Origin of the sequence: Bartonella sp. AA126HLJHH (assembly GCF_042197425.1) — a bacterium.
Lineage (GTDB): Bacteria > Pseudomonadota > Alphaproteobacteria > Rhizobiales > Rhizobiaceae > Bartonella.
Window position 1 is genome coordinate 1 of sequence record NZ_JBHIRU010000005.1, and the last position, 57,671, is coordinate 57,671.

Here is a 57,671-nt window from a genome sequence, read left to right on the forward strand (position 1 = left end):
GCATCCTTTACATCTTTTACTGTACCAAGAATGCCCACATTGACAGAGCCTGTCACACCAGCAAAAGACTTTTCATGCTCCTCTGAATGGCTTTTATGGTGATCTGTCATGCCATCAATCGTCACACTTTCTCCACTCACATTGATATCTTGACCGGAAAGCAGATGAGAAGCAGTGATTGTGGTCTCTTTGTCTGATTGCGTGATAATGTTTCCCGTTGCCCCAAGGATAGAGGAGACCGTTGTGGTATGCGATTGAGATGTATCGGACGATTCCTCATGCAAAAAGCCACTTGATGACGATTGTGCTTGCTGGTCCAAGTGTTCTTGGGCGCCTTTTATGACAATCTTTCCCCCAGAATGAATGGTAATATCCGCTTGTTTTTGATCTCCCAGTGCTTTCTCTTCTGACGTTTCCTCTGCCTTACCGGCTATGAGCGTCGAGGCTACAACTTCCGTGTTGTTGCCTGAGGCAATGGCAATGCCTTTTTCTCCTGCTATACTTGAACCTACTACTTGGGTGGCTCCAAAAGTTTTATAATAGGATGAACTTCCCCCAAAAAAACCGCCATCTGTATAGCTAGATATCTCACGGTGTGAGCTATCCTCTGCATTATTGATCAGGACATCGTTGCTGGCTTTCAGCCCCACCTTGCCATCAGCCGCAATGGAACTACCTGTAATGCTAAGGTCATGCGGTTTGCCATCCTGTCCTGCAATGACAGTGGTATCACCTCCAGATTTTATCGAAGAGCCAACGGCATGAGAGGCTTGCATGTCCACTTTCGTGTTTTTGCCCTGAAGATGATACTCCATCTCATCGTTTCTTACCCCTATTGTTACCTCCCCTTGGGCGCCAAGAGCAACATTACCCTTGGCATCTATATTGGAAGCAGCAATATGGATATCGCCACCCGATAGAACAGTGGTCTCTTTTCCAGAACTTAGATGAGAGCCATTGTGCACCGCGACATGAGATGTTTGATCCCCGCGATGGCTATTGGCACTGTTGCGTGTGGCATCAATCGAAACATTCCTCTCAGCTTGCAAGAGGAGTTTATCCGTTGCTTGAACATCAGAGCCTAAAATATTCAAATCTTTTCCAGAGACATAAGTGGGCTTGATGTACTTTGAAAAATATTTATTTAAAAAAAATGTGTGAATACACAACAACAAGTGTATTCCGTTTAGGGCGTTCTGTTTTGCATGAGGAGTATGATCCCATTAAAAATGAAGAGATTAAGAGGAATAAAATAGAGAGATAATAAAATAAAGGCCCCGTTAAACGAGGCCTTAGTATTTTTTGTGCTGATAATTTCATTTTTACGAAATTAGAATTTGTAAGCGACACCTACACGGAAGTCATTGGTTTTGTAGTTGAATTCACGTGTATCGTTGGCGAATTTCTTTTTACCAAAATCGGAGTAACGGTATTCTGCACGTAAAAGAACGTTGTCGGTCATTGCAAAGTCAACACCGCCGCCAATAGTGAAACCAACCATTGTCTTCGTGTCATCAGCCCAAGTACCACCAGTCAAATCTACATTTTGCTTAACTGATGGGTTTTCAACCACACCAGCTTTCTGTTCAACTTTAACTCTCTCTCCTTTTCCTGTAACTGATTGAATACCCTGTACCTGCGCATAGGCAATACCACCAGCAACATAAGGCATAATGCGGTCAACAGCAGCAAAACCGATACGAACGCGTGTAGCACCAGACCATTTTTCTTTGTAACTGTGCTTTTCCGTTACCTTGTCGCCTTTTTCAAACTGTTGCTGACCTTTTAATTCAACCTTAGCTTTTTCAAGGGCAGCATTAAAATCTGCTGCATTTTTTTCAGTAAGAGTCAATTCACGGGCTGTTTTTGATTCTTCACGGTCTGCCCAAACTGCATCGGTTTCAACACCGAGAATGAGACCATTTCCAAGGTCTACGTTAGATCCGGCATAAATACCACCCATGAAACCAGAAGGACTAGGTGTGTTATCTTTTTTGAAAAGTTCTTTATCTTCTCCTGGAATAGTTACTTTAGTTTTACTCGAAAAGTTACCAACTTGACCACCAAGATAAAAGCCTGTCCAAGAAAACGAGGGGGCTGCTGCGATAACTGCTGGGGCTGTTTCACGAGGGATGATAACATCAGCAGCTTGTGCTGCAGAAGCTGAAATTAAAGCGGCAATAGAAGTTGCTATTAAAGATTTTGTATTCATAATTTTGCTCCTAAATTAACTATCAAGCGACCTTACAAGATTACAGATAGAAAAGCTGTAGTAAAAATATCACAATCATACAAATAAAACCCCAGAAAACAGCGTTTTTTTAAAAGTCAAGATCTCTTGAAAATTTAACTTTTTATTAATACTTTTTTATTCATAATTGCACTTTTGATGAAATTAGAACTTGTAAGCGATACTTACACGAAAGTCATTGGTTGTGTAGCCTAGTTTAAGATAATCCTTTTTAAATTCCTTCTTACCAAAGTCTGAGTAACAGTATTCCGCACGAAGCAGAATATGATCTGTCATCGCGAAATCTATACCACCACCAAGGATAAAACCCTCCATCGTTTTTGTTTTATTAAATACTGTAGCAGAAACTCTTTACTTGGCTTACCCATTTGCCAACTTTTTTGTTCCTGAAACTTTACCAACACCTTGTATTTGCGCATAAGCAATACCATCGCAAGATAAGGCATAATACTGTCAGCGACAGAAAAACCAACACAAACCCGTGTTGCACCAGACCTTTTTTCTTTGAAACCAATGCGATACACTGCTGTGTCACCCTTTTGAAACTTTTTATTTTCATCCAATGTAACACCAGCAATGCAACACCAGCATCTTCAAATTCATCATTAAAATCATTAAATTCATCAACCACAAGAATCTTTGAGACCGTCTTCGTCTCTCCTCGGTCTGCCCAGACTGCATCGGTTTCAACACCTAGAATGAGAACATTTCCAAGATCTACGTTGGAACCTAAATAAATACCACCGATGAAACCGGAAGGCATAGGTAGTGCATCTTTATCTGAAGTTTTTTCTTTTGTCTCAAAATCAAATACATAAACTTTGACTTGAAAAGTTGCCAACTTAACTACCAAGATAAAAACCTGTCTAAGAAAACGAAAGAGCTGTGATAACTGTTGGAGCTGTTTTACGAGGAATGACAATATCAGCAGCTTGTGCCGCAGAAGCTGTAGTCATAGCGATAACAAAAGTTGTTACTAAAGATTTTATATTCGTAAACTTTGCTCCTCATTTATTTACGAGCACAGTATTATACGACTACAAAAAAACGCTGTAGTAAAATGATACAATCATAGGAAACGAAAGCTGACGCAAGATAAAGTCATTTCATAACTTCACGTTTCATAAGAAATTGTAAGTTACAAGTATGTGTAAATTATTGATTTTATGGCATAATTGTTATCTGTCATTTATAAAAATCTTTTTAAGAAAATCTAAATAATATCTTTTACTCCCCTAATAAATATAGGGTATGTGATAATATAACAACAGAAAATAATAGAGGCCCTGTCAAAGACAGAGCCTCTTGGAAGTTTATTTCGTTTTTTACGAAATTAGAATTTATATGCAACGCCAACACGGAAATCATTGACTCTGTATTGAAGTTCAGCTGTGTCTTTAAAGTATTTCTTTTTACCGTAGTCTGAGTAACGGTATTCTGCACGCAACAGAACATTGTCTGTCATTGCGAAGTCAACACCAGCACCAAGGGTGAAACCAACAAGGGTCTTTGTTTCATCATATACGTTACCAGAAGCAACCAATTTACCAGAATCAGCAGAAGGATTAGCAGAAGTATCAACAGCTTTTTTCACTTCAATTGCGGAAATTCCTTGTATTTGCGTATAAGCAACACCACCAGCGATATAAGGCATGATACGATCAGCAGCAAAACCAATGCGAACGCGTGTAGCACCAGACCACTTTTCTTTCAGAGTAACACTTTCGGTGTATGCATCTCCAGATGCAACTTTTAGACCATCTTTCACTGGAATCTTAGCTTCTGTAAGGATTTTAGTAATATCTTCAGCAGTTTTATTGAATACTCCTCCAACCTTATGTTCACCGTAATTAACTGTGTCTTTTTTACCAACAAAAGAGACATCTGTATCCAAGCCAAAGACTACACCACTGCCGAGATCAATATTGTAACCTGTGTATAGACCACCGATCATACCAGAAAACTTAAAATCGTTTGAAAAGTTGTCAGATTTCATTGAACGACCACCAATCTGAGCACCAAGATAAAAACCTGTCCAAGAATAGGCAGGGGCTGCTGAGATGACTGCTGGGGCTGTTTCACGAGGGATGACAACATCAGCAGCTTGTGCTGCAGAAGCTGCTGCTATAGCGATAACAGAAGTTGTTACTAAAGATTTTATATTCATAAACTTTGCTCCTAATTTATTTATGAGCACAGTGCTACAAGATTATAGAAAGAAAAGCTGTAGTAAAAATGATACAGTCACAGAAAATGGAGGGCACATCCCAGACAAAATCGCTTCATAGCTTGATTTTGTACGAGAAACCTAAAGATATATATATAAATAACTTATTGGTTTTTAAATGTAATTCTTGTTTATTGTCTATGATTTTTTTTAAGAAAATCTGAATAATATCTTTTCACATCCACAATAAATTATGTATTGTGTGATAATATGGCAACAGAAAATAACAGAGGCTCTGTCAAAGACAGAGCCTCTGTTATTTAACTTATCATCTGTTAAAATTTGTAAGCAACACCAACACGGAAATCATTGGTTTTGTAAGAAGTCTCATATTTATCATTTGAGAATTTCTTTTTCCCAAAATCTGAGTAACGATATTCCGCACGTACAATAATATTATTGGTCATTGCTAAATCAACACCAGCACCAAGGGTGTAACCAACAAGGGTCTTTGTTTCATCAGACAGAGTACCAGAAGCGATTACTTTGTCTGAATCTTTATCTGTTATTGAAATCAACGCACTATCTTGAAGCTGTGTATAAGCGATACCACCAGCAACATAAGGCATAATGCGTTCAGCTGCAAAACCAATACGCACGCGCGTTGCACCAGCCCACTTTTCTTTAAAAGTGAAACTGTGGGTTCGTTTAGCACCAGGTTTAAGCGCATCTTTACCAATATTAATTGCAGCGTCTTTTAATACCTTGTTAATATAATTGATGTGTTCTGGGGCAATGACATATGTTTTTCCTGTCTTCGTGTCATCTTTATTAGACCACATGATATCTGTATCAACACCTAGAATAAGGCCATTACCAAGATCAACGTTGGAACCTGCATAAAGACCACCCATGAAACCAGATAGTTTAGGCAAAAGGTCATCAGGCGCTGGAATCTTGTTTCCATTACTGAGAATATCCATTTTCGTTTTACCCGAAAAACCACCAATCTGGCCCCCAACATAAAAACCTGTCCAAGAAAAAGTTGGAGCAACAATAACGGGAGCAACAGGTGTTGGTCTTGGGGGAACAATAACATCTGCTGCTTGTGCTGCTGAAGCTGAAACAAAAGCGAAAGCAGAAGCTGTTATTAACCATTTCATATTCATATTTTCTCTCCATAGCTGAATATTTATTTGAACACACCGTTTCATATAGAGCCCCATCTTCAGATATCTGTAGCAAAAATGATACACTTATAAAAAAAAACAAAAAGCCAATCAAAGTACCCTTAATTGCTTGATCTGTAATAATGAGAATAAAACTATGCCCATGCACAAATGATCTCTTTTCCTCACGTTTTCTCTCCTTTATCATTTTGATAAAAAAACTGCGCCACAGTACCCTCCGTGTAAAGCGTGTGCTATTGACATAAAAATATAATATATTGATTTATAATGAAAAAATATCTTTTATATTAATTCGTCTGCAATATTGACGATGCTCTTATCTTAAGCCTTTTTATATTAAAGAAACCAAAACCATCCCTCTGCACCTCACAAACAAGCAAGTGTGTGAATAAATAAAACTATTTAAAAGCTAACATGATGCCTCCTATTAATACTCTCAATATTGAATATTGAAGACCGTTACAATATTGAGAACAGCTAAATCTAACTGTTCCATTTAAATTCATACAAACAACGTTTTTAGCTTCATCCTTCGCATAACCAAATGTGAATAGCTCTTTGATTGTTTTTTCATCATTGTAAAGAATGCTTGTACCGCACAAAACAAGATCTCCACTACCCTATGGACTGCAACAAAATTACATGTAATTTCATCACGCTTGCTCTTTGTTTTTAATTTAGGAATTTATTCCTTTTTGACATATTTACGCTTCTGCTTAACTTTCTAGAAAATCTTTTCCAGAGCTTTAGCCCTATTTGTAGGCTATCATTTCATACTCTTTTTAGCTAAATTGAAAAAAATACCTAAAGACAGACAACCGGTATGATAAACATTAAAACTTATATAGAAATCTCCTTAAAGCTGAAAAAACGAGAAATCTTTCTTAAAGTTTTCACACCACACCTTGCTTTAAAAATCATGAATTTGGCAGAAAAAATATCTGATATTTTGAATCATAGACAAATGAATATTTTATAAATTCTGTAGTCGAAGCATAGCATGAAAGATCAAAAGTTTAACATTTTTGTTGCTTCACTCGATTTTGATGAAGTATCCTTTCAGATCCTCTCTGCAAACAGCTTAGTTTCTTGTCGAGAGGATTTTTCTTAACTCCTTACTTATGTGATTCACTTAACTAAAGGCTCTCTCTGGACAAGCCCTACTCTAAAAACACTTATCAAGGAGTTTTATATGCGCTGTATAGTTACGCTTAAAATGACAGTATTTACAGTATAACAGCGTAACCCAAAATCGGGAGGTTATATTTATCCAAACCCATGAATTTTGTAACGAGCGATTGCCATTATACAGAGTATTCTTACACCGAAATCCACCTCCCCATATCTTTTCCAAATAGTACTCTTCACCCCCTCCGTACATAATTATAATACCCTTTGCGAACAACTGCTCCTCCACTTTTCAAATGATAAAAAATATCTCCTCTCTTCAATTCCCGATCATACGTTAGACCTCTTGATGTTGTTTTCTTACTTTTTAATAACTCATTGGACTTCGTCCAAATAAGTCTGGTCGTTTTCCTTTCCCTGATCCTCTTTTAGGCTTTTTAAATCTTTTTTTACCAGAATATGATACAGGTACTAACTTAGCTGCTGTTATGCATTGGTTGTTATGCGTGCAAGAAAGTTCCATTTGAACAACTTCAGAGAAGATCTTGCTCAACTGTTCACTAGAAAAAAGATCTCTAGGAGGAACAATAGAAGGTATACCCTCTATTAACTTTTGAGAAGACAAGAAAGAAGCACCCTGAGCTACAGAGATTGAAGCAAACGTAGCGAAAGCCGTAATAAAATATTTTATATTCATAAATTTAACCTCATTAAATATCCATAATGGATTTTATCTAGTGTCTTCATTGCAAATTTCTAGAGAAAAATAGCATGTTTATAGATAAAAAGTGAGAATCCTCAAAAAACAAAGCTTTGAAGCATTTTAATTTTAAAATAAAAGAAAATTGCCCTGCTCTGCCAACATAGAAATTACTTATTGAGTAATAAATAAAGGCACGAAGTATCGTCTGAAAATAATAAACTATACGAACTTCATATAATATACTGATTTATAATGATAATTTAGCGTTATTCATATTGACTGAGAATCCTAAATACCATAAGATTCTCTCATTCCAAATCTTTTTCATGTTGAATCAATCAAAACCATTTGTTTGCACGTTACAAGTTGTGAGAGCTGTGTAGATAAAAAACACTAAAAAAAAAGACTAAAAATGCCTCTTATGAACCGTCTCAAGTGCTAAGGACTTACACAACATTGGGAATTGGCACAGTTGTGTGGATGGTAGCGGCTTGTTACTCCATAAGCATAAAGATGGTAGTGTTCAATAGATTTTATATTGGTATTGGAAGCTTTATTGTTATATCTTTTATGAGCGCCACCGTAAAATGAACTTGGGTGTCGGTTTCTTCACAAAAAGCACATGAATTAGCAACACAAATATATTCCGTTTAGAGCGTTCTGTTTTACACGAAGAACGTAAATCCATTAAAAACATGAGAAACAAAAGTATGGGGCAATGCGTAATCTCTATTATTTAACAGACATTGCTTTAAATACTTTTGAAAGTCGTAAAGCAGAATTAAAAATGATGGTAAAGATGAGATTGGTTTTTTACATTTACACATTCATATTCTCCCCCAATTAGGCTGTATACCGGTTTCAGAGATTTAAGTCTTCCAACCTACCGTATGTTTTCAGCCTCTCCTCAAAATTGCTTTGTTTCAAATAAAAGCTGTTACAAAAATAAAAAATATGAATTCGCAAAAGTACCTTTATTGCCTAAACTTCAAATGAAATAGCACTTAAGAATTTATTATAATTCTTATCAGAAAAGATGAGAGGATAAAATGCCCATAATGTACAAGCATTTTGTCCTCTCACATCAATAATTAACTCCATTTAAAAGCCAATTTTAAAGTTAGCTATGCGCAAAAATATCAACTTCCGCCCATCCTAAAAGATCAAGCCTAGCTCTCATAGGCAAAAATTGAAAGCATGCCTTGGCAACATTTTCTCGCTCTTCACGTCTTAAACGTTCTTCAAATATAACCTTTAAACGATGCAAATATAACACATCCGACGCAGCATATTCAATTTGTGCCTGTGATAACGTTTCTGCCGCCCAATCCGAAGATTGTTGCTGTTTAGAAATATTCACATTCAGCAATTCATTACAAATTTCTTTCAAACCATGACGATCCGTATAAGTGCGCGTGAGTTTCGAAGCAATCTTTGTACAAAAAATAGCCTCTGGCATAACACCAAATGTATGTGCTAAAATAGCAAGATCAAAACGCCCAAAATGGAATATTTTTACGACCGCTTTATCTTCAAGAAGCTTGACCAAATTAGGTGCATTCTTTTGTCCTTTAGCAATCTGTATAATATCGGCAGTACCATCTCCAGAAGAAAGCTGAACAACGCATAAACGATCACGATAGGGTTGTAATCCTAAAGTCTCGGTATCAATCGCAATGGCATCAGTTTTATAATTGTCTAAGTTTGGTAAATCACCTTGATGAACGCGAATCTCAGCCATTTACCCTCCTACTTGCTAAAGCAGCAAGAATACGCGCCCAAGACCGCTGCCCCTTATGAAACGATTTTAAATTATATTTTTCATTAGGAGAATGAATACGGTCATCAGCCAGTCCAAAACCAACCAAAAGAGTTTCCATACCAAGAATTGACCGAAAATCTGCTACAATTGGGATCGAGCCCCCCATGGCTGTCAAAACAGCAGGCACTTCCCACTCTTGTGATAAGGCATCCTTCGCCTCCTTGATAAAAGATGAATCATCAGAAATCTGAAGTGCCGGAGAAGAACCGTGATTCTTAAATTCAACCTTACAATCAGCAGGAATTGAGCTACGTACATAATCACGCAACGCTTGGCGTATTTTCTCTGGATCTTGTTTATGCACCAAACGACACGATACTTTTGCACTCGCTTGAGAAGCAATAACTGTTTTCATCCCTTCCCCTTCATAGCCGCCACTAATACCATTAATTTCCATGGTAGGACGTGCCCATACAAGCTCTAAAATGCTCCGCCCTTTTTCACCAGCTGGAACGGAAAGTCCTATAGGACCAAGAAAATTTTCAGCAGTACAATTAAGTGCATTCCATGATTGTAAAATCTGTGGAGGTGTTTCTTCTACGCCATCATAAAAACCAGGAAGTGTTGCCCTATTATTTTCATCGTGAAGTCCTGCTAAGATTTTCGTTAAAATACGAATGGGGTTAGCTGCTACTCCTCCAAAATAACCAGAATGCAAATCACGATTCGCTGCTGTGATAATAATCTCTTCTGCCATAATTCCCCGAAGAGAAAGAGCAATAGATGGTGTATCCGCATCCCACATTGACGTGTCACAAACCAATGCATAATCTGCCTTAAGTTCATCTGTATTTGCTTTTAAAAAAGGAATAAGGGAAGGAGAAGCACATTCTTCTTCTCCCTCAAATAAAACAGTAACTTTAATAGGAAGCTGCCCTGTTTCTTTCTTAAATGCACGACATGCTTCAATAAAAGTCATCAACTGACCTTTGTCATCTGAAGCTCCACGAGCACAAATAACTTTCTCTCCATCTCTCTCTTTTAAAGAAGGTGTAAATGGATCATCCTCCCATAAACTCAATGGATCAACAGGTTGAACATCATAATGTCCGTAAAACAACACATGCAAACAATCATCTGAAGGTCCAGGATGATGCCCAACAACCATTGGATGCCCCGGCGTATCACGGCGTGAAGCCTCAAAACCGATGCTTTTTAAATCCTCTACTAACCAATCAGCTGCTTTACGACATGCATCCTTGTAAGCCGAGTCTGTAGAAATCGATTGAAAACGTAAAAGAGAAAAAAGGCGTTCAAGGCTCTTCTCTATATTTCCATCAAGATGTGTTAGTACTTTATTCAGCATAAAAAAAACCTTTCAAGCCTTGTGTAATTATATTATAGATGCGATGACTTTAAGCCTCTTGTAAGATTTTGCAAGACACCTTATTCATTTTTGACATTGTGAGCAGTAAAAACTTGAACGTCCAGCCTGTAAAATGCGCATAATAGGCGCTCCACATTCCAAACATTGCTTGCCTTCTCGTCCATAAACTGAAAAAGCATGCTGAAAATAACCAAGCGAACCATCTATATGCATATAATCACGTAAAGAAGAGCCACCAGACAAAATGGCTTCAGAAATCACATTGCGTATATTTTGTGCTAAAGAATCTGCAAATTCACGTGCACGTGCCGTTTTTGATGCCAATGTAAATGCACCACGTTGTGGAGACAAACGACTCCGCCAAAGTGCTTCACAAACATAAATATTCCCAAGACCTGCAACAATAGACTGATCAAGTAAAACACCCTTGAGAGACATTTTTTTATTAACAAAAGCCTTTTGTAAATAACGACCAGAAAACGAATTACTCATAGGTTCAAGACCTAGCTTATTTAAAAGTGGATGTTCATAAAGCTTATCCGTATCGACTAAAAGCATAAACCCAAAGCGACGCACATCATTATAAATAAGACGATAAACGTCACCATTCTTTGTCTGAATATCCATGACAAAATGATCATGTTTAACTAATTTACTTGACGCTGAACAAGCTTTTCTTAAAAAATCATTCTCTATACGCCATGAACCAGACATTCCTAAATGGCTTAAAATCGTTTCATCCTGAGAAAGATGAAATAATAAATATTTCGCACGCCGACCAAGTTCTATAATTGTTCTGCCAATAAGGCGCTCAGAAAAAGCCTCAGGAAAAGGAAAGCGCAAATCTCTACGATTAAGTTTGACAGATACTATCTTTGCATCAGTTACAACGGACTCAAGTCCACGACGAACTGTCTCTACTTCAGGAAGCTCAGGCATTACTCTTCTTTAATAATTATACACTTTCCAATCGTATCACTGATAAATTGACTTCTTCCCCCCTCAAAAAACGAAGACTTCCTCTACATCTACTAAACAAATTCTTGATGAGTCGATTTTACTTGGATTCCTACTCATGTGAATCATTTAACTAAAGGCTTTATGGACAAACCCTGCCTTGAATATATACCACACACTCTAAAATACTTAACGTATCAATAAAGCTTACATCCCACCCCACCTCAAATGACCGTGTTTTATGGTAACAAAATTAAGCCCATTCACCCTTACGAAATACAGGAACTCTTACACCATCTTGGGTAATGCCATCTATGTCAATTTCACCAGAACCAATCATCCAGTCAATATGAATGACACTTTTATTCCCACCACGTGCTGCAATCTCTTCTGACGTCAATGATGCCCCATCTAAAAAGCATTTGGAATAACACTGCCCTAAAGCAATATGACATGCAGCATTTTCATCAAATAAGGTATTATAAAAAAGGAGTCCACTCTTAGAAATTGGTGAAGAATGGGGCACAAGGGCAACTTCGCCCAACCGGCTTGCACCCTCATCACTTTGCAAAACCTGCTGTAAAACTTCTTGACCTGTTGATGCACGAGCCTCAACAATACGCCCGGCTTCAAAACGTATTTCAATATTATCAATCAGAGTTCCTTGATAGGAAAGGGGCTTTGTTGAGCGAACGAAACCTTCAACCTTATGAGCATGAGGAGTCGTGAAAACTTCTTCTGTCGGAATATTCGGATTGCAAATAACACCATTTTGAGCAACGGATGCACCACCATGCCATTCATGATCATCTGCCAAACCAACAGTTAAATCAGTCCCTGGCCCTGTAAAGTGTAAGGCAGAAAAACGCTGCTCATTAAGCCAAAATGACCGTTTCTTCAAATGTGCATTATGAACAGTCCACGCCTGCACCGGATCTTCTCCTGTAACACGTGAAGCAGAAAAAATTGCATCGGCTAATTTTTTAATCGCCTCATTAAGTGGTAAAGAAGGAAACATTGCCTCAGCCCATCCTGCTGTTGGATAAGCAACAATCGACCAATTCATAGCAAAATTTGATATTTGCTTGAGTGCCGGCTGGTAAGCTATTGAAGTGGCTTTATTTAAACGTGAAACCTTATCAAAATCCTGATTGGAAAGGAGCAAAGGATTATCACCAACAATCGCTAAACGCGCTGCCCCATTTTCAAAAGCCTTTGCCATTCCCTCATAAAGCCAAGAAGGGGCACAATCAAAACTAGCTGTATGGGCATTTTCAAACCGTGTAAGCGATAACATATCATCACTAAAAATTGGTGTAATGACACCAGCACCAACCTTATAAGCATGATATGCAATACGCCGAACAAAAGGTAACGCTGAAACTGGAGCAGTTAAAACAAGATCCTGCCCCTCTTGTAAATTCAACCCCACTTTCACTGTAATTTCTGCAAGACGATTAAGCATTTCAGGCAAAATTGTCTCATGAATATCAAAGTACATTACCAATACCCTTCTTTAAATAGAATGCGTTCTTTATGTCGTCATATTATAAATTGTTTTTCAGATCCTTTGAGTTCGCTTTCTCTACGTATATTTATGCGTATCATTATCGCTAAAATTCACTTAATTCATAAACCGCAATGGGTATATCATCCTTCTTTGGTCATGAAAAACTTACTAGTTCCTGTGTCGTTTTTCTAACATTGCAACAATTGCATTTAACTGATCAGATGAAGGTAAAACCATAATCGTTTTATTTTCCTCTTTCCTAGCTAGATGTTGAGGTGCATAGGCAGGGATAGGAACTTTATCAAGCTGTACCATAGCAAAAGGCGCAGGATGTGCCATCTTGGACTGTGCTACTTCTGTCGAAGGAGATGTACTTTTCTCTGCCTTTACGCCCCTACTCTCTAAGCCTTCATCTATAAAGCTTGGCGCATGACCAGAACGTTCTTGAGCAAAAGCATAAGCAACATCATAAGGGCGATTATTTGTAGGAACTTGAAGCTCTCCATCACGTGATCGTTTTTCATAAAAAGCATTTCCCCCTGCAACCTGAACATAATGCATGTTTTTATACGGAAAAGACAAACCAGCGGTATGAAAAAACTTAGCGTGTTTAACTTTCTTATCTCGTTCACCCCGTAAAACGGCATCAGCCGCCTCTCTTACACGAGCAACAGATGCTTTCTCCGTCATAGGACGCGTTAAAACACCAGGAGCAAATTGCCTATATTGACCAACAACACCACAAATCGTCTTAGGATAGGCGGTTGAATTAACACGATTCATAACAACCGTTCCAACGGCAATCATTCCTTCACGGCTTGTGCGATTTGATTCAAAATACATCGCTCGCATAAGACATTGACGCTCTGTCAATGGATATGTAACCGCTTTTGTCTTATTATTATTTATTTTTCCAGCATCTAAATGACTTGAAGCACATCCCACAACAACTAACGGCGCTACACAACAGGTAACAAAAACATTCCAACGATTTTTTTTCATCTTATGCAACACATTCCTATAATCTCTGAGATATTCAAGTCTTGAAATGAGCTTTAAATGTATCTCTCAATAAAGTACATAGCTAATTGTTACCACTCAGTAAAATTTTAATACAAGAGGTAATCAAAAAGTATCTATGCAAAATAAAAAATAAAAAACTCTTAATTTACAGATCGATATTGTTATTCTTCATGGTTCAATATAGGCTATAATAACCCACACGTTTCAATTACAATAAAGTAACACTATCCACTTCTTCTACATACGAAAAAATAATACAGATATCCCCTTTAATATAAAATTTTAACAAAATGATCTGAAAGGAAATTCCCCTAGAAAACTCCCCTCCTGCCACAATACGAGTGATGATATCATCCAATATACAAATATGTCAAACCAAGAGTTAACAATCTGCCATGCTTCTCTGAAAAAGCTCTTTGTTGCTTCTTTGTGCTTTGCCATAAAATGGTTATCTTATTCTTCTTATAGCTGCACTGTAAGAAAATACTCATATATCTACAAACTTATTTTATACATATAAGAAAAATTTTAATCTATTTTCTTCTCACCTACCCCAACTTTATAAGTAAGGTCATCACGAGGACGATCAGAGGACATATGGTAACCCGTTATGATATAATGCAGCATTTCAGCAATATTAGTAACATGATCACCAATTCGTTCAATATTCTTTAAACAAAACAGTAAGTGCGTACAAACCGTAATATTGCGCATATCTTCCATCATATACGTCAAAAGTTCACGAAAAAGAGAAGTATACAAAGCATCAATCTTCTCATCACGCTCACGCACCGCGTCAACACGCTCTAATAGGCGACTCGTATAAGCATTTAAGACTTCTTTTAATTGATTGAGTGCTAAAGCTGTAATTGTTTCAAGCCCATGATAAACAGAAGCAGATTGACGTATTTCTGAAAGTGCAACAGTCCTTTTAGCAATGTTTTTTGCCATATCCCCAATCCGTTCAAGATCAGAAGAAATACGAATGGCTCCAATAATTTCACGCAAATCGACAGCCATCGGTTGGCGTTTGCAAATAATAGCAACCGCTTTTTCATCAATGTCACGTTCTGCTTCATCTAAAAACACATCATCGGCAATCACTGTCGTTGCAAGTTGAAGATCACTACTCACAACCGATGCGACAGAACGTTCAATCATCCTTTCTGCATGGCTCCCCATTTCTGTAATCCTTACTCTTAAATATTTTAGTTCTGCATCATAAGAACGGACAGTATGTTTCATAGACATATCTTACACTCCTCAATTCACCTATCCAAAACGCCCCGTAATATAATCTTGTGTCCGTTGCTCTTTTGGTGAGGTAAAGATCATTTCAGTCGCACCAACTTCTACCAAATGCCCTAAATGAAACATAGCCGTATATTGAGAAACACGTGCGGCCTGTTGCATGGAATGCGTTACGATAACAATTGTATAATTTTGCCGTAACGCATCGATAAGCTCTTCAATCCGTGCTGTTGCAATGGGATCAAGAGCTGAACAGGGCTCATCCATCAAAATAACTTCAGGACTAACCGCAATAGCACGTGCAATACACAAACGCTGTTGTTGTCCCCCTGATAAACTTGTTCCAAGATCATGAAGGCGGTCTTTTACTTCTTCAAACAAACCTGCCTGCCTCAAACTCTTTTCAACGACATCATGCAATTCAGAGCGTGTTTTAACTAAACCATGAATGCGTGGACCATACGCAACATTCTCAAATATAGATTTTGGAAAAGGGCTGGGCTTTTGAAAAACCATTCCAACACGAGCGCGCAATTCTACAACATCAATCCGTGTGTCATAAATATTCTCCCCATCTAAGGTAATAAGACCAGTTGTTTTAGCGCCTTCAATTGTATCATTCATACGGTTAAAACAACGCAAAAAAGTTGACTTTCCGCATCCTGATGGACCAATCAAAGCAGTTACTTGATGTTCAGGAATATCAAGTGTAATACCGTGGAGTGCTTCTTTATCTCCGTAAGAAACCTTCACATCCTGACCGCGCATTTTAATCTTCATTACAAAAATTCACCTTACAAAAATCTTATCAAAGCTGTTGTTTTATTAAAATTACTGGCGGCGTTCAAATCGTCGACGTAAAAAAACCGCAGAAATATTCATGATCGCAAGAAAAATCATCAATACAATAATAGCACCTGATGTCTTTTCAACAAAAGCACGCTCTGCTTCACCCGCCCACATAAAAATTTGAACAGGCAAAGCCGTTGCTGGATCCATGGGGGTCGTAGGAATATTAACAACAAAAGCAACCATTCCAATCAAAAGCAAAGGAGCTGTTTCACCCAAAGCCTGAGCGACTCCAATAATTGTGCCTGTCAAAATGCCAGGCGCAGCTAAAGGAACAACATGATGAAAAATCATTTGTGTTTTTGATGCTCCCAACCCCAAAGCTGCAGAACGAATAGAGAGAGGAACAGCACGCAGAGCAGAACGTGTTGCAATAATGATCGTGGGAAGAGTCATGAGCGCTAAAACAAGACCACCAACAAAAGAGGCTGAACGTGGTAATCCTAAAAAATTAACAAAAAAAGAGAGTCCTAAAAGACCAAACACAATTGAAGGAACAGCTGCAAGATTATTGATATTAACCTCTATAAAATCTGTAAATTTATTTTTGCGTGCATATTCTTCTAAATAAAGAGCCGTTGCTATGCCTATCGGAAGGGAAACTAATAAAACGATGCCTATCATATAAAGAGAACCAATGATCGCAACACCTAATCCCGCAGTCTCAGGACGACTTGAAGCGCCAAATGTAAAAAAACCAATATTAAATGTTTTATAAAGCGTACCATCATGCGCTAAACGCTTTATCCATTCTATTTGTCGATTAGAAACTTTACGGTTTTTTTCTGCTACACGCAGATCAATCTGTCCCTTATAAGCAGAATCAATATCCGCAGATGCCAAAACTTTAACTTTTTGCATTGTGCCAATCAGTTTTGGATTTTTTGTCACCATTTCACGCAGTTGAACACGGACACCATTTGAAAACATACGGTTAACGTCCAAAAGAGAGGCTCGATCATTTTGATTGATATTAAGTTTCTTCGCTAAAGCATTGCGTACAAGAAGTGGATAATTCGCCGTCATGAGCACTTGTGGTTTTGTTTTACGTTGACCACTTGGATCAATGATCTTTTCATCCAAATAAATCGATAATGTCATTTCACTTTGAAAAAAAGCTGTATAACCCTGACTAATGATAGACCATAAAAGCGTAAATAAAAAAAATAAACCAATAAAAATGGCAATCAAACCATAGGCACGAAAACGACGTTCAGCCCAATACCGACGCTTGAGACTAATATTGCGACGAGGAAAAAAATCTTCATTCATTCATATTGTTCCCGATATTTACGCACAATATAAAGAGCTAGAATATTCATCAAAAGTGTCATAACAAAGAGCGTCATCCCTAAGGCAAAAGCCACCAGAGTTTGTGGAGAATTAAACTCAAAATCACCGGTCAATTGATTAACAATCTTAACAGTCATCGTAGTCATTGCTTCGAAAGGATTGAGTGTTAAATTTGCTGCAACACCTGCCGCCAAAACCACAATCATTGTTTCTCCAATTGCACGCGATGCCGTCAACAAAATAGCCCCCATAATCCCTGGAAGCGCTGCTGGTATAACAACTTTTTTAATTGTTTCAGATTGCGTTGCGCCTAAACCATAAGAACCTTCACGTAAAATGCGTGGAACAGCCGTAATAACATCATCCGATAAAGAGGAAACAAAAGGTATCAACATAATTCCCATCACAACTCCAGCAGTCAAAACACTTTGTGCCATAATAAAACTAACCCCGTCTGAGAGAGAAGCAGAGAGATCTCGTAAAAATGGTCCCACAACCTTCAAAGCAAAAAAGCCATAAACAATCGTTGGAATGCCAGCAAGAACTTCTAACAATGGCTTCACAATTGCTCGCAATCGCGCAGAAGCATACTCCGCCATATAAAGAGCTGAAAATAGTCCTATAGGTACAGCAAAAAGCATGGCAACAAATGCAATATAAAGCGTACCAGCAAGAAGCGGTATTAGACCAAATTGTCCTACTTCATCGCTGGAACCGCTCGCGGAAAAACGCGGATCCCAAACTGTTCCTAAAAAGAAATTTGAAAAGGATACAGACTGAAAAAAGCTTACTGTCTGAAAAAGCATAGAAAGCGCAATGGCTATTGTTGTCAAGACTGCAACAATAGATGCACAAATCAATCCAATAATAATAAAAGATTCAACTTTATTACGGGCACGTTGATGAGGCGCAATTTGCATCATTCCACAGATAAAACCAAAGGACGCAATAGCAAAAAGAAAAACATAACCTATAAACTTAAGCTTTTCAGAAGAGAATACCCACGACTGTGCTATTTTGAACACATCATCCGATGCTTCATCGGATAAAATCAATCCCTTCGCGAGTAATTGTGCCTGCACTTCCTTATAGGAAGCGGTAGAAAGATTCCCCTCAAAGCGATGAATCTTTTTGACGAGACTTCGAAGTGTCTCCCAAAGTAGATCGTGATTTACAGGCTCTGTTACATGCGCACTATACGCCCCCAGCTCTCGAGAGGCATTATATTCTAAATAAATTGTACTCCCAGCATCCCAAACAATTAAAAAAATAAAAGCTGGAATAACAGTAATCAAAAATGTCCACCAGCCATAATAATACGCACGAGAATGCATTTTATGTTGTCTGTATTCAAGAATGCGTGCTCGCATATAAGAAATACAAAAGCCACAAAATCCAAAAATCAATAATAGCAAAACAATGAAGGAAATGCGCATTTTATCTTTCAGTTTTTATAAAAAAATAGCACCCAAATTTCCTATCTCAGAAATCCAACAAATTTTCCCTGCAAATTATTTCAATGTCATTACTCGACCAGCAGAAAAATCAGAACGCTGTGCTTGACGTTCCTTTTCAGGAGAAACAATCAAACCATATTCAGCCAAAGGACCCTCTGGACCAATCATTTGATCAGAAAGAAAAAAATCAACATACTCTCGCAAACCTGAAATAATACCTAAATGTGCTTTCTTAATATAGAAAAAAAGCGGACGAGAAACCGGATATTGTCCACTAGAAATCGTCTCAACTGTTGGCGCAAAACCGTTAATATCGGCAACCTTTAGTTTATCAGCATTATTTTGATAAAAAGACAAACCAAAAATACCAACCCCTGTTTTATTAGAAGTTAGACGCGCAAATGTTTCAGAATAATCACCATCAATATCAACCGCTTTTCCATCCTTACGTACCGCAATACAAGCAGTGTGTATCTCCTTATCATCCATTCCTAAAGACTTCATCACTTCAACTGCCCCACTCTCTTTACACCCCTTAGTAAGTAATTTTTCCTCAAAAACTTCACGTGTCCCATGCTTCTCCCCAGGAATATACGCTGCTATCGTCCAATCAGGAAGAGCACTATTGACTGCACTCCATTTCAAAACATTATTCGGTTGCAACTTTCCGTCTATAATAATTCGAGCAGCAAGGGCTTTATAAACATCTACTGGCTGTAATTTCCAATCAGGTCCCTTAATATCAGTTGCAAAAACAATGCCATCATACCCAATACGTATTTCCTCAACATCTTTTACACCAGCATCAAAACAAGACTGTAATTCACTCGGTTTCATTGCTCGCGAAGCATTAACAATATCAACAGTGTTCTCCCCAATACCACGGCAGAATTCCTTAATACCAGCTCCTGTTCCTCCCGATTCGATAACAGGAACCTTAAAATGGGGATAAATTTCTCCAAATGTTTCAGCAACAATCTTTTGATAAGGTAAAACTGTAGATGAACCAGTAATCTGTATTTGATCGCGCGCATTGCCTCCATTTGCTGACAGCAGTAGCGCAAAAATCAATCCCACTCCAATTGATAATACTTTGTTCATCTATAAACTCCCTAAAAATTGGAAACAAAGCCTCTTAATTTATATCATACGGTCATTCTAGTTCACATTTGCAACATAACAAATATAAAAAACAACATGGATCATTTTTTTAAAACCATGTTTTTGTCCTCTGTCAAATAAATTCATTTGAACGCTTGAACTCAATAACATCCCAAAACAAATGAGCAACATCTGTACCGCAGAAGCGTTTAATTTCACGAATTCCCGTAGGAGACGTCACATTAATTTCTGTTATATAATCTCCAATCACATCAATCCCCACAAAAAGAAGACCGCGTTCCTTTAAGGCTGGACCAATGCGTTCACAAATCTCATAATCACGTTTTGTTAACTCCACATTTTCCGCGCGACCTCCAACATGCATATTAGAGCGCACATCTGTTTCTGTCGGAATTCGATTAATAGCTCCAACAGGTGTACCATCAAGCAAAATAATCCTTTTATCTCCTTTTCGTACTGCCTCTAAATAGCGCTGAACAATAAAAGGTTCGTGATAAATTTCTGCAAACATTTCCAACAATGATGCTAAATTACGATCATCTTGTCTTAAATAAAAAATACCAGCGCCCCCATTCCCATAAAGTGGTTTAACAATAATATCGCCAAATGTCTCTCTAAAAGCTGTTATTTCTTCAATATCTTTGGTAATTAATGTTTCTGGCATCAGATCAGAAAATTCAGTAACAAAAATTTTTTCTGGACTGTTGCGTACCCATGCAGGATCATTCACAACGAGTGTTTTAGGATGAATACGCTCTAACAAATGAGTTGTTGTGATATAATTGAGATTAAAAGGTGGATCTTGGCGTAAAAGAACCACATCCATATCTGTTAATTCCGTACGAACAGGCTTTTCTAATCGATAGTGGCTTCCCTCTTTATCATGTACAATCAATGGCTCTAGTCGTGCAATCACACAACCATCGTATAGAGATAAACGATCTGGTGTATAATGGAAGAGAGAGTGTCCACGTTCTTGGGCTGCTAAAGCGAGTGCAAATGTCGTATCTCCTTGAATCCGAACTGTTGAAATATGATCCATCTGAATGGCAATTTTCATAAATAAATCCTCTCTATCCTAAAAGCAGACTGGTCTATGCATCATAAACTTAGTAAACAATAAAAGAACTATGACAAGAGAAAATTTATGACACAAGAAACAGATATAAAATTAAACAACAAAGAAATCGAACGCTATGCACGCCACATCATTTTGCCTGAGATTGGTGGTGCAGGGCAACAAAAGCTAAAAACAGCACGTGTTCTTGTTGTAGGCGCGGGTGGTCTTGGTGCTCCTGTCTTAACCTATTTGGCTGCCGCAGGTGTTGGAACCCTTGGAATTGTCGATAACGACATCGTTTCACTTTCCAATTTACAACGCCAAGTTATTCATAAAACAAATGCAATCAACAAAAGCAAAACAGACAGTGCTGAAACCACTATAAAAGCAATAAATCCCCATGTTGTAGTTAAAAAACACACCCTACGCTTAGATAAAAGTAATGTGGATAAACTGCTCAATGCTTACCACATCATTGTTGATGGAAGTGATAATTTTACCACACGCTATCTTCTCGCTGATCACGCTGCCCAATGCAAAAAACCTTTAATAAGCGGTGCTGTAGAACGTTTTAATGGCTCATTAACGGTCCTTATGCCGTATAAAGACAATAATCCTCACTATCGCGATTTATTTCCCACCCCTCCAGCTCACGGGACTATCCCAACATGCGCTGAAACTGGAATCATCGGTGTTTTACCTGGCGTTATTGGGACCCTACAAGCAATGGAAGTTATTAAAATGATCACAAACATCGGAGAGCCATTAGTAGGAAAGATTCTTCTCTATAATGGATTATTAGCGCAATTTAATATTATTACTTATAAACGCTCAAATTATAAAGAAAATACCATAGTTATTAAGAAGCTTGGAGAATCATGATTATGTCCTCTCTTCCACTAATTTTTAGCACTCTCGCAATATGTATTGAAATACTAATTAATTTTATCGCAAGTCATCGAAACATTGTAACCAATGAAACCTATTAAATTTATCACAAATATGGCAAACCTTTTGTGAAAAAATAATTCTCTATAATGGATTATCAGCATAATTTCATGTCATCGTCTATAAATGGACAGAGACTCGTGGGAACGCAGCTGCTATCAGTATTCTTGTGTAAAAAATTTTCGACGTAGATAAAAATACAATCAGCAGAACTCTATTCAACTATTTTACTATTCACACATAAAAATTGTTTCACATGAAAGTGCTTACTTCAAACCATAACCTATAAATAAATAATTTAAGTCATATTTTAGTGATCGATACTATAAAAGGTTAATGATCTGTCCGTACATCTCTAACCTCAAGAGAAAACGTCTATTCATCGAGCATCATAAAATGCAGCTTAGGATTATTGCACGTATAAGAACAATCAATTGTCTCTGTTCATAAGAAAAATACATGGGACTTGATGTAAAAGTACATAGGGATTGATGTGTATAGAAGGATTGAGATAAACCTCATGGAGAGCTTTAATTACATAATTATTGCATTCAGAAGCAGAAAGCTGCGGCTCATGAATTGATAATCCTTCAGCAATAATTTCACAGACAAGTATATGTAGAAAAAGTGAAGCACACAAATCTTGAAAACCAATCCACAGACGACAGCGTAAAGAGTGCATTTTTATAAAAGATCTCTTTAAAATAAGCGAGTAAATATGCAATGTTAAATATGTTCTGTTTTGCGTGAGGGGCGTCCCCCCCTAACAAAACATCAATAAGAGCTCTTTTTATAAAACTGTGAAACTAAAATTACAAAAAAAATCAGACTTCTTTCTAAAATTAACATCTATGGTATAAGTTAATTTGGCTCGTTCGCTTTATTATTATCCATTGGTAAAGGAACAGGATGATCGGATAAACTGCGTAAATAAAGCAAGAGATCGGCACGATCTTGGTCATTTTTAATTCCACGAAAAGACATAATGGTCCCAGGAAAAGCTTCACGTGGAGAATGTAAATAACGATCTAACGTTACAAAATCCCATTTTTGATCAGAATGAGCACGTAATGCCCGTGAATAAGCAAAACCTGCTGCTGATGCCAAAGGGCGGTTAACAATCTCCCAGAGAACTGGACCAACACGCCCTGCTTCATTGCGTCCAGATGTGTGGCATATGGCACATTGGCGAAAAACTTTACGGCCATTTTCAAAATTGCCTTGTTGAAGGCGGCTATTTAGTGATAGGGAAACATCAGGTGCTTTTTGTTTTTCTTGAAATATATCATTCTTGGCAACTGTATGATGATATTGGACTGATGTAGGATGATCGTAAACTATATTGCTGAGTGTGAAAATCCCCACAATAGCGACCAGCACACATAAACAAGCACAAATAAAATAAATAAATCTCGAGCGATTCATAAAAACTCAAATGTTCACGATTTTATTACCATTTTTAGTTTAAGCTTTTTCTTTATAACACACAACATCTTCTTTATAACACACAACATCATAAATGCATCACAGATGACATTGGGAATCTTACAATGGCTCTTGAAACAATTATTCTTATTCCTGCCCGTATGGGCTCAACCCGTCTTCCTCAAAAAGCTCTCGCTGAAATTGGCGGAAAACCGATGATTGTTCATGTCGCAGAACAAGCCAAAAAAGCTGGAATAGGACGTACAATCGTTGCAACAGATCATAATGATATCGCTAAAGCTGTTGCAGATTATGGGCATGAATATATCATAACACGAGGTGATCATAAGTCTGGATCTGATCGTATTTATGAAGCTTTAGTGCGCATTGATCCTGAACAACGCTACAACGCCATTTTAAATATACAAGGTGACTTACCAACAATCATGCCTCGTGAAATCATTCGTGCGCTACGCCCTTTAGAAAATAGCTTTACTGATATTGCAACCTTGGGTGCCAAAATCATTGAAGAAAATGAAACAAGAGATCCCAATGTTGTCAAAATCATTGGTACACCGCTTTCTCAAAATCGCCTTCGTGCTCTTTATTTTACGCGCGCCAAAGCACCTTATGGAGAGGGTCCTCTTTATCACCATATTGGAATATACGCCTATAGGCGCGAAGCACTTGAGAAATTTGTATCATTCAAACCCTCACCACTTGAGAAACGTGAAAAACTTGAACAATTACGTGCATTAGAAAACAATATGCGTATTGATGTGGAAATAGTCGATACAATTCCCTTAGGTGTAGACACACAACATGATCTCGATAGAGTTTGTGAGATTTTAGCATGAAAATACTTAAAAAAACCAATAAAATTTCTTTCCAAGGAGAATACGGCGCTAATTCCCATATTGCTTGCTCCAATATGTTCCCCAATATGGATGCTGTTCCCTCTGCTACTTTCGAAGACGCCCTTAATTTAGTGGAAAGCGGGAAAGCTGATCTTGCTATGATCCCTATTGAAAATACCCTTGCGGGACGCGTTGCAGACATTCATCATCTTTTACCACAATCATCTCTTTATATTATTGATGAATATTTTTTACCTATCCATTTTCAACTCATGGTTTTGCCCGGCGTTACACATGACGAAATTAAAACCGTCCACAGCCATACGCATGCCCTTGCACAATGCCGAAAAATCATACGAAACAACGGTTGGAAACCTGTTGTTTCTGCTGACACCGCTGGAGCTGCAAAATTTATTAAAAAAAATGCTAAACGTTCACAGGCTGCCTTAGCACCTTTAATCGCAGCAGAACTCTATGGACTTGATATTATTGAAAGAGATGTTGAAGATAACCCTCATAATATTACCCGTTTTGTCATCCTTTCACGCTCCAAACGACATGTCCCCAAACCTCAAAATGGCGAAAAAATCATCACCAGTCTTCTTTTTCGAGTGCGCAATGTCCCCGCTGCTCTCTATAAAGCTATGGGAGGATTTGCAACGAATGGTATCAATATGACAAAATTAGAAAGCTATCAAATTGGTGGAAATTTCAATGCAACACAGTTCTTTGTTGATATTGAAGGACATCCTGAAGACCCGATGATGAAACTTGCCTTAGAAGAATTATCTTTCTTTTCTGCAGAACTGCGTATTATCGGTACTTATCCAGCACAAAACGATCGAACATCGTATATATAAAAGCAATTAAGCTGCTATCATTTTTTGTTGATATCAAAAAGCATCGTAAAAATTTCATAATGCAACGCATCTTGAAAGGGCTCATTTTTTCTACTCAACACCCTTCATAAACACTGAAGAAGAAAAAACAGCTCGTAATAGAATATATAAATTATTTTCATAATATTTTCTCACAAATTATATCATGATAAACCGCAATTCAACTCGTATAAAAACCAGTGTAAAAAAACACAGTAACCAAAAATAAAAACGCTTGTACCATCTATTTCCCTTTATATATTCAAAGAGAGCCTCTTGAGAAAAGTCATTTCCTCTGACAATATTCCAATAAAGATAACGAACTTCTAAATTAGCTCTCAAAACAATTCAAATTATTATACATAATAGAGCATTCGAATCTTTTAGATTAATATCATTCTAAACATGGTTTAAAACTAGAAAATGCAACTTAGCCCTGATTTTAGCGTTAAGTTTGAACTTGTATCTTTATAAAAACTGATTTATGATTCACCTCACGTTAGAAAAAAGGAGAGGATAATGAAAAAAGTCTTCACGCGAGGATTATTAGCCGCAAATATTCTCGCCTACTCTAGTGTTGCATTTGCTGGCTTTGGTGAAAAAAAATGGAATTTTGCGCGGGATGAAAGTGTTGTGATCACACCATCCTATACATTCCAGCAAGGAGTTGAATACTCTTGTAATACCTTTAAACCGAAGAAAGTATCCTTTACTTTATCATACTCTGCCCCTTCTGATTTAAACAAATTGAGAATTTTTGTTGATGATGAAAAGAAAATAACCCATGATAAAGAAAAGAAAATCTTTACCCTAAAAAATATAAAATCTCTTCATATAAGTTTTCCTTGGTCAGGACATTATATTTTTAAAAATATTACGAACAAAAAAGTTGTTGGAACAGATTGTGACACAGGAGGTTATGATTAACAATATTTCTATAACATCTAAATTTGAGTAGAGTTATTCTTTTTTTCAGGTGTTTTTTTCAAAATACGGCATAATGAGCTATTAAAACTAATCGCTGAAGAGGTATTTTATCCTAATATGACAAACCTTAAGCTGCTTATAAGGTTAGATATTAAAGAACTTTTGCGAAAACTAAAAGACTAAACTTAAATTGTTCTGTATTTTCTACTATCAGAACTATTTTTTTAATAAGAATATAACTTCTATCTTCGCAACTGCTTTATTTTAAGTAATATAAAGCACACCATACCCAAATCACTTAGATAAACAGAAAAGTAAAATTTGCTCTACAGATGCATTCCTCTCTGCACTTTAAGTCGTACTCATTCAGCTTTTTATAAAAATTATCTCGCTTTTCCCTCCTTATTAAAGAATATAATTATCTGAAACTATAAAATGTCGCTTATATCGAATAAGAACCATTTTTATGCTTATAAAATCAGTACCCCCTTATTTCTATAGCGTTTAATGTTGCATCTTCTCTTGCATGAGTACAGTCTCTTAAAAATATATGAAACCTTTTTCTCAAATAATGAAAATTCATATATTGATCCATCTTGTGATAAACATCAATGTTTTTTAATTAAAAGAACAAGCACGCAAAAAAAGAGCGATAACATCTACTCAGTATTTATATACGTTAAAAGAAAAAATATTACATATTTGATATTCTCATTCACTATAGAAATGAGGTGGTTCTCTTATAAGATATTTAATATATTGACTTATCATTATAAGAGTTCGATTTTTTATACTGAATTACAACCACAAATAAAGTAAGATCCTCCCATCTTAAATCTCATATTGAATCAATTAAAATCATTTCCTTGAAAGTTACAAATGGGAGTGATGTGTGAGTAAAAACGATTAAAAAAGGAATAAAAATGCTTCTTATAAAGCCTCTCAAGTGCAAGGGATCGCAACATTGGGAGTTGTTAAGTAGTATGAGGGCTAAAATTTATACTTTGTATTAAGCATAAAGAGGGTAGCGCAACAATAGATTTATAACTCAAGGGAAGCATGTATACTATTTATGAGTGGCGTTTGAAATATAGTTAAGAGTATTGAGCAATCGCTCTTTAAAAAACCTGTGAATGTATAACATTAAATGTATTCTGTTTGGGATGTTCTGTTTTGTATAGAGGAGCAACATCATTAAAGCAATATTTTATAATTATTTAAATAGCACTCTTCCCCCTAACTTTCGCATGTTAGCCAATTACATGATCTATATACTTTATTTGCTTCTTTAACTGTTGTAAATTTTTGATGATCCAATTTCGTAGTTTTAGAACAGATGTATCTATCCTAAAACTCTTACATGTTTCAGCGAATGAGATAATTATACATTCAGACTATCTTAAGCGAAAAAATATTTTCATACCAAATAAATATGCAGAGCTACTGCTATAAAAACTGGTAAATCCACAATCTCTTTGTTGTTTATATATCAATAAATTAAATGCAAAGGAAAATTCTTCGTCGTTCTTAGGATATTTTTCGTTTCTGATCTTGATTTTTCATTCCAAATCGACAATATGAGCTTGGGAGGTTGGTGGTGGACGAACTACTCGCCAACTGGGTCAGGTCTGGAAAGAAGCAGCCCCAACGAGTTCTGGTACGGGTCATCGTTCCAACCTCCTATTTTGCTGAAAAAATTATTTTTTATGCTGTCTTTTAGCGAGGTATTTTTAATCTTCAGAGCAGCATTTGTATGCAGTAAATAAAGGGGTTTTGTTATTTTTAAACAAATTGTCCCATAAATAATTTGATTAAGAAAAAATCCTTTTATATGAGACTACAGTATTGATCTATGCTTTTGTATTATCAAAATGTACGCATAAAGAACTTCGAAGTTGGAAATACTCATGGAAAATTTACCGGTAGAAACAGCCTATCGTGTTCTTGCTCGTAAATATCGACCCCAAAACTTCTCTGACCTCATTGGTCAGGAAGCTATGGTGCGTACTCTCACCAACGCCTTTGAAAAAGGTCGTATTGCACAAGCGTGGATGTTAACAGGGATTCGTGGCGTAGGTAAAACCACAACAGCACGTATTTTGGCACGTGCACTTAATTATAAAACAAAAGATATTGACCAACCAACAACTGTATTGGACTCTCTTGGTGAACATTGCACACAAATTATCGAAGGACGCCATATTGATGTTATAGAAATGGATGCCGCTTCTCATACGGGCATTGATGATATTCGTGAAATTATTGAACAAATACGCTATCGTCCTGTTTCTGCACGCTATAAGGTTTATATTATCGATGAAGTACATATGCTCTCAACACAAGCCTTTAATGGTTTATTGAAAACTCTTGAAGAACCACCTTCCCATGTGAAATTTATTTTTGCCACAACAGAAATTCGCAAAGTTCCTATTACAATTCTTTCGCGTTGCCAACGTTTTGATTTACGACGTATTGACTCAAAAGCTTTGAGTGCACATTTGCGTCAAATTGCGAAATATGAAAAGGTAGAAGTAGAAGATCAAGCACTCTCTATGATTGCCCGTGCTGCAGAAGGATCTGCACGTGATGCATTATCCATTTTTGATCAAGCAATCGCCCATAGCAATGGCAATGTTAATGCTATTGCGGTGCGTACAATGTTAGGATTAGCGGATCAAGCACGTATTATTGATCTTTTTGAATTTATCATGAGGGGCGATGTTGTCAATGCGTTACATGAATTACGCAGTCAGTATGAAGCAGGTGCTGATCCTCTTACTATATTGACAGAACTAGCCGATTTTAATCATCTGGTCACACGTTTACGTTTTACACCGGAAATAGTGGAAGATTTTTCTCTGACTGAAGAACAACGTTTAAGAAGTTTAGACTTTTCAAAAAAACTTTCCGTTCCTGTTTTATCCCGAAACTGGCAAATGTTACTCAAAGGTTTACAGGAAGTTAATCAAACTGCACGTCCTCTTCAAGCCGCTGAAATGCTTTTAATTCGTCTTGCTCACACGGCTGACTTACCAACTCTTGATGAGGCTTTAAAAAAGCTTACGCAAGAAAAAACGCCTCTCACACTGGTTCAAAACTCTTCTCATCAAGAATCTACAAATGCAAATAATATAACAAAAGAAACAATGGTCGGAGCCCATGCTTCCTCGAGCGTTTCAAATACATTAGCCGATCAATCAGATTTAAAAACATCTTTGAAAAACCAATTAGATCATTCCTTACAACTAGAAAATTTAGTTAAAAATCAAAACCATGACAAAATCAGCGCTCAAGAAGTAACAGAAATTCTAGAAACTTCTCAATCTACTGATCTTTCTGAAAAGATTGCAAATTCATCGTATTCTGTCATGCAAAAAACAGAAAAGATTACTGAACCTAAAACTCTCGTGATTAATTCTTTGCATGATATTGTTCAATTAGCCGAACAGCATAATGACGTTCCTTTCAAACTCCTTGTTAAAGAATTTGTTCATCCTGTTTCTTTTGAAGCTGGGCATATTACCTTGAGACTTTCTGAAAATACCCCACAATTTCTTGCTCATGATATAGAAAAAAAGATATCTCAATGGACTGAAAAACGCTGGACAATAACTTTTGTTAATGAAGGAGGTGGCCCAACCTTACAGGAGGAAAGTATAGCGATTCAAAAGACTCTTTTTTCCAATGCAGAAACAGATCCTGATATCGCGAAAATCCTCAATCATTTCCCAGAAGCAAAAATTGTCGATATTCGACTTAATAAAGAAGAAAATGATCTTGATTTACTCCCCAATACCTTTAAAAATGCTGATATTTTTAAAAATAAAAATGATATCAATGATGAATAAGGATACCTATTCCTATGCGTGAAATGATGAGCATGATGAAAAAAGCCAAAGAAATGCAAGAAAAAATGCAGAAGATTCAAGAAGAAATAGCTAATCTGCAAGCTGTGGGCACTGCAGGGGGTGGTCTCGTCCATATCACTTTAAATGGCAAAAATATTATAACAGCAATTCAAATTGATCCTTCATTACTCAAACCTGAGGAAGCTGAAATTCTTGAAGATCTCATTATGGCAGCTTATAATGAAGCAAGAACAAAAATCGAAGTCGCAATAGAAGAAAAAACCAAAAGTATGACGGCAGGGCTACCACTCCCATCAGGTTTCAAGCTTCCATTTTAATGAAACGGATTTTTCCCGTGGGACAAAAATATGTCTAAATACATTGCAGGACCTGAGATTGAACGTCTCATTCAGATTTTATCACGGTTACCAGGTCTTGGTCCACGTTCAGCGCGTCGTGCTGCGCTTCATCTTATCAAAAAAAAAGAGACATTGCTAGAACCTTTAGGAGCAGCTATACAATTAGCTATAGAAAAAGTCGGCATTTGTTCTGTTTGTGGAAATGTCGATACCATTGATCCTTGTTCAATTTGTACAGATTTGCGCCGCGATGATACAACAATCATCGTTGTTGAGGATATTGCTGATCTGTGGGCTCTTGAACGCGCAAAAACTTTAGCCGCACGTTACCATGTGTTGGGTGGACGACTCTCCCCCTTAGATGGAATAGGTCCTGACGAACTCAACATTGCCACCTTAATACAGCGTGTTGTACAAAACCCTATTACGGAGATTATTCTTGCTGTAAATGCGACTGTCGAAGGTCAAACAACTGCTCACTATATCACTGATCAGCTTTCTAATTTTCCAGTTAAAATTACGCGACTTGCTCATGGTGTCCCTGTAGGAGGCGAGCTTGATTATCTTGATGACGGAACTTTAGCAGCAGCTGTACAAGCAAGAACAAATCTTTAAAAATTTCTTTCTCTTACTTGTTATCTCGTTTTATTTACTATCATTTCTTTTTATGGGGAAAATATCCAAGTGATAAAGAAAAAACTCTCACTTTTAAACGACTTTGGTCCTGGTATTCTAGTATGTTTACTCATATCAGCCTTAGCTTATGGCTTAGAAGTCGTAGAAAAACAGCTTTTTGGACAAGCATGGCTTGAAAGCCTTGTTTTGGCAATTCTTTTAGGATCGATTATCCGTAGTTGTTTTCCTTTGCCAACATATTTTCAAAAAGGTATCACCTTTTGTGCAAAAACACTTCTCGAAATTGCTATCGTTCTTCTAGGAGCAAGCATTAGCATTAACGCAGTCCTTTCAGCTGGCTGGAATTTGCTTGCTAGTATCATATTCGTGATATTCGTAACGATTATCCTGAGCTTTGCCATCGGCCGACTTTTCGGGCTTTCTACACATTTGGCAATGCTGGTCGCTTGTGGGAATGCTATTTGTGGCAATTCAGCTATTGTTGCCGTTGCACCTGTCATAAAAGCAAAACATGACGATGTAGCCGCGTCAATTGCCTTCACTGCTCTTTTAGGAATTCTTATTATTTTATTTTTACCCTTTTTACATCCATCTCTGAATTTGTCATTTAGCCAATATGGTGTGCTTGCTGGCATGGTTGTGTATGCTGTACCACAGGTTTTAGCAGCAACAGCATCTGTCTCTTTTCTAAGTGTTCAAATTGCAACAATTGTCAAATTAGTACGGGTTCTCATGTTAGGCCCTGTTATTTTTACTCTATCAATCATTTATCGCCGATCAGCACAAACACGCTTGCGTTTACATACCCTCGTCCCATGGTTTATCATTGGCTTTATTATCATGATGCTTGTTCGCTCAAGTGGTCTTATCCCTGAAAAGGCTATCAATCCCATCAAATTTATTGCCCAATTGTTTACTGTTATCTCAATGGCTGCACTAGGATTAGGTGTTGATATCCGATCACTAAAAAAAGCAGGATGGCGCGTCATTTTGGCTTCAACCTGCTCCATAATTATTCTCGGTATTTGTAGCCTTATCATGATACAATTGAATGATTTAAATCATATAACATTTTAAATGTACATTGATTATTATTTTTTCAACGTAGTATGCAATCAACCCAAAGTCCTCCTTATTATTAAAATCAGTTCTTTCATAAACCAGAAAAAATTCTAAAATACTGCTCATTATTCTATACAAAAAATTGAAAGAGCTGATATTTAAGTGAAAACTGTTAAATTTGCTTTTCAGTCCATAATGATTTGCAACGGGGTAGTATCGAAATACGTAACTCATGCAAAACAATGCCATTTCTTTCATCTGCTCTCATTACGCTGAGGTTTTTATATAAAGACGGATAAAATATATTTTTATTTGGAAAAAATGTGGGGTCATAACTTTTCCTCTTTTAAATTACTTTTACTTACTATGTAATACAAGTGGCATCATCGTACTATTTGATAGCTTAAAAGTTGTGACAATCCTTACATTTAAACGATTCGTGAAAGGAGTTTTTATTCTTTTCTTCAACAGTTTTGATTCATACGCTAACTCCGCTTGTAATATACAAGCTAATAACTTTAATTGTTTCACCATAAGTAGACTTAAAATAAGAGAATCTTACAATACTCAAGGTACTCATTCAAAAAGTGATAAAAATAAGGATTAAATCAACATCTCGTTCTATCCCATAAAAAGATATTGTTGCTTATTGGCACTAGTAACTTTCTTACAAATGAAATATACGATAATGAAAAGATTAAAAATACAGCAGGACTTTTATTTATCGTTTTATTCAACTAAAATATTTTTATGCTTATCCTTGCTATAGATACTGCTTCAATTTATTGTGCTGTTGCGCTTATTCGTCATAAATCTGTTATTGCGCGTATCAATGAGCGCATGAACAAAGGACATGCTGAAAAACTTATTGGGCAGATTACACAAATAATGAAACAAGCCAATATGACGCTTGATCAAGTTGAGCGTATTGCTGTCAATATTGGACCTGGATCATTTACTGGTGTACGTGTCGGTGTTGCAACAGCGCGCGCTTTGGCATTAGCACTTGAAATACCTGCTGTTGGAGTGAGTGCTCTTGAAGCGTTAGCAGCACAAGTCATAAACAATAAAAGTACAGCATCGGCAATTACTGTTGTCATTGAAGCAGGGAGAGGGATGTTCTACCATCAAAATTTTCATAATGATCTCACACCTTTGGGAGAGCCGGGATTAAAAACAATTGAAAATATCCTCGAAGATTTGCCCAAAAAAACCCGACTGACTGGCCCAGCTGCTGATGTCGTTGTGGAGCATATTAAAAACCATAAAATATACGAAAAAATTGTCCTAGAAAAAATCCCCTGCGAAGCGGCCGATATTGTAAACTATGCTTATCTTGCTGCAAACAAACAATCAAAAAATTCACCTCGCCCACTCTATCTACGCAGCGCTGATGCAAAACAACAAACCAATTTTGCTTTACCACAAAAAAAATAATGCCCAAATTTTCATTGACAAAAAAGAATTTTGGAATTGCTCCGCTACAAGTTAATGATAGTGCTTCTCTTCATCAAATTCATCAGCATTGTTTTACCCCTTCTTGGGAAAAACAAGCTTTTGATAATTTCTTAACAGATCACTCTATCTTCGGATACAAAGCTTTTCTCATTGATCACTCTGATCAAATTTTAGGCTTTTGCCTATGCCGTCTCATCCTTGATGAAGCAGAAATCATCACAATTGCTGTTCATCCTCATTATCGTCAAAAAGGAATTGGTACCTTTCTTATCGATCGTACAGTTCACCATCTTCACGACAAGGGCGCCATAAAATTATTCTTGGAAGTAGAAGCCACAAATCTTTCTGCTTTGAACCTTTATCAACGCTTTGAATTTCAAAAAATTTCTGAACGTCTTGCCTACTACGCGTCAAAAAATGGTTGTGGTGATGCAATTATCATGCAAAAAACTTTTAAGCAAATAGATTGAGATTTGTGTAAAAAACATTTACACATGCGCTATGAATAAAGTAAATCCTAAAAATACGCCTCCTGTTGCTCCTAAAAAGGTTTTTATCAAAACCTATGGATGTCAAATGAACGTTTATGATAGCCAACGGATGACTGATAGCCTCAGTTCGCAAGGCTATGTGACAACACAAATTCCCAATGATGCCGATCTTATTCTTGTTAATACCTGTCATATTCGTGAAAAAGCAGCAGAAAAACTTTATTCTGATCTTGGTCGTTTGCGCGTTATGCGTCAAGAGCGCACACCTGATAAACCCCTGATGGTTGGTGTAACAGGTTGTGTTGCACAAGCTGAGGGAAGTGAAATCTTGCGCCGTGCTCCAACAGTGGATCTTGTTATTGGTCCGCAAATGTATCATCGCTTGCCAGAATTGTTAGAAAAAGCCAAACAAGGGAAAAAAATTATCGAAACAGACTATGCTGTTGAAGATAAATTTGCTCATTTGCCGCCCCATAATAAACATGCAGTAAGAAAACGAGGTGTTAGCGCATTTTTAACAGTACAGGAAGGTTGCGATAAATTTTGCACTTTTTGTGTTGTTCCTTACACACGCGGTGCTGAAATATCACGGTCTGTCGAGCAAATTACCGAGGAAGCCCTTCAACTCATCGAAGCGGGTGTCAAAGAAATTACGCTGCTTGGACAAAATGTCAATGGTTGGCATGGACAAAGTGCTGATGGCAAAACTTGGCGTCTTGGCGATCTTCTTTATCATCTCGCAAAACTCGATGGTTTAAAGCGTTTGCGTTACACAACCAGCCACCCACGTGATATGGATGATAGCCTTATTGCCGCGCATCGAGATCTTGATATGTTAATGCCTTACCTCCATCTTCCTGTTCAATCAGGTTCAGATCGCATCTTAAAAGCCATGAACCGACAACACAAAAGCTCTCATTATCTTCATCTTATCGAAAAAATTCGAACCGCACGGCCAGATATCGCCTTTTCAGGCGATTTTATTGTAGGGTTTCCAGGAGAAACAGATGAAGACTTTGAAGAAACCATTAAACTTATTCAACAAGTACAGTACAGTTCAGCTTATTCTTTTAAATATTCCCCCCGTCCTGGAACAGTGGGAGCCACAATGAAAAATCATGTTGATGAATCTGTAAAAGATGCCCGACTTCAACATTTGCAAGCCCTTCTCCTTGAGCAACAAAATGCGTTTTTGCGTTCTAAAGTTGATCAAAAAACGAACGTTCTCATCGAAAAACCTGGACGTCACTCAGGGCAAATGGTAGGGCGTTCCCCTTGGCTTTTACCTGTTGTTGTCGATACAGAAGCCTCTACAGGTAGCGTGATAGAAATTCATATTAAAAATGCAAGCTCAAACAGTTTTGTTGGTGAAGTGACAAATAGATAAACATGCCTCTAATACCTTGTTCAAAAATAAATATTTTGGAAAACTCTTTTATTTTAAAAGCAAATGATTACATCTAAAGCGTGCGCTTTTTGTAAAAATTGTCTTTTATAAAGTTTACTTAACAAAATGTGCAATATTTATGTAGATATGGAGAATAGGCTGAAAGCTTCAACCGAAAAAATAAAGCGTATTAAAGAAAAAGTAAATATGTCCCTTGAAAAGGCTGATACCTTGAAACAAACAAGCGCTTCAGATGTGAGCCAAGTTGTTTTGATTTTCGAAAATAATAAATATGCAAAAGCAGTTTTTGGTAAATTTGACGAAAATCTCGCTTATATCGAAAAAAAACTCGAACTTAGTATTCATCCGCGTGGTAATGAAGTCTTAATCCGTGGAAATATTTCTGTTATAAAACGTGCGCAATATGCATTGCAGCAGCTTTATGAACGTGCCAAAACACATCAAGAGCTCACTTTATCAGATATAAAAGGAGCGATTGCTATGGCAAATATACCAAAGAAGCAGGAAGAAGACACAATAACACACAAATCTGCAACGAAACGTATAGCAGCTCGGTTGAGTACCCATAAAAAAATAATTCATGCAAGAACTCCAACACAAGACGCTTACATAAGTGCTATGGAGCATACTGAACTTGTGTTTGGTGTAGGACCAGCAGGAACAGGAAAAACGTATCTTGCTGTTGCTCATGCTGCAATGCTTCTAGAACGTGGTATCATTGAGCGAATTATTCTCTCACGTCCAGCTGTTGAAGCTGGAGAACATCTTGGTTTTCTTCCCGGTGATCTCAAAGAAAAAGTCGACCCATATTTACGACCACTTTATGATGCTCTTTATGATATGATGCCCGCTGAAAAAATAGAACGCATTTTAGCCTCTGGTGTCATAGAAATTGCTCCTCTCGCCTTTATGCGCGGACGAACACTTGCCCATGCTGCTGTTATTCTTGATGAGGCACAAAATACTACGCCCATGCAAATGAAAATGTTCCTCACACGTCTTGGAGAAGGAACACGTATGATTGTTACCGGTGACGTAAGCCAAATTGATTTGCCTACAGGGCAAAAATCAGGTCTCATTGAAGCAATTCGCATTCTTTCAAATGTAGAAAATATTGCAATTGTGCATTTTGATGAAAAAGATGTTGTACGCCACCCACTTGTTGCTGCTATCGTTCGTGCTTATGATCGTGATTCCGAAATACAAAATAAAAAAAAATCATTCGCATGCGATGCATTAAAAAATGAATTTGATTCATCATGATTATTATTGATATAATGATTAAAAGCGCAGGGTGGAATGATGAGAAAATGCTTTATAATATCACTGAAAAAGCATTAATGGCAACTATGTATCATGTTTCATTGGAAAATGTTGTAAGCGAGATTAGCCTGCTTTTTACGGATGATGAACATATGGCACAAATCAATGCACAATGGCGCAACAAAAACAAATCTACTAATGTATTATCCTTTCCTGCTTTTCCACTTAAAGCTGGAAATCGACCTGGTCCCATGCTCGGTGATATTATTATTGCCCGAGAAACTGTTGTTTTCGAAGCAGAGAAAGAAGGAAAAACATTTCAAGACCATTTAATACATATGATTGTTCATGGTATCTTGCATCTGCTTGGTTATGACCATGAAACTGATGATGAAGCATATAAAATGGAAAAGCTCGAAAGAGAAATTCTTCAAAAGCTTTCCATAAAAGATCCTTACGCATAATTGTCTATCAATGATAAAATTTAACTTTTAAAATCAATATTACCAGCATACCATTTAAAGCCTCTTATTTATCTATTATAAAAAAGAAAGTCTAAAAGATTTCAAAACCATGGCAAACAAAATAAATGCACAAAATAATAATCAAGCATCTTCTAATAATGAAAAAGACCCCTCTCAGCAGACGAATCACACAGAAAAATATTCCCTGATGAATCATTTGTTTTCATTCTTACGGGGTCGAAATTGTGCATCTACGTCACTGCGCGATGATCTTACCGTTGCACTCACGACTAACAATGAAAAAGATACCGCCCTCTTCTCACCTGAAGAACGTACTATGCTGCATAACATTTTACGCTTACGTGAAGCACGCGTGGATGATGTTATGATACCTCGTTCTGAAATCGAAGCATTAGAAATAAACACCTCTCTTGGAGAAACCCTTAAATGTTTTGCAAAAATTGGTCATTCTCGTATCCCCGTTTATGCTGAAACTTTAGATGATCCGCGCGGCATGATCCATATCCGCGATATTCTTAATTACATCACTCGCTTTATTATCAACCCAACAAAAACCGAACAAAAATCCGATTTGCTTCAATTAAACCATACAGACTTGCATACTCCAATCGGTGAATTGGATTTGATCCGAACAGTTCTCTTTGTTCCCAGTTCTATGCTTGCAAGCAAATTATTAACACGGATGCAAACTACACGAACTCAAATGGCTTTAGTTATTGATGAACATGGAGGAACAGATGGTCTCGTTTCAATGGAAGATATTGTTGAGTTAGTCGTTGGAGATATCGAAGATGAACATGATAATGTCGAAAATGCTATCGTACGTGAACCAAATAATAAATGGCTCGTTGATGCAAGAACTGAACTAGAAGATGTGGAGAAAGCTCTTGGTCCTGATTTTATCGTAGGAGAATATGGTGATGAAGTTGATACTATTGGTGGTTTGATCGTCTCCATTCTTGATCGCATTCCTGCCAAAGGTGAAATTGTCGAAGCTGTACCTGGCTATAGATTTCGTATTTTAGAAGCTGATAAACGCCGGATCAAACGGTTGCGCATTTTTCGCATTCCCAAAAATGAAAATCTTGAAAACAATGCCATCCCTAAAGAATAGTCCAGCGTTTTTTAACAATTTCATCGTTTTTTTGTTCTCTGTTACAGGCTGGAAGCGCCAAGCATGGATATTTCTGTGTGGTGCTCTTACTTCTTTTGCACTTCCACCCTTTTATTTGACACCTCTTTGCTTTTTAACTTTCCCTCTCTTTATTGTTTTACTTGACTCAATACGGGCCACCAAAAACAATAAAAAACATTTTTTTACTTACGCTTTAAGCTGTGGAACCTTTGGTTTTAGTTATTTTATTTGCGGCCTTTGGTGGCTATGCAATGCTTTGTTAACAGATCCAGATTCTTTTGGTTGGGCAGTCCCATTAGCCATTTTATTCCCTCCACTCTACCTTTCTCTTTATTGGTTTTTTTCTGGTTTCATTGTCGGTTTATTATGGACAAAAGGAATAGCACGCTTTTTTGTTTTAGCCTTTGCATTAGGATTATCCGAGTGGTTGCGTGCGTTTTTATTCACAGGATTTCCATGGAATTCTCTTGGCTATACAGCCATGCCAACCCCAATGTTCATGCAATCTGATGCAATCGTAGGACTTTACGGAATGAATATTCTTGCTGTCTTAGCCTACAGTTTGCCAACTGTTTTATTAACGGATGAAAAAAAGAAAGTGGCACTTTCTCTTTGCTTATCACTTATATTCATTCACTGTGGTTTTGGGTTTTATCGTCTTCATACTATAGAAAACACAACTGAAGATCAAAAAAGTGCTTATTGGGTGCGCATTGTTCAACCGTCCATCCAACAAAATATAAAATTGCGTGATAATACACGAGAATCTATGTTGGAAGCACATATGAAGCTAAGTGCAACGCCAACAACCGATCAAAATTCAGAACCCGATTTTATCGTATGGCCTGAAGCTTCCGTTCCTTACCTTCTCTATGATAATTCATCTATCACAATGCGCATTGCCTCTCTTTTAAAACCTAAACAATGGGCTATTGTTGGAGCAATACGCGCCAGCAATGATCTACCTCATTCCCAAACACAATATTTTAATACAATTGCAGTCATTAATGCTCAAGGTAATATTTTAAATACTTCCGATAAACTTCATTTGGTTCCTTTTGGTGAGTATCTTCCTTATCAGAGTTTATTGAAAAAAATTGGATTGCGTACCCTTGCTGATAATATTGGTGGATATAGTGCTGCAAGTGTGCGCAAAATTGTTACAATGCCAAACGGATTTTCTTATCTACCCTTGATTTGTTATGAAGCAATATTTCCCCATGAAATGACTTTCAAAGGCTCCCCGCCTCAAGCAATTATTAATATTACAAATGATGCATGGTTTGGTGTAACACCTGGACCCTATCAACATCTTCAACAAGCACAGCTTCGTGCCGTTGAACTGGGAATCCCCCTCATACGGGCCGCCAATAATGGCATATCAGCTGTTATTGATTCTTATGGACGAATCGTTGTAGCTCTTCGACAAAATGCTGTGGGCATTATTGATTCACAAGTTCCATCATCCATTACCCCTATAGGAAGCAATGAATACAGAACTTTCTCTACTTTTATCTTATTCATCCTTATGCTATTGTGTCGTATTGGTTTTGGTTTTACAAAACAGCTTAAATGATTCAAGTGCCCTTTGTACGGTATTGTGTTGCGTGTACCAGTGATATTGGGAAAAAATATTACATATTGTTTTAATTATATGATAAATCAACTGCGCATAAATATGATGTTGGTTTAGAAGAAAAATGCTGGAAATAAAGAGTTGCATTATGACCGAAACTAGAAAAAAACCTGACCCTATAGATATCTATGTTGGAACTCGTATCCGTTTACGTCGTAATATTTTAGGACTCACTCAAGAGAAACTAGGTGAAAAATTAGGAATTACTTTTCAGCAAATCCAAAAATATGAAAAAGGAACAAACCGTATTGGTGCCAGCCGTCTTCAAGCGATAGCGGAAATTATGGATGTTCCTGTTTCTTACTTTTTTGATAAAGGTATTACCTCCCAACAAGTAGAGGGTTTTGCTGAAAGTGAACACAATTTTATAGACTTTTGTTCTAGCAGCGAAGGGATTCAGCTCATGCGCGCTTTTACAAATATATCTGATGCTAAAGTGCGTCGAAAAATTATTGACTTGGCAAAAGCACTTTCTGAGGAAGATTTGACAAATAAGTTATAAATTAAAATTATATCTTTTCTCTTTTATTCATATACATTTGCATTGACTATTTGCTGTAGAATTAGCAAATGGTGACGGCTTTAGTAAGCAATTGATTAAATCGTTGGTTTTCTTTTTTGAAGGAGTTCCTATGCCGCATCAAGATTATCTTTTTACGAGCGAATCGGTATCGGAAGGACATCCTGATAAAATTTGTGATCGTATTTCCGATGAAATCGTTGATATGATCTATAAAGAAGCTGAAAAGACTGGCACTGATCCATGGTTAGTACGCGTTGCCTGTGAAACTCTCGTCAGTGTCAACCGTGTTGTTATCGCTGGTGAAGTACGTGTTCCCGATACGCTATTAAAAAAAGATAAAAATAAAGAATTCATCTATGATGAAACTAGCTTTCCACTCATTAATCCTACACGTTTTCGTACAGCAGCGCGCCGTGCTATTCGTACCATTGGCTATGAACAAGCAGGCTTCCATTGGAAAACTGTTAAAATTGATGTTCTTTTGCGCCCACAATCAGCTGATATAGCAAGAGGGGTTGATAATGCTACGGATCGGCATGGTGAAGAAGGAGCGGGTGATCAAGGTATCATGTTTGGATATGCTTGCCGTGAAACACCTGATCTCATGCCTGCGCCAATTTATTATGCGCATAAAATTCTCAAACTTCTTGCCGCAGCTCGTCATAAAGGAGAGGGAGAAACTGGAAAATTAGGACCAGATGCTAAAAGCCAAATAACCATACGTTATAAAAATGGAAAACCAATAGAGGTCACATCCATTGTTCTTTCAACGCAGCATCTTGATGAAAGCTGGGATTCGAATAAAGTACGTACAGTGGTTGAGCCTTACATTCGCCAAGCTTTACATGACATTCCCATTGCAGCTCAATGCAGTTGGTATATTAACCCAACAGGAAAATTTGTCATTGGAGGCCCTCAAAGCGATGCCGGATTAACGGGACGCAAAATTATTGTGGATACTTATGGAGGTGCAGCACCCCATGGAGGCGGTGCTTTTTCAGGAAAAGATACAACAAAAGTTGATCGTTCTGCTGCCTATGCGGCACGCTATCTGGCTAAGAATATTGTTGCTGCTCATTTAGCAGAAAGATGCACCATTCAACTCTCCTATGCAATTGGTATTGCACAACCTTTATCTATTTATCTTAATCTTCATGGAACAGGAAAAGTCGATGAAAAGGTTATTGAAGAAGCCATCCGCAAAATAATGGACCTTTCACCTACCGGCATTCGAAAACATCTTGACCTCAATAAACCTATTTATGCGAAAACAGCTGCCTATGGTCACTTTGGTCGTAAACCAAAACACGATGGTTCGTTTTCATGGGAAAAAACTGATCTCGTGAAAACGCTTCAAACAATGATCCAAATCCCATGATTAAACATAATATACGTAAGAGTGAAGCATTTTTTGGACGCCGACAAGGAAAACAACTTCGAGACAGTCAGCTTACACGTATACAAATGCTTCTCCCCAGTTTGAATATTGATTTAAATGTCCCTCCTCCCTTAAACCTTACATCCTTATTTTCAAGCAAAGTAAGAGAAATTCGACTTGAAATCGGTTTTGGTGGAGGTGAACATTTACTTCATGAAATGGAATATTTTCCAAAAACCGGTTTTATCGGCGTCGAGCCCTTTATCAATGGCATGGCAAAAATATTATCGTCTCTTGAACAGCATCAAAACCATCAAAATCGTCTTCGCCTCTATAATGATGATGCTACACGCCTTCTTGATTGGCTCCCTGATAACTCGCTTGATGGAATAGACCTCTTCTATCCTGATCCTTGGCCGAAAAAGAAACACTGGAAACGACGCTTCATCAACATAAAAAATCTTAACCGTTTTGCTCGTGTTCTTAAAATAGGGAAATTTTTGCGCTTTGCTAGCGATATAGACAGTTATGTAAACTGGACTTTGTACCATTGTGCACAACATGATCACTTTGAATGGAAAGCAGAAAGCCCTCAAGACTGGAAACTCCCTTATCCACTATGGAGCGGAACCCGCTATGAAGCAAAAGCTTTACGCGAAGGACGAACGCCTGCCTATCTTACCTTTATCAAGAAATAAATGATCAAGCGCTTTTCTCATAAACAACTTGAAAAATTTTGAATTTAAGAGTATCAATAGTTAAATTCTTGGTCTTATGATGAAGAGTGGGCCGTTGGACCCGCTCTTTTTTAATATCATAAAACTGATGAAACTAACTTGGATAAAATGTATGAACGAAGCTGAAAAAATAAGCAATCTTGACGAACCGCGCCTATTTGAAGAAGATGGTATCGAAGCACAGGTTGCTGCTCTTGTCATACCACTACTTAAACCTTTAGGTTTTCGTTTGGTTCGTGTGAAACTTCTTGGTCAAAATGGTTTAACACTTCAAATTATGGTTGAGCGTGCCGATGGTTCTATGACCATAGAAGATTGTGAAACTGTTAGTCGAACAGTTTCTCCCCTCCTTGATGTACAAAATGTTATTGAACGCAAATATCATTTAGAAATCTCATCACCTGGAATTGATCGTCCATTGGTAAGAAAATCTGATTTTTTTCATTGGCAAGGGCATCTTGCAAAAATTGAAACCAAAATAACAATTGATGGGCGCCGAAAATTTCGTGGGACACTTACAAATATCACGCAAGATGGATTTATTTTAAACACTGATAAAGCTGCTTATGGAGAAGCCATGTATACCCCTATTTCCTTTTGTGATATCATAAATGCGCATTTAGTGCTTACCGATGAGCTTATTCGCGATGCATTGAAACAAAATAAAGATTTAAGTCAACAATTCATTGCCGAAGAGAACGCTAACGACTCTATACAGACGCTCAATTTCAAAAAATAATATCACTGGGAAATACCCATCGTGTGGCACAAAGAAGGAGAAAATTGATGGCTACAAGCGCTAACAGGCTTGAGATTCTGCAAATTGCAGATGCTGTTGCACGTGAAAAGTCAATCGACCGTGAAATTGTCATTTCTGCGATGGCTGATGCTATTCAAAAAGCAGCACGTTCTCGTTATGGTCAAGAAACCAATATTCGTGCTGAAATCAATTCTAAAACAGGTGAAATTAAATTACAGCGCCTGCTTAAAATCGTTGATGTCGTTGAAGACTATACAACGGAAATTACTTTGTCTGATGCTCTCAAACGTCAAGCAGAAGCAAAAATTGGTGATTTTTTTGCTGATCTTTTACCTCCTATGGATTTTGGACGTATCGCAGCACAATCTGCTAAACAGGTTATTGTACAAAAAGTACGCGATGCAGAGCGCGATCAGCAATATGAAGAATTCAAAAATAAAGTTGGTGAAATTATTTCTGGTACAGTTAAGCGTGTGGAATATGGTAACGTCATCGTTGATCTAGGGCGCGGTGAAGCTATTGTTCGCCGTGATGAATTAATTCCTCGTGAATCATTCCGCTATGGAGATCGCATTCGTGCTTTTGTCAATGATGTACACCGTGAAACGCGTGGTCCGCAAATTTTCCTTTCACGCACACATCCCCAATTTATGGTAAAACTTTTCACTATGGAAGTACCAGAAATTTATGATGGTATTATAGAAATCAAATCTGTTGCTCGTGATCCAGGTTCACGGGCTAAAATCGCCGTTGTTTCACGTGATGGTTCCATTGATCCTGTTGGAGCGTGCGTTGGAATGCGAGGAAGTCGTGTACAAGCTGTTGTTGCTGAATTACAAGGCGAAAAAATTGATATTATTCCTTGGTCGCCTGATGCGGCAACATTTGTCGTTAATGCACTGCAACCTGCTGAAGTTTCTAAAATCATCCTTGATGAAGATGCTGAACGGATTGAAGTTATTGTGCCAGATGATCAACTTAGCCTTGCTATTGGACGACGTGGGCAAAATGTTCGCTTGGCTTCGCAACTAACAGGATGGAACATTGATATTTTAACGGAAAAGGAAGAATCTGAAAATCGTCAAAAAGAATTTACTGAACGGAGTAAATTGTTTATGGAAGCCTTAGAGGTTGACGAAATGATCGGACAGGTTATGGCATCAGAGGGTTTTTCTTCTATTGAAGAAATCGCCTATATTGATCTTGAAGAAATCGCTTCTATTGATGGTTTTGACCATGATACCGCCGCTGAAATCCAAAGTCGTGCCCGCGAATATCTTGATCATCAAGAAAAAGAACTTGATGAAAAACGCAAAAAGCTTGGAGTTTCTGACGAATTGCGAACACTTCCTGGAATGACAAGTGCTATGTTGGTTGCTGTAGGTGAAGATGGTGTAAAAACAATAGAAGACTTTGCTGGCTATGCCGTTGATGATTTAGCTGGTTGGAGAGAACGTAAAGAAGGTCAAACACAGAATTTTTCTGGTATTTTAACCCCTTTTGACATTACACGCGCAGATGCAGAAGCTATGGTTTTAGCCGCACGTGTACAAGCAGGCTGGATAGACCAAGCTGATCTTGTTACAGAAAGTCCTGTAGAAGATGAAAATTCTGCAGAAAATGAAAAAACAGATGATTTGGATGTGGATACACTTTAAATGAACGAACGGACTTGCATTGTGACCCGAAAAAATGCTTCAGCACAAACGCTGATCCGTTTTGTTATTGGTCCCAATAACCAAATTGTTCCTGATCTTAAAGCGAATTTACCAGGGCGTGGCGTTTGGATTTCTGCCCATCACGCTGTTATTGAGAAAGCAATCAAACAGAAAGCTTTTCATAGAAATTTTAAAACAGATGTTGAGGTTGCACCAAATCTTGTGCATATTGTTGATACGCTTTTACTAAAAGCCGCTCTTTCAAGCCTTTCCATGGCACGAAAAGCGGGAGCAATTGTTATGGGAGCAACAAAGGTTGACGCTGCTATCCGCTCTGGTAAAGTTATTCTTGTACTTCATGCTAAAGAAGCAACAGAAGATGGGAAACGAAAAATTGCACAGGCCATCCATTCAATACAACAACAAACAAATCGGACTATAAAAACCATATCTTTATTTACAAGTGATGAAATGCGAGTGGCTTTTGGCTCTAATCCTGTAATGCACGCGGCCTTACTGGACACAAAAGCTGCTGAAGGATTTCTCAAAACAACATGTAAATTGATCAGCTATCGTGACGACAAGCATAGTAAGTCTAGTGAGATGACGGCACAAGCCGTGAAGGAAGTACAATGAGTGAAAATAACAACGACAAAACAACCGTCAAGAAGACACTAACTCTCAAGAGGTCTGTCTTGGAAACGAGCACGGTTAAACAAAATTTTAGTCATGGCCGTACGAAGGCTGTCGTTGTCGAAACCAAACGGCGTAAAATTACGCGACCTGATGAAAAAGCTGAAACCCTACAGCCCATTACAAAGCCGCATGTGGCCCCCCAGCGTTCTAAACCGCGTTTTGAGGGGAAAAAGCCTCAAGAATCTGTGACCAAAAGCAATCTTTCATCAACTGAAATGGAAGCGAGACTTCGCGCGTTAGAAGAAGCACATATCCAAGAAAAAATAACGCGAGAACAAGCCGAAGAAGAAGCAAGACGCGCTAAAGAGCGTGAAGAAATTTTACAGCAAGAAATTAAAGAAAAAGAAATACATCTCCAACAAGAAGAAGAAATATTGCCAGTACAGACTCCACCTGTTCCCCCTCTCATTGAACAGACAGATATTCCTATTGCGCCTAAACACACAACCGTGGTTGAAAAACGCAAAATAGATGACAATAAAGAGGAAGAACGGCATAGTCGACGTGCTAATCCTGCTAAGTCAGAAATACGTGTACCAAAAGTTGTCAAAGGAGCTGATGAGCGGAGACGTGGAAAGCTAACTCTGAATAGTGCACTGGATGAAGAAGGAACCGCACGTGGGCGCTCAATGGCTGCAATGCGGCGTAGACAGGAAAAGTTTAAGCGTGCACAAAATCAAGAACCAAGAGAAAAAATTTCTCGCGAAGTTGTTCTTCCTGAAACGATTACCATTCAAGAGCTTGCACAACGTATGACTGAGCGTTCTGTTGATGTGATTAAATTCTTGATGAAACAAGGACAAATGATGAAACCTGGCGATGTTATTGATGCAGATGTTGCCGAACTCATCGCTGTTGAATTTGGCCATACTGTTAAACGTGTTTTAGAATCTGACGTAGAAGAAGGTATTTTTAATATAATAGATAATCCTCAAAACATGCAGCAGCGCGCCCCTGTTGTAACCATTATGGGCCATGTTGACCACGGAAAAACTTCTCTTTTGGATGCTATTCGTAAAGCAAATGTTGTTTCTGGCGAAGCAGGAGGTATTACGCAGCATATTGGTGCCTATCAAGTAGAACAAAACGGTCAAAAAATTACCTTTATTGATACACCAGGTCATGCTGCATTTACCGCTATGCGTGCACGCGGAGCTCGTGTTACTGATATTGCTGTTCTCGTTGTAGCCGCTGATGATAGTGTTATGCCTCAAACGATTGAATCAATCAATCATGCGAAAGCTGCTGGTGTACCTATCATTGTTGCTATCAACAAAATTGATAAACCAGCTGCGAATGCACAAAAAGTGCGTACAGAACTTCTACAACATGAAGTGTTTGTTGAAACTATGGGCGGAGAAACTTTGGACGTTGAAGTTTCTGCTAAAACTGGTCAAAATCTTGATAAACTTCTCGAAGCTATCCTTCTTCAAGCTGAAATGCTTGATCTGAAAGCAGATCCTCAACGAACTGCAGAGGGCGTTATCATTGAAGCCAAATTGGATCGCGGACGTGGGTCTGTTGCAACAGTTCTTGTTCAAAAAGGTACATTACACCCTTCTGATATTATAGTTGCTGGAAATGAATGGGGTCGTGTACGTGCTTTGATTGACGACCATGGCCGCCATGTCAAAGAGGCCGTTCCCTCTACACCAATTGAAATTTTAGGCATGCAAGGAACACCACAAGCCGGAGATCGTTTTGCTGTTGTCACACATGAAGCAAAAGCGCGTGAAATTTCTGAATATCGGCAACGATTAGCACGTGATAAAGCTGTTGCGCGGCAAACTGGTTCGCGTGGTTCTCTTGAACAGATGATGACAAAATTGCAAACGACTGGTGTTAAGGATTTTTCTCTTATTATAAAAGGAGATGTTCAAGGATCAATTGAAGCAATCGCTTCAGCATTGGAAAAACTCGGAAATGACGAGGTTCGTGCGCGTATTGTACATTCTGGTGCTGGAGGAATTACCGAAAGTGATATTTCTCTTGCAGAAGCTTCTAACTCTGCTGTAATTGGCTTTAATGTTCGAGCCAATAAGCAGGCACGTGATTTTGCTAAAACACAAGGAATTGAAATTCGTTATTACAACATCATTTATGATCTTGTTGACGATATCAAGGCTGCTATGTCTGGATTACTCTCACCAGAACAGCGTGAAACTTTCCTTGGTAATGCTGAAATTCTAGAAGTCTTTAACATTACAAAAATTGGAAAAGTTGCAGGATGTCGTGTTACAGAAGGTAAAATAGAACGAGGAGCCGGTGTTCGCCTTATCCGCGATAATATCGTTATTCACGAAGGAAAGCTGAAAACACTCAAACGCTTTAAGGATGAAGTCAATGAAGTGCAAAGTGGTCAAGAATGTGGGATAGCCTTTGAAAATTATGAAGACATGCGTGCAGGAGACATCATTGAAACCTTCCGTATCGAACATATTAATCGCACATTATAAAATAATCCAATAACTTTACTCTGTTGTGAAATGAGAAAAGTTATTAGGTTTTATACACAATATCTCTTTTTCCTTATCTAAATGGTCAAAAAAGAGATCTTGTAGCAAGGATAAAACTTTGATGAAAAATGCAGGGACATCACAACGGCAACTTAGAGTAGCAGAGCAAGTACGTCATGCAATAGCGCATATATTACAGCGTGATATTTTGCTTGATGATATCTTAAAAGATATTGTTATTTCTGTCTCTGAAGTACGCATGTCACCAGATTTAAAAATTGCTACTTGCTTTGTATCACCTCTCAGCACTCTTAAAAATGCTTCTCATACCGATGTTGTTGATACCCTCAATAAACATAGTCGTTTTCTCCGTGGAGAAATCAGTCATGCGTTGCGACAAATGAAATATATGCCAGAACTGCGTTTCCGACTTGATAATAGTTTTGATAATTTTTCAAAAATTGATGCCCTCCTTCGCTCGCCTGAGGTTGCGCGCGATCTTCACCATAGTGATACAGATGAGGATTAAAGATATGGCGCGGCAACACAAGAAAAAGAGGCGTCCTGTTTCTGGCTGGGTCATATTTGATAAACCAAAAGGAATGAAATCAACAGAAGCTGTCTCACAAATCAAATGGCTCTTCCATGCTCAAAAGGCAGGACATGCGGGTACACTTGATCCTCTTGCTTCTGGTCTCCTTCCCATTGCATTGGGCGAAGCAACCAAAACCGTCCCTTACGTGATGCAAGGCAAAAAAACTTACCGTTTTCATATTGCTTGGGGGCAAGAGCGCTCAACAGATGATTTAGAAGGAGAAATAACGAAAACTTCTCTCATACGTCCAACACAAGAAGAAATACTTGCTCTTCTTCCTCAATATACAGGTGTTATTTTGCAAACACCTCCACAATTTTCAGCAATCAAAATTGCTGGAAATCGTGCCTATGATTTAGCGCGTGAAGGGGAAGTTGTTAAAATTCCGCCCCGTGAAGTGGAAATAGAAACTTTCAAGTTATTAGAAATGCCTACTAAAGAGCATTCTGTCTTTGAAATAACCTGCGGAAAAGGAACTTATGTGCGCTCTTTAGCACGCGATATGGGACGTGATCTCGGTTGCTATGGGCATATTGCTGATTTAAGACGTATTGCCGTCGCACCTTTTGATGAAGAAGATCTCATTACATGGGAGGAACTAAAAGCGGCCATTCCGCCAAATAAAAACACTACAGATGAGAATAATCGTTCTTTTGAAAAAAACTTCTCAACACTCGATGGGCTCTTAATTGACACAAGCGCCGCATTGGATTGCCTCCCTCACTATATCCTTAATGAAACTCAAGCACAGAGAATTATAAGAGGCCATTCTATCCTCTTGAATCATCACAAAGCAGCTCTTGATGAAGAGGAAATTTGTGTCCTCTATAAGGAACAACTTCTTGCTATTGGCACTCTCGACAAAGGTCTATTTAAACCAAAGCGGATTTTCACAATTTAATCGATTCTTTTCCCAACCACCTTTTGCGGAAAGATATTTTTCTCTATCAATTAAGAAAAATATGGTGCTTTTCATTGTCTATATTTACCGTATTCATATCAAAATTTAAGTCAGTGCTATAAGCTAACACCACCACACACTTTTTCCTCTTAATGTCGCAACAATCCTTGCATTTAAAGGATTCATAAAAGGCTTTTTATTTCTTTTTCAATCGTTTTTTACTCATACTTTAGTCCTCGTTTATAATGTACAAGCAAAGATATGGACTGATTTACTCTAAATAGATTTGAAACGAGAAAAGCTTAAGATTTTCAGAATCTATCACTCAACATGAAAAATGAAAAATAACCATTATAAATCAATTCATTAAATATTGAAACAACAATTTTTTTATGATTACGCTAACAAATTGATCGAAATAATATTAATATATGTAATATTTACAAAAACTGTTTTAACCCTAAGGGAGATGATCAGAGGAAACTTTTAAAAGCATCTCATTGGCTTGAGGTATTGTTTGGCGTTCAATCATACGGTGCACTCTTATACCGTTAGGAGCACAATTTAAATGACGCAGACGTTTATTGACTTCTGCATCCGCTTTTGTGCGACGATGATTATGGCGTAAATAATCTACCCATGTTGGCATATGATAAGCCTCTGTCCAATATTCAGGTCTTTCAAGATCTCGTAAAAGGACCCACTGACGCGCACCATCACGTAATCGAATATGGCGTCGACGCGTCATCACTTTGAGAAACTCTTCGAGTTCATTTTCATGAATTTGGTAATCAATCATTATCATGATCGGGCCACTTCTTGCTTTGAGGTCGAGTAATAGTTCCGGCTCTCTAAAATGATCAAGAGGATTTAAATCTATCTGAGGAATTTCTTGAATTCTAAATTTTACCCCTGCAAGAGCACCAAAAATCAAGAATAAAGAACAAACGCTCAAAGCAATTGTTGGAGAATAACCATCAGCCAAAACTCCCCAGATTGCACTTCCAATAGCCATCCCCCCATAAGATGCCGTTTGATAAAGTGCTAAAGAACGTGCAACAACCCAGCGTGGTGTAGATAGTTGTACAGATGTATTAAACAATGATAATGCCAAAACCCAACATAACCCTGCAGGAAATAAAGCAATATGGCTTATAATCAGGGAACGGCTGATTCCCAATAAAAAGCAAGAAAAGGCAAAACCAATAAATGCACTTGCAATAATTGTTTCTGAACGAAAATGATGCCGTACAACTGCATTAATAATACCTGCGGTCATGGCTCCTAACCCAAAACAACCGAGCAATGTACCATAAAGAAGGGCACTTCCTCCAAGAACTTTATGTGCAACAATTGGCAAAAGTGCTAAAATCGAAATTGCTCCTATACCGAAAAGGAACGCTCGAACCATAATACTTAAGAGATTAGGTGACATCGCAACATAACGCAAACCATCTGAGACAGCTCCTAACAGCCTTTCTCGTGGCAATGAGTTGTTTTCATAATTCGACTTCCAGAAAAACAACGCACCAATAAGAGGAATATAGCTTATAGCATTAAACAAAAAAGCAGCCGATGCCCCTAAAGTTGCAATAATGGCACCACCAATAGCAGGACCAACACTCCGCATCAAATTAAAGCCAACACTATTCAAACTAACAGCAGCAGGAATATTTTCCCTGCTCACAATATCTCCTATCGTTGCTTGCCAAGAAGGATTATAAAAAGCTGTGCCACATCCAATCAAAAACGTAAAACATAACAAAAGCCAAGGTGTTAGAAATCCCATATAGGCTAAAACAGATAAACTCATCGATATGACCATCATCATAATCTGTGCACACAACATAATTTGACGCCGATTAAAATTATCAGCTAATGCCCCTGCCATCAAAGAAAACATAACAAGTGGTAATGTTGTGGCACTTTGAACGAGCCCAACCATGGAATGCGAAGAACTAATCAACGCCATTAACCACCCTGCTCCAACAGCCTGTATCAGCCCCCCTAAATTAGAAATAAGAGTAGATGACCATAAATTTCGAAATACCGAATTACGAAAAAGTTTTAATGTTGAAATGCTCTGCATCTTTTTCCTCCAACGGTATTTATCACTTTTGTTACCACATACACGCTCATAATCTTTGTATCAAAAGGATGCATAATTGTTTAAAACACTTCTCATAAAACTCTATTTAAATCAATATTTCAAAACAAAAGCTTTTATTTAAAGAAAGACTTCAAAATGCTGTCAAGGACTAGTATTTTAACCTTCTTTCCTATATAAGAACGAAAATGGTAAGAGTCTTCGACTTTTCCTGTTTTCTCACAGACCCTTGCTGAACGACATCTCGGCTATGGGTGGCTTTATGTTTCTTCGTTTTTGGAAAGGATAATACGATGTCGATTACAGCTGAACGTAAAAAAGCTCTTGTCGCAGAATACGCAAACAAAGTTGGTGATACAGGATCACCAGAAGTGCAAATTGCTGTACTTTCTGAACGTATTTCTAATTTAACAAACCACTTTAAATCTCACAAAAAAGATAATCATTCTCGTCGTGGTCTTTTGAAGATGGTATCTCAACGTCGGCGTCTTCTTGATTATCTTAAAGGAGTTGACCAAAATCGTTATCAGACACTTATAAAGAAATTAGGTTTGCGTCGCTAAAAGAAAAATGGAAGTGGTATTTAAAAAACACCCATTTTTTCAACGTGTTGCTTTTAATTAAAAATTTTAAAAACTGATAAGTTATTATGGGATAGAACTGCTCATCGTTTCGCATTTAAGCAGTTTACTTCTCTTTTCTTGCAACAAAGATAAAAAGTATGTTGTCCACCCCAGATCTTGGAAGTATGCTACGCAAAACCAGAATGTGAGCAATCAAAGATTTAAACACTGGTCATTAAGGATAAAAAATGTTCAAAACGCACAAGATAGAAATTGAATGGGCCGGGCGTCCGCTCACCCTTGAAACAGGGAAAATAGCGCGTCAAGCTGATGGTGCAGTGATTGCTACCTATGGAGAAACGATTGTCTTAGCTACCGTTGTATCGGCCAAAATCCCAAAACCAGACCAGGACTTTTTTCCACTCACCGTTAATTATCAAGAAAAATCCTATGCTGTTGGTCGAATACCTGGGGGCTATTTAAAACGTGAAAGTCGACCAAGTGAAAATGAAACTTTGGTTTCACGTTTGATTGATCGCCCAATTCGTCCCCTTTTCGTTGAGGGATATAAAAATGATACACAAGTTATTGTTTCCGTTATACAGCATGATCTCGAAAACAATCCCGATATCCTTGCGATGATTGCATCTTCTGCCGCATTGACCCTGTCAGGTGTTCCTTTCATGGGGCCTATAGCCGGTGCCCGCGTTGGCTATTGTAATGGACAATATATTCTTAATCCTCATATCGATGAAATGCCTGAATCAAAACTTGATCTTGTTGTTGCTGGAACAGAAAGTGCTGTTTTGATGGTTGAATCAGAAGCACAAGAATTACCGGAAGATATCATGTTGGGGGCCGTAATGTTTGGTCACAAAGGCCTTCAACCTGTCCTTGATGCCATTATAAAGCTTGCTGAAGTTGCTGCAAAAGATCCTCGTGATTTTGTTCCTGAAGATCTTTCTGAGCTTGAAAAAGCGATGCAGAAAATGGCAGAACAGGATATACGAAAGGCTTACACAATTACTGATAAGCAAGAACGTTATGCTGCAATTGATGCACTAAAGACAGAAATCCTCAATAAATTTATGCCAGAACCAGAAAAAGACTGTCAATTTAGTGCAGATCAAATTGCAACCGTATTTAAACAGTTGCAAGCAAAAATTGTTCGCGGAAACATTCTTGATACCCAAAAGCGGATTGATGGACGCAATCTTTCTACCGTACGCCCTATCCAATCAGAAGTAAGTATTTTACCCCGCACACATGGATCAGCACTCTTTACCCGCGGAGAAACACAAGCGATTGTCGTTGCAACATTGGGAACTGGTGAAGATGAACAATATGTTGATTCTTTGACAGGAATGTATAAGGAAACATTCCTTCTCCATTACAATTTTCCACCATTTTCAGTGGGTGAAACGGGACGCCTTGGTTCTCCAGGTCGTCGTGAAATTGGACATGGCAAATTGGCATGGCGGGCAATTCACCCCATGTTACCAACGAAAGAATCTTTTCCTTATACCATTCGTGCTGTCTCAGAAATCACTGAATCCAATGGCTCTTCTTCTATGGCAACGGTTTGTGGAACCTCACTTGCTCTTATGGATGCTGGTGTTCCTCTAGCACGCCCTGTTGCTGGTATTGCTATGGGCTTGATTAAAGAAGGAGAACGCTTTGCTGTTCTTTCTGATATTTTAGGGGATGAAGATCATCTTGGAGATATGGATTTTAAAGTCGCAGGAACAGAAAATGGTATTACTGCCTTGCAAATGGATATCAAAATTGATGGTATTACCGAAGAGATTATGAAAATCGCGCTTGAACAAGCCAAAGGTGGACGAATCCATATCCTTAATGAGATGGCGAAAGCTTTAACCAGTGCACGTGCTGAGCTGAGTGAATTTTCTCCACGAATCGAAGTTATGAATATTTCTGTCGATAAAATCCGTGATGTTATCGGCTCTGGTGGTAAAGTTATTCGGGAAATCGTGGAACAAACTGGAGCAAAAATTAATATTGAAGATGATGGTACCATTAAAATTGCTTCTGCTGATGCTAAAACCATTGAAGCAGCAAAACGTTGGATCCATTCTATTGTCGATGAGCCTGAAGTTGGTGCTATCTACCAAGGAACAGTTGTAAAAACTGCAGAATTTGGTGCATTTATAAACTTCTTTGGTTCTCGTGATGGACTCGTTCATATCTCTCAGCTTGCATCAGAACGCGTCACCAAAACAACAGATATTGTAAAAGAAGGTGACAAAGTTTGGGTTAAATTAATGGGCTTTGATGAGCGTGGAAAAGTTCGGTTATCAATGAAGGTTGTTGATCAAACAACCGGAAAGGAAATCACCGGTGATAAAGCGATGAATGAAGAAAAGTGCGTGGATGAAAAAAAACAACCTGAAAATAAGCGCCGCCGTAAGAAAGAAGAGTAAGTTTTTCCTCTTATCGTATCATGAAATGCCATCCCAACATTGGAGTGGCATTTTTCTTTGAAAGAGTCATATGTGTTATTATTTTTGCCTTTTGAAAATCATGAACTCCCGTATCCTGATCCAAACCAGTGTTGGCTAAGTTTTGGTTTAACAGAAATCCCAGCTCCAGAATGGGCACAAAATTTAAAAGTTATTACGCCTTGGCGACCAGATTTTTTAAAATTTGTCGATACTCAATTTCACTGCTCTCCTCAAATAGATAAAACTTTCAGCTATGATGGTGCATTTTTACATTTGAGCAAATATCGTGGTTTGAACCAAAATTGTTTTCTTGATTTATTAGAGTGCGTTAAACCCAATGGATGGATTGTAATCAGTGGGGATAAAATTGCTGGTGCTGCTTCAATGATAAAATGGGTCAAAACAATTGTTCCCATCACCAATAAATTGTCTAAAAATCATGGTCTTGTATTTTGGTTGCAAGTTCCTCAACAAATTGAGAGACATAACATTGCGCAATTGCGCTCACCACCGCTCACTTTTGGTAAATTTCAAACCACTTCTGGTATGTTCTCACACGGACGTATTGATCCAGGATCTGCTGCGCTTGCTTCTTATATGCTCAAAATTATTTCTGGAAAAACGGCTGATTTTGGTGCTGGATGGGGTTATCTTTCTCACGTTGCGCTTGAAAGAAGTGAAAAACTCACCGCTCTCGACCTTTATGAAGCAGACTACAATGCTTTGAGAGCAGCAAAACAGCACCTTAAATCCATAACAGCTCCTTTTCCAATTCATTTTTATTGGCATGACCTTGTACATGAACCTATCACAAATCTATATGACACAATCATTTCAAATCCACCGTTTCACACACAACAAACAACAGATGTTTCATTAGGAAAAAATTTTATTATAAATGCTGCAAAGTGCTTAAAGCCAAGCGGCAGTCTGCTTTTTGTTGCAAACCGCCACCTGCCTTATGAAACATTATTAAAAAATATTTTCCGCACAGTGTTGATACATGAACAAGCCCATGGTTTCAAAATTATCGAAGCACGCAGATAAACAGAACAAGCAATAACTTTCAAAGAATAAAACGTGAAAGATCGATATCAGCAGCAAGCTCGCCAATAGATTTTCTCACATAAGCAGCATCAATTTTAAACGATGTTCCAGCTTTATCAGGTGCAGTGAAAGAAATCTCATCCAAAACGCGCTCCATCACTGTTTGCAAACGACGTGCCCCTATATTTTCAATCCTTGCATTTAAATCTACAGCAATATCTGCTAAAGCATCAATTGCATCATCGGTAATTTCCAAATGAACCTCTTCTGTTGCCATAAGAGCAATATATTGTTTAATCAAACTAGCTTCTGGTTCCGTTAGAATGCGCCGTAAATCTTCCCTTGTTAAAGGGTTCAGCTCCACACGGATGGGCAAACGTCCTTGAAGTTCCGGTAATAAATCAGATGGCTTGGAAACATGAAATGCACCTGAGGCAATAAAAAGAATATGATCTGTTTTGATTTGCCCATATTTTGTAGCAATTGTTGTTCCTTCAACCAAAGGCAAAAGATCCCGTTGAACGCCCTCACGCGAAACCGCAACACTTGCTCCACCATCCCTAGTTGCAATTTTATCAATCTCGTCGATAAAAACAATACCGTCATTTTCAGCAACACGAAGCGCCTCTTGAATAATTTGCTCCTGATCAAGGAGTTTTTCAGATTCATCATCAATGAGCGGTTTAAAAGAATCCTTTACTGTCGTCTTACGGACTTTTGTACGACTGCCCATTTTGCCCAAAATATCTGATAAATTCATAATACCCATTTGTGCCCCAGGCATACCAGGAATATCAAAGGTTGAAGCACTATTGCTATTATTATCGGCGACTTCAATTTCAATCTCTTTCTCATCCAATTCACCTTCACGCAATTTTTTACGAAAACTATCACGGGTAGCAGGACTTGCTGTTTTACCAACAAGGGCGTCTAAAACCCGCTCTTCAGCATTCACGTGAGCCTTTTCTTTTATTTCATCCCGTTTCTTTTCACGCACAAGAGAAATGGCAATTTCAACAAGATCTCGAATAATTTGCTCAACATCACGTCCCACATAACCAACTTCAGTAAATTTCGTCGCTTCTACTTTCACAAAAGGTGCTCCAGAAAGTTTTGCTAATCGACGTGCGATTCCTGTTTTACCAACACCTGTTGGCCCTATCATTAAAATATTTTTTGGCATAACTTCTTCACGCATCGGCTCATCAAGCTGTTGCCTACGCCACCGATTGCGCAATGCAATAGCTACAGAGCGTTTGGCATCATTTTGGCCAATAATAAAACGATCAAGTTCAGAAACAGTCTCACGAGGGGAAAATACAACACACATTTAAATAGCTTTCTCTAAAGAAGATAATTCTGCATCCAATGTTTCAATCGTAAAATGATCATTGGTGTAAACACAAATTTTAGCGGCAATAGCCATAGCTTTACGAGCAATAGTTTCTGCATCTAAATCCAAATCCATGAGTGCACGCGCTGCTGAAAGAGCAAAATTTCCTCCAGAGCCAATTGCCATAACCCCATCTTCTGGTTCTAAGACATCACCAAGCCCTGTTAGAGCCAAAGTTACTTTCTTATCAGCCACGAGCATCATTGCTTCGAGACGACGCAAATAGCGATCTGTTCTCCAATCTTTTGCAAGTTCCACACAAGCACGCATAAGCTGATCAGGATATTGTTCAAGCTTTGTTTCCAATCTCTCCAGTAATGTAAAAGCATCTGCCGTAGCACCAGCAAAACCAGCAATAACCACTCCGTTCTTTCCAAGACGACGCACTTTACGTGCATTGCCTTTCATAATTGTCTGTCCAAGAGAGACCTGACCATCCCCGGCCATCACGACTTGTCCACCTTTTCGT

The 57,671-nt window shown here is 37.9% G+C and carries 46 protein-coding genes, 1 other RNA gene and 2 pseudogenes (1 of these 49 running past the window's edge); 28 read left to right on the forward strand and 21 right to left on the reverse strand.

Annotation, left to right across the window (positions count from 1 at the left end; translation table 11 throughout):
• The 17 genes and pseudogenes from ACFIQC_RS03785 to gshB all read right to left on the reverse strand — a co-directional run.
• A pseudogene (locus ACFIQC_RS03785) lies at nt 1–1,115 on the reverse strand (hemagglutinin repeat-containing protein); the annotation flags it as partial.
• 215 nt (nt 1,116–1,330) lie between these two features.
• Nucleotides 1,331–2,212, reverse strand: coding sequence for an outer membrane protein (locus ACFIQC_RS03790; protein ID WP_375630287.1), 882 nt, complete (start codon nt 2,210–2,212; stop codon nt 1,331–1,333).
• Between the two features lie 183 nt (nt 2,213–2,395).
• A pseudogene (locus ACFIQC_RS03795) lies at nt 2,396–3,207 on the reverse strand (porin).
• Between the two features lie 377 nt (nt 3,208–3,584).
• Entirely contained in the window at nt 3,585–4,418 is an 834-nt protein-coding gene (locus ACFIQC_RS03800; protein ID WP_375706766.1) for an outer membrane protein, read from the reverse strand.
• Nucleotides 4,419–4,753: 335 nt separating this feature from the next.
• Entirely contained in the window at nt 4,754–5,587 is an 834-nt protein-coding gene (locus tag ACFIQC_RS03805; RefSeq protein WP_375621215.1) for an outer membrane protein, read from the reverse strand.
• A 1,516-nt stretch (nt 5,588–7,103) separates the two neighbouring features.
• Complete coding sequence (locus ACFIQC_RS03810) at nt 7,104–7,433, reverse strand: hypothetical protein (RefSeq protein WP_375621214.1); 330 nt, start codon at nt 7,431–7,433, stop codon at nt 7,104–7,106.
• A gap of 1,126 nt (nt 7,434–8,559) precedes the next feature.
• The gene (locus tag ACFIQC_RS03815; protein WP_375611786.1) at nt 8,560–9,180 is read right to left on the reverse strand and encodes a ribonuclease D; all 621 of its coding nucleotides are present in this window, start codon (nt 9,178–9,180) and stop codon (nt 8,560–8,562) included.
• A complete protein-coding gene (locus ACFIQC_RS03820) occupies nt 9,173–10,567 on the reverse strand; it encodes a M20/M25/M40 family metallo-hydrolase (protein WP_375611787.1) in 1,395 nt (464 codons plus the stop codon). The genes ACFIQC_RS03815 and ACFIQC_RS03820 overlap by 8 nt, the downstream gene beginning before the upstream one ends.
• 84 nt (nt 10,568–10,651) lie before the next feature.
• Nucleotides 10,652–11,527 (reverse strand): bifunctional DNA-formamidopyrimidine glycosylase/DNA-(apurinic or apyrimidinic site) lyase, encoded by an 876-nt coding sequence (mutM, locus tag ACFIQC_RS03825; protein WP_375621213.1) that lies wholly within the window; start codon nt 11,525–11,527, stop codon nt 10,652–10,654.
• Nucleotides 11,528–11,798: 271 nt separating this feature from the next.
• Nucleotides 11,799–13,046 carry an aminopeptidase gene (locus ACFIQC_RS03830; RefSeq protein WP_375706767.1) on the reverse strand — a complete coding sequence of 416 codons (1,248 nt, stop codon included), beginning with the start codon at nt 13,044–13,046 and terminating at the stop codon, nt 11,799–11,801.
• A gap of 177 nt (nt 13,047–13,223) precedes the next feature.
• A complete protein-coding gene (locus ACFIQC_RS03835; protein ID WP_375613326.1) occupies nt 13,224–14,057 on the reverse strand; it encodes a cell wall hydrolase in 834 nt (277 codons plus the stop codon).
• Between the two features lie 549 nt (nt 14,058–14,606).
• Nucleotides 14,607–15,329: a phosphate signaling complex protein PhoU gene (gene phoU, locus ACFIQC_RS03840; protein ID WP_375611791.1), complete on the reverse strand. Its 723-nt coding sequence runs from the start codon at nt 15,327–15,329 to the stop codon at nt 14,607–14,609.
• A gap of 21 nt (nt 15,330–15,350) precedes the next feature.
• Nucleotides 15,351–16,109, reverse strand: coding sequence for a phosphate ABC transporter ATP-binding protein PstB (gene pstB, locus ACFIQC_RS03845; protein WP_375611792.1), 759 nt, complete (start codon nt 16,107–16,109; stop codon nt 15,351–15,353).
• 51 nt (nt 16,110–16,160) lie between these two features.
• A complete protein-coding gene (pstA, locus tag ACFIQC_RS03850) occupies nt 16,161–17,450 on the reverse strand; it encodes a phosphate ABC transporter permease PstA (protein WP_375611793.1) in 1,290 nt (429 codons plus the stop codon).
• Complete coding sequence (gene pstC, locus ACFIQC_RS03855) at nt 17,447–18,907, reverse strand: phosphate ABC transporter permease subunit PstC (protein WP_375611794.1); 1,461 nt, start codon at nt 18,905–18,907, stop codon at nt 17,447–17,449. Before pstC ends, pstA begins: the two co-directional genes overlap by 4 nt.
• A 75-nt stretch (nt 18,908–18,982) precedes the next feature.
• Nucleotides 18,983–20,029 (reverse strand): substrate-binding domain-containing protein, encoded by a 1,047-nt coding sequence (locus tag ACFIQC_RS03860; protein WP_375613323.1) that lies wholly within the window; start codon nt 20,027–20,029, stop codon nt 18,983–18,985.
• Between the two features lie 133 nt (nt 20,030–20,162).
• Nucleotides 20,163–21,110 carry a glutathione synthase gene (gene gshB / locus ACFIQC_RS03865; RefSeq protein WP_375627632.1) on the reverse strand — a complete coding sequence of 316 codons (948 nt, stop codon included), beginning with the start codon at nt 21,108–21,110 and terminating at the stop codon, nt 20,163–20,165.
• An 87-nt stretch (nt 21,111–21,197) separates the two neighbouring features.
• On the opposite strand from gshB, the gene ACFIQC_RS03870 reads away from it, so the two are divergent.
• A complete protein-coding gene (locus ACFIQC_RS03870) occupies nt 21,198–21,992 on the forward strand; it encodes a molybdopterin-synthase adenylyltransferase MoeB (protein WP_375613322.1) in 795 nt (264 codons plus the stop codon).
• Nucleotides 21,993–22,919: 927 nt separating this feature from the next.
• Here ACFIQC_RS03870 and ACFIQC_RS03875 read toward each other — a convergent pair.
• Complete coding sequence (locus tag ACFIQC_RS03875; protein WP_375611798.1) at nt 22,920–23,483, reverse strand: c-type cytochrome; 564 nt, start codon at nt 23,481–23,483, stop codon at nt 22,920–22,922.
• A 125-nt stretch (nt 23,484–23,608) separates the two neighbouring features.
• On the opposite strand from ACFIQC_RS03875, the gene ACFIQC_RS03880 reads away from it, so the two are divergent.
• The 24 genes from ACFIQC_RS03880 to truB all read left to right on the forward strand — a co-directional run bounded on the left by ACFIQC_RS03880 (nt 23,609) and on the right by truB (nt 49,630).
• On the forward strand, nt 23,609–24,340 hold the full coding sequence (locus tag ACFIQC_RS03880) for a 3-deoxy-manno-octulosonate cytidylyltransferase (protein WP_375611799.1): 732 nt from the start codon (nt 23,609–23,611) through the stop codon (nt 24,338–24,340).
• Nucleotides 24,337–25,200, forward strand: coding sequence for a prephenate dehydratase (locus ACFIQC_RS03885; RefSeq protein ID WP_375611800.1), 864 nt, complete (start codon nt 24,337–24,339; stop codon nt 25,198–25,200). Before ACFIQC_RS03880 ends, ACFIQC_RS03885 begins: the two co-directional genes overlap by 4 nt.
• Nucleotides 25,201–25,737: 537 nt before the next feature.
• Nucleotides 25,738–26,145: a hypothetical protein gene (locus ACFIQC_RS03890; RefSeq protein WP_375621204.1), complete on the forward strand. Its 408-nt coding sequence runs from the start codon at nt 25,738–25,740 to the stop codon at nt 26,143–26,145.
• Nucleotides 26,146–27,731: 1,586 nt separating this feature from the next.
• Nucleotides 27,732–27,829: signal recognition particle sRNA small type (gene ffs / locus ACFIQC_RS03895), an RNA gene on the forward strand.
• A gap of 223 nt (nt 27,830–28,052) precedes the next feature.
• Nucleotides 28,053–29,993, forward strand: a complete 1,941-nt coding sequence (locus tag ACFIQC_RS03900) for a DNA polymerase III subunit gamma/tau (protein ID WP_375621203.1) — start codon at nt 28,053–28,055, stop codon at nt 29,991–29,993.
• A gap of 14 nt (nt 29,994–30,007) precedes the next feature.
• On the forward strand, nt 30,008–30,331 hold the full coding sequence (locus tag ACFIQC_RS03905; protein ID WP_375621202.1) for a YbaB/EbfC family nucleoid-associated protein: 324 nt from the start codon (nt 30,008–30,010) through the stop codon (nt 30,329–30,331).
• Nucleotides 30,332–30,361: 30 nt separating this feature from the next.
• Complete coding sequence (gene recR, locus ACFIQC_RS03910) at nt 30,362–30,967, forward strand: recombination mediator RecR (RefSeq protein ID WP_375639473.1); 606 nt, start codon at nt 30,362–30,364, stop codon at nt 30,965–30,967.
• A 69-nt stretch (nt 30,968–31,036) separates the two neighbouring features.
• Nucleotides 31,037–32,065 carry a YeiH family protein gene (locus ACFIQC_RS03915; protein ID WP_375621200.1) on the forward strand — a complete coding sequence of 343 codons (1,029 nt, stop codon included), beginning with the start codon at nt 31,037–31,039 and terminating at the stop codon, nt 32,063–32,065.
• Between the two features lie 735 nt (nt 32,066–32,800).
• Nucleotides 32,801–33,487 carry a tRNA (adenosine(37)-N6)-threonylcarbamoyltransferase complex dimerization subunit type 1 TsaB gene (gene tsaB / locus ACFIQC_RS03920; protein ID WP_375621199.1) on the forward strand — a complete coding sequence of 229 codons (687 nt, stop codon included), beginning with the start codon at nt 32,801–32,803 and terminating at the stop codon, nt 33,485–33,487.
• Complete coding sequence (gene rimI, locus ACFIQC_RS03925) at nt 33,487–33,978, forward strand: ribosomal protein S18-alanine N-acetyltransferase (protein ID WP_375706768.1); 492 nt, start codon at nt 33,487–33,489, stop codon at nt 33,976–33,978. Before tsaB ends, rimI begins: the two co-directional genes overlap by 1 nt.
• 31 nt (nt 33,979–34,009) lie before the next feature.
• Nucleotides 34,010–35,386 carry a tRNA (N6-isopentenyl adenosine(37)-C2)-methylthiotransferase MiaB gene (gene miaB, locus ACFIQC_RS03930; RefSeq protein WP_375706769.1) on the forward strand — a complete coding sequence of 459 codons (1,377 nt, stop codon included), beginning with the start codon at nt 34,010–34,012 and terminating at the stop codon, nt 35,384–35,386.
• Between the two features lie 159 nt (nt 35,387–35,545).
• The gene (locus ACFIQC_RS03935; RefSeq protein WP_375706786.1) at nt 35,546–36,670 is read left to right on the forward strand and encodes a PhoH family protein; all 1,125 of its coding nucleotides are present in this window, start codon (nt 35,546–35,548) and stop codon (nt 36,668–36,670) included.
• A complete protein-coding gene (ybeY, locus tag ACFIQC_RS03940; protein ID WP_375621197.1) occupies nt 36,667–37,134 on the forward strand; it encodes an rRNA maturation RNase YbeY in 468 nt (155 codons plus the stop codon). The genes ACFIQC_RS03935 and ybeY overlap by 4 nt, the downstream gene beginning before the upstream one ends.
• A gap of 109 nt (nt 37,135–37,243) precedes the next feature.
• Complete coding sequence (locus tag ACFIQC_RS03945) at nt 37,244–38,269, forward strand: hemolysin family protein (protein ID WP_375706770.1); 1,026 nt, start codon at nt 37,244–37,246, stop codon at nt 38,267–38,269.
• The gene (lnt, locus tag ACFIQC_RS03950) at nt 38,232–39,866 is read left to right on the forward strand and encodes an apolipoprotein N-acyltransferase (RefSeq protein ID WP_375706771.1); all 1,635 of its coding nucleotides are present in this window, start codon (nt 38,232–38,234) and stop codon (nt 39,864–39,866) included. The genes ACFIQC_RS03945 and lnt overlap by 38 nt, the downstream gene beginning before the upstream one ends.
• A 148-nt stretch (nt 39,867–40,014) precedes the next feature.
• Complete coding sequence (locus ACFIQC_RS03955) at nt 40,015–40,428, forward strand: helix-turn-helix domain-containing protein (protein WP_375611810.1); 414 nt, start codon at nt 40,015–40,017, stop codon at nt 40,426–40,428.
• A gap of 130 nt (nt 40,429–40,558) precedes the next feature.
• Nucleotides 40,559–41,827, forward strand: a complete 1,269-nt coding sequence (gene metK, locus ACFIQC_RS03960) for a methionine adenosyltransferase (RefSeq protein WP_375613312.1) — start codon at nt 40,559–40,561, stop codon at nt 41,825–41,827.
• Nucleotides 41,824–42,525 carry a tRNA (guanine(46)-N(7))-methyltransferase TrmB gene (locus ACFIQC_RS03965; RefSeq protein WP_375611812.1) on the forward strand — a complete coding sequence of 234 codons (702 nt, stop codon included), beginning with the start codon at nt 41,824–41,826 and terminating at the stop codon, nt 42,523–42,525. The genes metK and ACFIQC_RS03965 overlap by 4 nt, the downstream gene beginning before the upstream one ends.
• A 127-nt stretch (nt 42,526–42,652) precedes the next feature.
• Nucleotides 42,653–43,303, forward strand: coding sequence for a ribosome maturation factor RimP (rimP, locus tag ACFIQC_RS03970; protein WP_375630010.1), 651 nt, complete (start codon nt 42,653–42,655; stop codon nt 43,301–43,303).
• Between the two features lie 47 nt (nt 43,304–43,350).
• On the forward strand, nt 43,351–44,982 hold the full coding sequence (gene nusA / locus ACFIQC_RS03975) for a transcription termination factor NusA (protein ID WP_375639482.1): 1,632 nt from the start codon (nt 43,351–43,353) through the stop codon (nt 44,980–44,982).
• Entirely contained in the window at nt 44,983–45,618 is a 636-nt protein-coding gene (locus ACFIQC_RS03980; protein WP_375630008.1) for an RNA-binding protein, read from the forward strand.
• A complete protein-coding gene (infB, locus tag ACFIQC_RS03985; protein WP_375630007.1) occupies nt 45,615–48,134 on the forward strand; it encodes a translation initiation factor IF-2 in 2,520 nt (839 codons plus the stop codon). Before ACFIQC_RS03980 ends, infB begins: the two co-directional genes overlap by 4 nt.
• Nucleotides 48,135–48,255: 121 nt before the next feature.
• Nucleotides 48,256–48,663 (forward strand): 30S ribosome-binding factor RbfA, encoded by a 408-nt coding sequence (gene rbfA / locus ACFIQC_RS03990; RefSeq protein WP_375639986.1) that lies wholly within the window; start codon nt 48,256–48,258, stop codon nt 48,661–48,663.
• Between the two features lie 4 nt (nt 48,664–48,667).
• Nucleotides 48,668–49,630, forward strand: coding sequence for a tRNA pseudouridine(55) synthase TruB (truB, locus tag ACFIQC_RS03995; RefSeq protein WP_375646308.1), 963 nt, complete (start codon nt 48,668–48,670; stop codon nt 49,628–49,630).
• 460 nt (nt 49,631–50,090) lie between these two features.
• On the opposite strand, the gene ACFIQC_RS04000 is transcribed toward truB, so the two are convergent.
• Nucleotides 50,091–51,719, reverse strand: a complete 1,629-nt coding sequence (locus ACFIQC_RS04000; protein WP_375639495.1) for an MFS transporter — start codon at nt 51,717–51,719, stop codon at nt 50,091–50,093.
• Between the two features lie 311 nt (nt 51,720–52,030).
• Here ACFIQC_RS04000 and rpsO point away from each other — a divergent pair, with 311 nt between their 5' ends.
• The 3 genes from rpsO (at nt 52,031) to ACFIQC_RS04015 (ending at nt 55,809) form a co-directional block, all read left to right on the forward strand.
• The gene (gene rpsO / locus ACFIQC_RS04005) at nt 52,031–52,300 is read left to right on the forward strand and encodes a 30S ribosomal protein S15 (RefSeq protein WP_375611819.1); all 270 of its coding nucleotides are present in this window, start codon (nt 52,031–52,033) and stop codon (nt 52,298–52,300) included.
• Nucleotides 52,301–52,548: 248 nt separating this feature from the next.
• Nucleotides 52,549–54,741, forward strand: coding sequence for a polyribonucleotide nucleotidyltransferase (pnp, locus tag ACFIQC_RS04010; protein ID WP_375630006.1), 2,193 nt, complete (start codon nt 52,549–52,551; stop codon nt 54,739–54,741).
• A gap of 72 nt (nt 54,742–54,813) precedes the next feature.
• Nucleotides 54,814–55,809: a class I SAM-dependent methyltransferase gene (locus ACFIQC_RS04015; protein WP_375630005.1), complete on the forward strand. Its 996-nt coding sequence runs from the start codon at nt 54,814–54,816 to the stop codon at nt 55,807–55,809.
• Between the two features lie 19 nt (nt 55,810–55,828).
• Here the strand turns inward: ACFIQC_RS04015 and hslU are convergent, their stop codons facing one another.
• Entirely contained in the window at nt 55,829–57,139 is a 1,311-nt protein-coding gene (hslU, locus tag ACFIQC_RS04020) for an ATP-dependent protease ATPase subunit HslU (RefSeq protein ID WP_375611822.1), read from the reverse strand.
• Nucleotides 57,140–57,671 carry the 3' portion of an ATP-dependent protease subunit HslV gene (gene hslV / locus ACFIQC_RS04025; protein ID WP_375611823.1) on the reverse strand. It continues 50 nt past the right edge of the window, so only the last 532 of its 582 coding nucleotides appear in the window; its start codon lies beyond the right edge, outside the window; the stop codon is at nt 57,140–57,142. It abuts the gene before it with no gap.

Excerpts from the sequence above, each read along its gene's own strand:
- tsaB (WP_375621199.1), top strand. The coding sequence starts at position 32,801 with ATGCTTATCCTTGCTATAGATACTGCTTCAATTTATTGTGCTGTTGCG.
- ACFIQC_RS03820 (WP_375611787.1), bottom strand. The coding sequence starts at position 10,567 with ATGCTGAATAAAGTACTAACACATCTTGATGGAAATATAGAGAAGAGC.
- ACFIQC_RS03790 (WP_375630287.1), bottom strand. The coding sequence starts at position 2,212 with ATGAATACAAAATCTTTAATAGCAACTTCTATTGCCGCTTTAATTTCA.
- ACFIQC_RS03860 (WP_375613323.1), bottom strand. The coding sequence starts at position 20,029 with ATGAACAAAGTATTATCAATTGGAGTGGGATTGATTTTTGCGCTACTG.
- rpsO (WP_375611819.1), top strand. The coding sequence starts at position 52,031 with ATGTCGATTACAGCTGAACGTAAAAAAGCTCTTGTCGCAGAATACGCA.
- ACFIQC_RS03945 (WP_375706770.1), top strand. The coding sequence starts at position 37,244 with ATGGCAAACAAAATAAATGCACAAAATAATAATCAAGCATCTTCTAAT.
- rbfA (WP_375639986.1), top strand. The coding sequence starts at position 48,256 with ATGAAAAATGCAGGGACATCACAACGGCAACTTAGAGTAGCAGAGCAA.
- ACFIQC_RS03965 (WP_375611812.1), top strand. The coding sequence starts at position 41,824 with ATGATTAAACATAATATACGTAAGAGTGAAGCATTTTTTGGACGCCGA.
- pstA (WP_375611793.1), bottom strand. The coding sequence starts at position 17,450 with ATGAATGAAGATTTTTTTCCTCGTCGCAATATTAGTCTCAAGCGTCGG.
- rimI (WP_375706768.1), top strand. The coding sequence starts at position 33,487 with ATGCCCAAATTTTCATTGACAAAAAAGAATTTTGGAATTGCTCCGCTA.
- truB (WP_375646308.1), top strand. The coding sequence starts at position 48,668 with ATGGCGCGGCAACACAAGAAAAAGAGGCGTCCTGTTTCTGGCTGGGTC.
- pstC (WP_375611794.1), bottom strand. The coding sequence starts at position 18,907 with ATGCGCATTTCCTTCATTGTTTTGCTATTATTGATTTTTGGATTTTGT.
- lnt (WP_375706771.1), top strand. The coding sequence starts at position 38,232 with ATGAAAATCTTGAAAACAATGCCATCCCTAAAGAATAGTCCAGCGTTT.
- ACFIQC_RS03980 (WP_375630008.1), top strand. The coding sequence starts at position 44,983 with ATGAACGAACGGACTTGCATTGTGACCCGAAAAAATGCTTCAGCACAA.
- ACFIQC_RS03830 (WP_375706767.1), bottom strand. The coding sequence starts at position 13,046 with ATGTACTTTGATATTCATGAGACAATTTTGCCTGAAATGCTTAATCGT.
- ACFIQC_RS04000 (WP_375639495.1), bottom strand. The coding sequence starts at position 51,719 with ATGCAGAGCATTTCAACATTAAAACTTTTTCGTAATTCGGTATTTCGA.
- miaB (WP_375706769.1), top strand. The coding sequence starts at position 34,010 with ATGAATAAAGTAAATCCTAAAAATACGCCTCCTGTTGCTCCTAAAAAG.
- pstB (WP_375611792.1), bottom strand. The coding sequence starts at position 16,109 with ATGAAGATTAAAATGCGCGGTCAGGATGTGAAGGTTTCTTACGGAGAT.
- ACFIQC_RS03815 (WP_375611786.1), bottom strand. The coding sequence starts at position 9,180 with ATGGCTGAGATTCGCGTTCATCAAGGTGATTTACCAAACTTAGACAAT.
- nusA (WP_375639482.1), top strand. The coding sequence starts at position 43,351 with ATGGCTACAAGCGCTAACAGGCTTGAGATTCTGCAAATTGCAGATGCT.
- ACFIQC_RS03805 (WP_375621215.1), bottom strand. The coding sequence starts at position 5,587 with ATGAATATGAAATGGTTAATAACAGCTTCTGCTTTCGCTTTTGTTTCA.
- recR (WP_375639473.1), top strand. The coding sequence starts at position 30,362 with ATGTCTAAATACATTGCAGGACCTGAGATTGAACGTCTCATTCAGATT.
- ACFIQC_RS03870 (WP_375613322.1), top strand. The coding sequence starts at position 21,198 with ATGACACAAGAAACAGATATAAAATTAAACAACAAAGAAATCGAACGC.
- ACFIQC_RS03810 (WP_375621214.1), bottom strand. The coding sequence starts at position 7,433 with ATGAATATAAAATATTTTATTACGGCTTTCGCTACGTTTGCTTCAATC.
- ACFIQC_RS03800 (WP_375706766.1), bottom strand. The coding sequence starts at position 4,418 with ATGAATATAAAATCTTTAGTAACAACTTCTGTTATCGCTATAGCAGCA.
- rimP (WP_375630010.1), top strand. The coding sequence starts at position 42,653 with ATGAAACTAACTTGGATAAAATGTATGAACGAAGCTGAAAAAATAAGC.
- phoU (WP_375611791.1), bottom strand. The coding sequence starts at position 15,329 with ATGTCTATGAAACATACTGTCCGTTCTTATGATGCAGAACTAAAATAT.
- ACFIQC_RS03890 (WP_375621204.1), top strand. The coding sequence starts at position 25,738 with ATGAAAAAAGTCTTCACGCGAGGATTATTAGCCGCAAATATTCTCGCC.
- ACFIQC_RS03875 (WP_375611798.1), bottom strand. The coding sequence starts at position 23,483 with ATGAATCGCTCGAGATTTATTTATTTTATTTGTGCTTGTTTATGTGTG.
- ACFIQC_RS03880 (WP_375611799.1), top strand. The coding sequence starts at position 23,609 with ATGGCTCTTGAAACAATTATTCTTATTCCTGCCCGTATGGGCTCAACC.
- mutM (WP_375621213.1), bottom strand. The coding sequence starts at position 11,527 with ATGCCTGAGCTTCCTGAAGTAGAGACAGTTCGTCGTGGACTTGAGTCC.
- ACFIQC_RS03835 (WP_375613326.1), bottom strand. The coding sequence starts at position 14,057 with ATGAAAAAAAATCGTTGGAATGTTTTTGTTACCTGTTGTGTAGCGCCG.
- metK (WP_375613312.1), top strand. The coding sequence starts at position 40,559 with ATGCCGCATCAAGATTATCTTTTTACGAGCGAATCGGTATCGGAAGGA.
- pnp (WP_375630006.1), top strand. The coding sequence starts at position 52,549 with ATGTTCAAAACGCACAAGATAGAAATTGAATGGGCCGGGCGTCCGCTC.
- ybeY (WP_375621197.1), top strand. The coding sequence starts at position 36,667 with ATGATTATTATTGATATAATGATTAAAAGCGCAGGGTGGAATGATGAG.
- ACFIQC_RS03885 (WP_375611800.1), top strand. The coding sequence starts at position 24,337 with ATGAAAATACTTAAAAAAACCAATAAAATTTCTTTCCAAGGAGAATAC.
- ACFIQC_RS03905 (WP_375621202.1), top strand. The coding sequence starts at position 30,008 with ATGCGTGAAATGATGAGCATGATGAAAAAAGCCAAAGAAATGCAAGAA.
- ACFIQC_RS03900 (WP_375621203.1), top strand. The coding sequence starts at position 28,053 with ATGGAAAATTTACCGGTAGAAACAGCCTATCGTGTTCTTGCTCGTAAA.
- ACFIQC_RS03955 (WP_375611810.1), top strand. The coding sequence starts at position 40,015 with ATGACCGAAACTAGAAAAAAACCTGACCCTATAGATATCTATGTTGGA.
- hslU (WP_375611822.1), bottom strand. The coding sequence starts at position 57,139 with ATGTGTGTTGTATTTTCCCCTCGTGAGACTGTTTCTGAACTTGATCGT.
- infB (WP_375630007.1), top strand. The coding sequence starts at position 45,615 with ATGAGTGAAAATAACAACGACAAAACAACCGTCAAGAAGACACTAACT.
- gshB (WP_375627632.1), bottom strand. The coding sequence starts at position 21,110 with ATGAAAATTGCCATTCAGATGGATCATATTTCAACAGTTCGGATTCAA.